The 56,889-nt window shown below is 44.3% G+C and carries 58 protein-coding genes and 1 pseudogene (1 of these 59 only partly in view); 20 read left to right on the forward strand and 39 right to left on the reverse strand.

What is annotated here, in order from left to right; all coding sequences use genetic code 11:
- Positions 1 to 817: 817 nt before the first annotated feature.
- Positions 818 to 1,444: a heme-binding beta-barrel domain-containing protein gene (locus AB6E85_RS21955; protein WP_372144289.1), complete on the reverse strand. Its 627-nt coding sequence runs from the start codon at positions 1,442 to 1,444 to the stop codon at positions 818 to 820.
- A 696-nt stretch (positions 1,445 to 2,140) separates the two neighbouring features.
- Here AB6E85_RS21955 and AB6E85_RS21960 point away from each other — a divergent pair.
- The 4 genes and pseudogenes from AB6E85_RS21960 to AB6E85_RS21975 form a co-directional block, all read left to right on the forward strand.
- Positions 2,141 to 2,764, forward strand: a pseudogene (locus AB6E85_RS21960) (transposase); the annotation flags it as partial.
- A gap of 474 nt (positions 2,765 to 3,238) precedes the next feature.
- A complete protein-coding gene (radC, locus tag AB6E85_RS21965) occupies positions 3,239 to 3,706 on the forward strand; it encodes a DNA repair protein RadC (RefSeq protein ID WP_017084882.1) in 468 nt (155 codons plus the stop codon).
- Entirely contained in the window at positions 3,703 to 4,155 is a 453-nt protein-coding gene (locus tag AB6E85_RS21970; protein ID WP_280556804.1) for a DUF2787 family protein, read from the forward strand. Before radC ends, AB6E85_RS21970 begins: the two co-directional genes overlap by 4 nt.
- Before the next feature lie 31 nt (positions 4,156 to 4,186).
- Complete coding sequence (locus tag AB6E85_RS21975; RefSeq protein WP_371708856.1) at positions 4,187 to 4,615, forward strand: DUF2787 domain-containing protein; 429 nt, start codon at positions 4,187 to 4,189, stop codon at positions 4,613 to 4,615.
- A 3-nt stretch (positions 4,616 to 4,618) separates the two neighbouring features.
- Here AB6E85_RS21975 and AB6E85_RS21980 read toward each other — a convergent pair whose 3' ends face one another.
- Positions 4,619 to 4,960 (reverse strand): YkvA family protein, encoded by a 342-nt coding sequence (locus AB6E85_RS21980; protein WP_371708857.1) that lies wholly within the window; start codon positions 4,958 to 4,960, stop codon positions 4,619 to 4,621.
- A gap of 139 nt (positions 4,961 to 5,099) precedes the next feature.
- Here AB6E85_RS21980 and AB6E85_RS21985 point away from each other — a divergent pair, with 139 nt between their 5' ends.
- Both AB6E85_RS21985 and AB6E85_RS21990 read left to right on the forward strand, forming a co-directional pair.
- Entirely contained in the window at positions 5,100 to 5,351 is a 252-nt protein-coding gene (locus AB6E85_RS21985; protein ID WP_371708858.1) for a hypothetical protein, read from the forward strand.
- A gap of 182 nt (positions 5,352 to 5,533) precedes the next feature.
- Positions 5,534 to 6,502 (forward strand): helix-turn-helix transcriptional regulator, encoded by a 969-nt coding sequence (locus tag AB6E85_RS21990; RefSeq protein WP_372144293.1) that lies wholly within the window; start codon positions 5,534 to 5,536, stop codon positions 6,500 to 6,502.
- A gap of 30 nt (positions 6,503 to 6,532) precedes the next feature.
- Here AB6E85_RS21990 and AB6E85_RS21995 read toward each other — a convergent pair whose 3' ends face one another.
- Entirely contained in the window at positions 6,533 to 6,718 is a 186-nt protein-coding gene (locus AB6E85_RS21995) for an AlpA family transcriptional regulator (protein ID WP_017084877.1), read from the reverse strand.
- A gap of 77 nt (positions 6,719 to 6,795) precedes the next feature.
- Here AB6E85_RS21995 and AB6E85_RS22000 point away from each other — a divergent pair, with 77 nt between their 5' ends.
- From AB6E85_RS22000 to AB6E85_RS22010, 3 genes are all read left to right on the forward strand, one after another.
- Positions 6,796 to 7,785 (forward strand): GTPase family protein, encoded by a 990-nt coding sequence (locus AB6E85_RS22000; protein WP_372144295.1) that lies wholly within the window; start codon positions 6,796 to 6,798, stop codon positions 7,783 to 7,785.
- A 106-nt stretch (positions 7,786 to 7,891) separates the two neighbouring features.
- Positions 7,892 to 9,256 carry a hypothetical protein gene (locus AB6E85_RS22005; RefSeq protein ID WP_372144297.1) on the forward strand — a complete coding sequence of 455 codons (1,365 nt, stop codon included), beginning with the start codon at positions 7,892 to 7,894 and terminating at the stop codon, positions 9,254 to 9,256.
- Between the two features lie 168 nt (positions 9,257 to 9,424).
- On the forward strand, positions 9,425 to 9,718 hold the full coding sequence (locus AB6E85_RS22010; RefSeq protein ID WP_372144299.1) for a hypothetical protein: 294 nt from the start codon (positions 9,425 to 9,427) through the stop codon (positions 9,716 to 9,718).
- A 39-nt stretch (positions 9,719 to 9,757) separates the two neighbouring features.
- On the opposite strand, the gene AB6E85_RS22015 is transcribed toward AB6E85_RS22010, so the two are convergent.
- Together AB6E85_RS22015 and AB6E85_RS22020 are read right to left on the reverse strand one after the other, a co-directional pair.
- Complete coding sequence (locus AB6E85_RS22015; protein WP_372144301.1) at positions 9,758 to 10,402, reverse strand: inovirus-type Gp2 protein; 645 nt, start codon at positions 10,400 to 10,402, stop codon at positions 9,758 to 9,760.
- A 166-nt stretch (positions 10,403 to 10,568) separates the two neighbouring features.
- Positions 10,569 to 11,633 (reverse strand): hypothetical protein, encoded by a 1,065-nt coding sequence (locus AB6E85_RS22020; protein ID WP_017084873.1) that lies wholly within the window; start codon positions 11,631 to 11,633, stop codon positions 10,569 to 10,571.
- Between the two features lie 139 nt (positions 11,634 to 11,772).
- Between AB6E85_RS22020 and AB6E85_RS22025 the strand changes: the two genes are divergently transcribed.
- Positions 11,773 to 12,330, forward strand: a complete 558-nt coding sequence (locus AB6E85_RS22025) for a hypothetical protein (protein ID WP_372144303.1) — start codon at positions 11,773 to 11,775, stop codon at positions 12,328 to 12,330.
- 357 nt (positions 12,331 to 12,687) lie between these two features.
- Here the strand turns inward: AB6E85_RS22025 and AB6E85_RS22030 are convergent, their stop codons facing one another.
- From AB6E85_RS22030 to fabR, 3 genes are all read right to left on the reverse strand, one after another.
- Entirely contained in the window at positions 12,688 to 13,947 is a 1,260-nt protein-coding gene (locus AB6E85_RS22030) for a site-specific integrase (protein WP_017084871.1), read from the reverse strand.
- 297 nt (positions 13,948 to 14,244) lie between these two features.
- Positions 14,245 to 14,616, reverse strand: coding sequence for a YijD family membrane protein (locus AB6E85_RS22035; RefSeq protein WP_004736696.1), 372 nt, complete (start codon positions 14,614 to 14,616; stop codon positions 14,245 to 14,247).
- Positions 14,616 to 15,257 (reverse strand): HTH-type transcriptional repressor FabR, encoded by a 642-nt coding sequence (fabR, locus tag AB6E85_RS22040; RefSeq protein ID WP_010438693.1) that lies wholly within the window; start codon positions 15,255 to 15,257, stop codon positions 14,616 to 14,618. The genes AB6E85_RS22035 and fabR overlap by 1 nt, the downstream gene beginning before the upstream one ends.
- Positions 15,258 to 15,584: 327 nt before the next feature.
- On the opposite strand from fabR, the gene sthA reads away from it, so the two are divergent.
- Positions 15,585 to 16,985: a Si-specific NAD(P)(+) transhydrogenase gene (sthA, locus tag AB6E85_RS22045; protein ID WP_017061048.1), complete on the forward strand. Its 1,401-nt coding sequence runs from the start codon at positions 15,585 to 15,587 to the stop codon at positions 16,983 to 16,985.
- A 183-nt stretch (positions 16,986 to 17,168) separates the two neighbouring features.
- Here sthA and dinF read toward each other — a convergent pair whose 3' ends face one another.
- The 4 genes from dinF to AB6E85_RS22065 form a co-directional block, all read right to left on the reverse strand.
- Positions 17,169 to 18,524, reverse strand: a complete 1,356-nt coding sequence (gene dinF, locus AB6E85_RS22050; RefSeq protein WP_372144306.1) for an MATE family efflux transporter DinF — start codon at positions 18,522 to 18,524, stop codon at positions 17,169 to 17,171.
- Between the two features lie 117 nt (positions 18,525 to 18,641).
- Complete coding sequence (locus AB6E85_RS22055; RefSeq protein ID WP_372144308.1) at positions 18,642 to 19,520, reverse strand: class I SAM-dependent methyltransferase; 879 nt, start codon at positions 19,518 to 19,520, stop codon at positions 18,642 to 18,644.
- Positions 19,521 to 19,616: 96 nt separating this feature from the next.
- Positions 19,617 to 20,237 carry a transcriptional repressor LexA gene (gene lexA, locus AB6E85_RS22060; protein WP_019820514.1) on the reverse strand — a complete coding sequence of 207 codons (621 nt, stop codon included), beginning with the start codon at positions 20,235 to 20,237 and terminating at the stop codon, positions 19,617 to 19,619.
- Between the two features lie 94 nt (positions 20,238 to 20,331).
- Positions 20,332 to 20,694 (reverse strand): diacylglycerol kinase, encoded by a 363-nt coding sequence (locus AB6E85_RS22065; protein ID WP_048615036.1) that lies wholly within the window; start codon positions 20,692 to 20,694, stop codon positions 20,332 to 20,334.
- Between the two features lie 220 nt (positions 20,695 to 20,914).
- Here AB6E85_RS22065 and plsB point away from each other — a divergent pair, with 220 nt between their 5' ends.
- The gene (gene plsB, locus AB6E85_RS22070; protein ID WP_372144310.1) at positions 20,915 to 23,338 is read left to right on the forward strand and encodes a glycerol-3-phosphate 1-O-acyltransferase PlsB; all 2,424 of its coding nucleotides are present in this window, start codon (positions 20,915 to 20,917) and stop codon (positions 23,336 to 23,338) included.
- Positions 23,339 to 23,441: 103 nt separating this feature from the next.
- Here the strand turns inward: plsB and ubiA are convergent, their stop codons facing one another.
- Together ubiA and AB6E85_RS22080 are read right to left on the reverse strand one after the other, a co-directional pair.
- Positions 23,442 to 24,296, reverse strand: a complete 855-nt coding sequence (gene ubiA / locus AB6E85_RS22075) for a 4-hydroxybenzoate octaprenyltransferase (RefSeq protein ID WP_050645419.1) — start codon at positions 24,294 to 24,296, stop codon at positions 23,442 to 23,444.
- On the reverse strand, positions 24,297 to 24,839 hold the full coding sequence (locus AB6E85_RS22080) for a chorismate lyase (RefSeq protein WP_197279040.1): 543 nt from the start codon (positions 24,837 to 24,839) through the stop codon (positions 24,297 to 24,299).
- A 162-nt stretch (positions 24,840 to 25,001) separates the two neighbouring features.
- Between AB6E85_RS22080 and AB6E85_RS22085 the strand changes: the two genes are divergently transcribed.
- Entirely contained in the window at positions 25,002 to 25,409 is a 408-nt protein-coding gene (locus AB6E85_RS22085) for a flagellar basal body-associated protein FliL (RefSeq protein ID WP_048610748.1), read from the forward strand.
- An 87-nt stretch (positions 25,410 to 25,496) separates the two neighbouring features.
- Here the strand turns inward: AB6E85_RS22085 and glpG are convergent, their stop codons facing one another.
- The 6 genes from glpG to ftsY all read right to left on the reverse strand — a co-directional run bounded on the left by glpG (position 25,497) and on the right by ftsY (position 31,152).
- Positions 25,497 to 26,339, reverse strand: coding sequence for a rhomboid family intramembrane serine protease GlpG (glpG, locus tag AB6E85_RS22090; RefSeq protein ID WP_061040012.1), 843 nt, complete (start codon positions 26,337 to 26,339; stop codon positions 25,497 to 25,499).
- 58 nt (positions 26,340 to 26,397) lie between these two features.
- A complete protein-coding gene (gene glpE, locus AB6E85_RS22095) occupies positions 26,398 to 26,718 on the reverse strand; it encodes a thiosulfate sulfurtransferase GlpE (RefSeq protein ID WP_017061039.1) in 321 nt (106 codons plus the stop codon).
- 440 nt (positions 26,719 to 27,158) lie between these two features.
- Positions 27,159 to 28,016 (reverse strand): RNA polymerase sigma factor RpoH, encoded by an 858-nt coding sequence (gene rpoH, locus AB6E85_RS22100; protein WP_017055518.1) that lies wholly within the window; start codon positions 28,014 to 28,016, stop codon positions 27,159 to 27,161.
- Between the two features lie 177 nt (positions 28,017 to 28,193).
- Complete coding sequence (ftsX, locus tag AB6E85_RS22105; RefSeq protein WP_372144323.1) at positions 28,194 to 29,162, reverse strand: permease-like cell division protein FtsX; 969 nt, start codon at positions 29,160 to 29,162, stop codon at positions 28,194 to 28,196.
- Complete coding sequence (ftsE, locus tag AB6E85_RS22110) at positions 29,149 to 29,826, reverse strand: cell division ATP-binding protein FtsE (RefSeq protein ID WP_004736585.1); 678 nt, start codon at positions 29,824 to 29,826, stop codon at positions 29,149 to 29,151. The genes ftsX and ftsE overlap by 14 nt, the downstream gene beginning before the upstream one ends.
- Positions 29,827 to 29,904: 78 nt before the next feature.
- Positions 29,905 to 31,152 carry a signal recognition particle-docking protein FtsY gene (ftsY, locus tag AB6E85_RS22115; RefSeq protein ID WP_372144313.1) on the reverse strand — a complete coding sequence of 416 codons (1,248 nt, stop codon included), beginning with the start codon at positions 31,150 to 31,152 and terminating at the stop codon, positions 29,905 to 29,907.
- Between the two features lie 230 nt (positions 31,153 to 31,382).
- On the opposite strand from ftsY, the gene rsmD reads away from it, so the two are divergent.
- The gene (rsmD, locus tag AB6E85_RS22120) at positions 31,383 to 31,985 is read left to right on the forward strand and encodes a 16S rRNA (guanine(966)-N(2))-methyltransferase RsmD (RefSeq protein WP_017066764.1); all 603 of its coding nucleotides are present in this window, start codon (positions 31,383 to 31,385) and stop codon (positions 31,983 to 31,985) included.
- 10 nt (positions 31,986 to 31,995) lie between these two features.
- Complete coding sequence (locus AB6E85_RS22125; protein ID WP_016784000.1) at positions 31,996 to 32,262, forward strand: DUF1145 domain-containing protein; 267 nt, start codon at positions 31,996 to 31,998, stop codon at positions 32,260 to 32,262.
- A gap of 117 nt (positions 32,263 to 32,379) precedes the next feature.
- Here the strand turns inward: AB6E85_RS22125 and AB6E85_RS22130 are convergent, their stop codons facing one another.
- The 4 genes from AB6E85_RS22130 to AB6E85_RS22145 form a co-directional block, all read right to left on the reverse strand.
- Positions 32,380 to 32,964, reverse strand: coding sequence for a YhgN family NAAT transporter (locus tag AB6E85_RS22130; protein ID WP_017063768.1), 585 nt, complete (start codon positions 32,962 to 32,964; stop codon positions 32,380 to 32,382).
- A gap of 231 nt (positions 32,965 to 33,195) precedes the next feature.
- Entirely contained in the window at positions 33,196 to 33,432 is a 237-nt protein-coding gene (locus AB6E85_RS22135) for a YecH family metal-binding protein (protein ID WP_017061034.1), read from the reverse strand.
- A gap of 90 nt (positions 33,433 to 33,522) precedes the next feature.
- The gene (locus AB6E85_RS22140) at positions 33,523 to 34,143 is read right to left on the reverse strand and encodes a lysoplasmalogenase (protein WP_048610755.1); all 621 of its coding nucleotides are present in this window, start codon (positions 34,141 to 34,143) and stop codon (positions 33,523 to 33,525) included.
- A gap of 927 nt (positions 34,144 to 35,070) precedes the next feature.
- On the reverse strand, positions 35,071 to 35,445 hold the full coding sequence (locus tag AB6E85_RS22145; RefSeq protein WP_004736595.1) for a hypothetical protein: 375 nt from the start codon (positions 35,443 to 35,445) through the stop codon (positions 35,071 to 35,073).
- A gap of 244 nt (positions 35,446 to 35,689) precedes the next feature.
- Here AB6E85_RS22145 and AB6E85_RS22150 point away from each other — a divergent pair, with 244 nt between their 5' ends.
- Complete coding sequence (locus tag AB6E85_RS22150; protein WP_017061032.1) at positions 35,690 to 36,019, forward strand: DUF2500 domain-containing protein; 330 nt, start codon at positions 35,690 to 35,692, stop codon at positions 36,017 to 36,019.
- Between the two features lie 60 nt (positions 36,020 to 36,079).
- Here the strand turns inward: AB6E85_RS22150 and AB6E85_RS22155 are convergent, their stop codons facing one another.
- The 7 genes from AB6E85_RS22155 to rhtB form a co-directional block, all read right to left on the reverse strand.
- Positions 36,080 to 37,093 carry an acyltransferase gene (locus AB6E85_RS22155; RefSeq protein ID WP_017061031.1) on the reverse strand — a complete coding sequence of 338 codons (1,014 nt, stop codon included), beginning with the start codon at positions 37,091 to 37,093 and terminating at the stop codon, positions 36,080 to 36,082.
- 169 nt (positions 37,094 to 37,262) lie between these two features.
- Positions 37,263 to 38,483, reverse strand: a complete 1,221-nt coding sequence (gene arsJ, locus AB6E85_RS22160) for an organoarsenical effux MFS transporter ArsJ (protein WP_372144314.1) — start codon at positions 38,481 to 38,483, stop codon at positions 37,263 to 37,265.
- Between the two features lie 206 nt (positions 38,484 to 38,689).
- The gene (locus tag AB6E85_RS22165; RefSeq protein ID WP_048615023.1) at positions 38,690 to 39,181 is read right to left on the reverse strand and encodes a cyclin-dependent kinase inhibitor 3 family protein; all 492 of its coding nucleotides are present in this window, start codon (positions 39,179 to 39,181) and stop codon (positions 38,690 to 38,692) included.
- A 41-nt stretch (positions 39,182 to 39,222) separates the two neighbouring features.
- Positions 39,223 to 40,224, reverse strand: coding sequence for an ArsJ-associated glyceraldehyde-3-phosphate dehydrogenase (locus tag AB6E85_RS22170; protein WP_372144315.1), 1,002 nt, complete (start codon positions 40,222 to 40,224; stop codon positions 39,223 to 39,225).
- A gap of 40 nt (positions 40,225 to 40,264) precedes the next feature.
- Positions 40,265 to 40,606, reverse strand: a complete 342-nt coding sequence (locus AB6E85_RS22175) for a metalloregulator ArsR/SmtB family transcription factor (protein ID WP_048610763.1) — start codon at positions 40,604 to 40,606, stop codon at positions 40,265 to 40,267.
- A 99-nt stretch (positions 40,607 to 40,705) separates the two neighbouring features.
- Positions 40,706 to 41,926: an EAL and HDOD domain-containing protein gene (locus AB6E85_RS22180; protein ID WP_372144316.1), complete on the reverse strand. Its 1,221-nt coding sequence runs from the start codon at positions 41,924 to 41,926 to the stop codon at positions 40,706 to 40,708.
- Between the two features lie 45 nt (positions 41,927 to 41,971).
- Positions 41,972 to 42,589 (reverse strand): homoserine/homoserine lactone efflux protein, encoded by a 618-nt coding sequence (gene rhtB, locus AB6E85_RS22185; RefSeq protein ID WP_048610767.1) that lies wholly within the window; start codon positions 42,587 to 42,589, stop codon positions 41,972 to 41,974.
- 81 nt (positions 42,590 to 42,670) lie between these two features.
- Between rhtB and AB6E85_RS22190 the strand changes: the two genes are divergently transcribed.
- Together AB6E85_RS22190 and AB6E85_RS22195 are read left to right on the forward strand one after the other, a co-directional pair.
- Positions 42,671 to 43,651: an alpha/beta fold hydrolase gene (locus AB6E85_RS22190; RefSeq protein ID WP_048613039.1), complete on the forward strand. Its 981-nt coding sequence runs from the start codon at positions 42,671 to 42,673 to the stop codon at positions 43,649 to 43,651.
- Positions 43,652 to 43,833: 182 nt separating this feature from the next.
- Complete coding sequence (locus tag AB6E85_RS22195) at positions 43,834 to 44,661, forward strand: Cof-type HAD-IIB family hydrolase (RefSeq protein WP_048615017.1); 828 nt, start codon at positions 43,834 to 43,836, stop codon at positions 44,659 to 44,661.
- 87 nt (positions 44,662 to 44,748) lie between these two features.
- Here AB6E85_RS22195 and AB6E85_RS22200 read toward each other — a convergent pair whose 3' ends face one another.
- Positions 44,749 to 45,216 (reverse strand): EVE domain-containing protein, encoded by a 468-nt coding sequence (locus tag AB6E85_RS22200; RefSeq protein ID WP_017633148.1) that lies wholly within the window; start codon positions 45,214 to 45,216, stop codon positions 44,749 to 44,751.
- Positions 45,217 to 45,255: 39 nt separating this feature from the next.
- On the opposite strand from AB6E85_RS22200, the gene AB6E85_RS22205 reads away from it, so the two are divergent.
- Both AB6E85_RS22205 and AB6E85_RS22210 read left to right on the forward strand, forming a co-directional pair.
- Entirely contained in the window at positions 45,256 to 46,800 is a 1,545-nt protein-coding gene (locus AB6E85_RS22205; RefSeq protein WP_372144317.1) for a COG3650 family protein, read from the forward strand.
- Positions 46,801 to 46,802: 2 nt separating this feature from the next.
- Complete coding sequence (locus AB6E85_RS22210) at positions 46,803 to 47,399, forward strand: tRNA-uridine aminocarboxypropyltransferase (RefSeq protein WP_048610777.1); 597 nt, start codon at positions 46,803 to 46,805, stop codon at positions 47,397 to 47,399.
- A 146-nt stretch (positions 47,400 to 47,545) separates the two neighbouring features.
- Here AB6E85_RS22210 and AB6E85_RS22215 read toward each other — a convergent pair whose 3' ends face one another.
- The 7 genes from AB6E85_RS22215 to lysA all read right to left on the reverse strand — a co-directional run.
- Positions 47,546 to 50,029, reverse strand: a complete 2,484-nt coding sequence (locus tag AB6E85_RS22215) for an EAL domain-containing protein (protein ID WP_372144318.1) — start codon at positions 50,027 to 50,029, stop codon at positions 47,546 to 47,548.
- A 192-nt stretch (positions 50,030 to 50,221) separates the two neighbouring features.
- A complete protein-coding gene (locus AB6E85_RS22220; RefSeq protein ID WP_372144319.1) occupies positions 50,222 to 52,720 on the reverse strand; it encodes an EAL domain-containing protein in 2,499 nt (832 codons plus the stop codon).
- A gap of 168 nt (positions 52,721 to 52,888) precedes the next feature.
- Positions 52,889 to 53,605 carry a 5-amino-6-(5-phospho-D-ribitylamino)uracil phosphatase YigB gene (yigB, locus tag AB6E85_RS22225; protein WP_372144320.1) on the reverse strand — a complete coding sequence of 239 codons (717 nt, stop codon included), beginning with the start codon at positions 53,603 to 53,605 and terminating at the stop codon, positions 52,889 to 52,891.
- Between the two features lie 15 nt (positions 53,606 to 53,620).
- A complete protein-coding gene (gene xerC, locus AB6E85_RS22230) occupies positions 53,621 to 54,553 on the reverse strand; it encodes a tyrosine recombinase XerC (protein ID WP_019825207.1) in 933 nt (310 codons plus the stop codon).
- Positions 54,522 to 55,220 carry a DUF484 family protein gene (locus tag AB6E85_RS22235; RefSeq protein WP_017061014.1) on the reverse strand — a complete coding sequence of 233 codons (699 nt, stop codon included), beginning with the start codon at positions 55,218 to 55,220 and terminating at the stop codon, positions 54,522 to 54,524. Before AB6E85_RS22235 ends, xerC begins: the two co-directional genes overlap by 32 nt.
- 44 nt (positions 55,221 to 55,264) lie before the next feature.
- Positions 55,265 to 56,095, reverse strand: a complete 831-nt coding sequence (gene dapF / locus AB6E85_RS22240) for a diaminopimelate epimerase (RefSeq protein ID WP_017061013.1) — start codon at positions 56,093 to 56,095, stop codon at positions 55,265 to 55,267.
- A gap of 11 nt (positions 56,096 to 56,106) precedes the next feature.
- On the reverse strand, positions 56,107 to 56,889 hold the 3' portion of the coding sequence (lysA, locus tag AB6E85_RS22245) for a diaminopimelate decarboxylase (protein WP_017061012.1). 471 nt of this gene lie beyond the right edge of the window; the window shows 783 of its 1,254 coding nt (coding positions 472-1,254); its start codon lies beyond the right edge, outside the window — the gene reads right to left on this strand; its stop codon occupies positions 56,107 to 56,109.

Below are 56,889 nucleotides of genomic sequence, written 5' to 3' on the forward strand. Positions count from 1 at the left end.
AGCTGATCAGATCGTAGGTTCTTGATTTAGTTCCATTGAATTACGCAACAAAGCCGTAACAAAGCCACTGCCGCATTCCAACCTAGACCTATAAATAAACTATTCGAATGAAACAATGACTATATTTTAATCATGCATAGATCTACGTAGTTTTTCACTTCGAGCAAAGATAAAAAAGAAAATGAAGCAGACAACCCATAAAGCCGCTGAAATCTTTAAGTTAAGCAAACTTTCAGAGATCAGAGGTAAAGCTATTGAAAAAAGAAATAGTACAACTACAAAAAGCTCACATCCAGCACCTATAAATGAGTGTTTATGACGAAATAGCGCCCATCTAGAAATCATTTTGACAAACTACCTTTAAAAAAAACCAATCTTGAGACCTGATAAAAAAAAGCGAAGGTACTGATATCTTCGCTTTTTTAGGGATTGATAAACAACCCCAAGCTGATTTTATAGACTACCAGTTTAAGCAAATAATAAAAAAATCAGTATTAGATTGCGGACGGAATATCTCAAAATCGTTAATTATAAATTTTATTGCGCAAATCGATAGAGCTAATTAAGGAGCTTGAGCTTATCAGCTACGTAGCTTCATGCTTAACTCGTTGCAAAGCCAATAACCTGGAAGTAACACAATCAAGCACTTATTAATCGCAGTCCTCTGAACTTTGGACGAATAAAAAAGAGAAGCGAGTTACTTGCTTCTCTTTTGGGATGATGTTATTTTTTTATCGTTATCAGTAACATCGTTTAGTGGACACTCCGACAAAAATAAGCTCTAAAGCGAATCTTTAAACACCTTCTTTTGAGACCTCTATTTCACTCGTGTTAATACACTAGAGTCGGTATGAGAAAAAGGTTTACCATACACATGTAAAGCCGTTGTTTGAGAATAACGAATCGTGTCTTCTTCACTGAAATCCAAAAGCATAGTAAAGTCAGTTGTCGTATCGTTTGCTGTCATATATTTGCTCTCCGCAATACCTCGTTTTTGTGTCTTAAAGTCAATCTTGTCCCCAGCTTTACCCTCTGTAACGACACAAACAGCTCTTGGAATACAATAAGAGTTATAAACCATCTCATTTTCTTTATCGTAGATTAGGTAGCCACGTTGATCGTGAAACTTTCCATCATCACTCTTACGGAACACCTCTTGCTTGTAATAAAGTGCAACAAGATACTGATCACTCGCGTTTGTTGCATCGGCAGCTGGTTCAAAGATTATCGTTTCGTAAAAAGGCTCTACGGCAGGCCCACCTTTGCCAACCTTCGATCCTTCTTGACCAGGAGCAATATCTACCCCACCAGACTCTACACTTTTCCATTCTCCTACCAACTTAGCTAAAGGCCCAAAGTCGAGTCCGTTAATTACATTTGATTCTTGGGAAAAAGCCAAAGGAGAGGCTAAAAGTAAAGTTGCGAGTACAAAGCTGTTTTTCATTTTTTTATCCTTAATGATTGATTTAACTCGCGGCGAATAGTACACATGAAAAAAGTAAGGGTATAAGGAATTAAATCGATTGTTCTTTATGTTTTTTTTCATGAGAGTTTAATCAAAATATTGAGACTGAGACGTTGTACTCAATTTTAATTAATCGATAACTTCTACAGACCTAAACGCTAAGGCTACGGTTCCAATGAGATTGAATGTCACGATTTATATCAATAGATATCACGATAATAATGCTTTTAATCGCGCTCTAATCTTCATTCCATTAACGAGGTTATTTTTAAATAATTGATTTTAAAGTAAATTCAGATGAGTTAGACATGTATCTCATGCATAATGATATATGTTGAGTTTTCTATCGAAAGGCTTTGTAAATCTACTGGTGATAGATGGTATGGCTGTACAAAGTAGCCACGTTTAAGTTGGTGGGTATAATTATTGACTTAAAGACAAACGAATAAATAAGCGGAATGAGTAATTTGACATACTACAACAAAGAAAAAAGAACCCACCTTGCTCATGGGGTTTCAAGGCGGGCTATACATGAACAAAAGCGCTCATAAACAACGTCAGTTGGCTAGATGCCCCAATACCGATAGAGGCCACATTAATCATAAGGATACAAGTAAAGAGTGCAACTCCATGACTAATATAAATCCATGATTACCGTGAAACACATCGTTTCGTTGGCGTACCGCCATCACTCAACTTCTCGGCTCCCATTACGCAGAGTTAGACTTAAGTGGAGAAGACTGCCCTTTTATTCGCAATGAGCAAGATTGGTCCCGATTTTTAACCAGCCAATATTGCCGTCGATGGAAGCTGCACTTTGCAAAGAAAACGGCCAACGTGACGCCCACCATGACTTACCTCGGACGATACCTAAAACGTCCACCCATATCAGCGTCGCGTTTACGACATAATTTCCAGGGAGGCTTGGTGACGTTTGATTACCTCAACCATAGGAATGGTCGGACGGAATCCCTCATTTTGAGTCCAGAAACTCTGATAGAGCGCATGATTGAGCATATTCCTGATAAGCACTTCAAAATGATTCGATACTTCGGTTTTCTATCAAACCGACGTCGTGGTGAGATGATCCCTAAGGTCTACGATGCCTTAGGCATCGCCCCTAAAGACGCACCTGAAATGCCCGGCTACGCCGCCATGTTGAAAGGGTATGTGAAGGTTGACCCGTTTGAGTGCATTCTTTGTGGGCATCGTTTAACGTTTCTTCGTTTTAGGGCTGGAGAAGCGCTGTCAGAGCTGGTCCATCATGCTCTGGTTCAAGCTCAAATCAGGTCAATTTAGGCATTTCGCAGGATGAGTATATCTAAAATCCCGAAAACAGCATGAAAGTGTTCAACAAACACCCGTGTTTAGATTGTAGAGCAGAAGTTAGATCAGTCAGCGACTCATTCTGACGTGAGTTAGGCCGCGATCGTTCAGGTAAGGAATCATTCAGATTCCTTACCTTTCAAGTTTTTTGCTCAACTTGAGCCATGCTCTCGAACATTCACTTCCCCCTAAGTGGAACTTCACCGATACAAAATCCATCGTCATTACTTGATGGTTTTAACCAATCCTATCCTAACCTACCATGCTTGAATTCAGATCGAGACTGATAATGGGAACGCTTCTGGGTTAAGTAGTACCAGCTGTAAGGCATGAGCTCCAAGCTACTCTCTCCCAGATCTCTCCATACTCGATCATAACAATCAAAATCATTTCAGATATATATCATCTTCGTGCACCTACTACTTAACTCATTCTAAGGAGTGTTTCATGCACGATAACAACTACTACTTTGATGGTCCTGTCACCGCTGATAGGGTGCTCGACGCAGCCGCAGAAATCCTTGCTGCACGGGGCCTCCGAGGCGATCAATATTGCAATCCAGAACTCACTAAAACCTACCTTTCTTGCAAATTAAAAGCCTATGAAAGAGAAGTCTTTGCGGTAATGTTTCTCGACAACCAACATCACTTGATTTCATTTGAAGAGCTTTTCTTTGGCACCATTGACTCTGCCAGTGTCTACCCTAGAGAAGTAGTAAAAGCCGCATTAAAGACAAATGCCGCAGCAGTCATCTTTGCTCACAACCACCCTTCCGGTGATGCAACACCTTCACAAGCAGATAAAAGAATCACTCAAAGGCTTAAAGATGCTTTGGCGCTGGTGGATATTCGCGTTCTCGATCATATCGTTATTGGTGATAGTGCAGTTTCCTTTGCAGAAAGGGGGCTACTATGATTCAGAAAACATCTGGTAATGTGGAACTAATTGATTGTTTCCATCAAGCATTACTTTCGATATTCCAGCGTTACTCTATACCTCCCCAAGCTCAACGTATTGTTCTGAATTGTAGACAAAGACGTTACTACAAAACCGGACAAGGGCTTCATCCTATTGAGATTCAATTTCGCCGCACATCTATTAATGAAGACTGGCAGATTATCTGTTTGACTAGCTTTTCTTATTCAGAAAATAAACCCAAAGAGATGGAGCCGGAGCTCTACTTCCATCTATTCAACCTATGGTGTTATCAACCCGACACTAGAGTAGCAAGTCTGGAAGATCCACAAGTAAGAGAGTTACTTGATACTTGGCTTAAGGCCCTAAGCCGTCACATTACTCAGTACCTCTTTGATGATGTTCGATTGTCAATGATCCGCACATTCGATGAACAAACCACTAACTAATTTATACCGCTATTTTTAAAGGAGAATCATCATGTCTATTTTGCACTTCACACCTTCCCTACTGTCTGTCTCTGACAAGCTCCATGCATTAATCAATAAGCAACTCCAAACCTCCATAGAAGCTACAACGCCCAACAGTGAAACGCTTTCCATTAATTTTCGAGATAGGAGCTACAGTGCTGAAGAAGGAGGATACCACCCTGTAGAAATTGGCTTGAAAATAGAAAACAATATGCTGAACATTCTTTACATCACCGACTTTGCCTTTATGGGGAATCACTACCCAGAATTAGAGCGCTGTATAGATTTTGATTTTGGTAATCAGGTCGCCTTTACCGTGGCGACAGGGTGGCAAAGCATCCGCTCTGAAGGGATTGATGAGCTATATAAAATGTGGGAGCACAATTTCCTACACTACGTTGAAGCGGAATGCTATGACGAAATAGCAATCACTAATTAACCCCTACCTATCTAACCACACTTCCACCTGTTGCTTTGCTTCTTCCTTGTGCTCTTGTTTTACATGGGCCCCAACAGAAACTAACGCAGCCATCAAGACACTAATATCATCACTGTAGCCCACCCCCACCAACACATCGGGTATCGCATCAATAGGGAAAACAAAGTAGCCCAACGCACTCAGGATAGCAGTCTTAGCCCAACGCGGTGTATCGCTATCTTTCGCACAGTAATAAAGAGTCAAAGCCGTTTCAATCACATCACGACCAGCTTTCTTGGCGTAGCGTTTAATCTTCCTCCAAAACGAGTGATCACTGAAATGTCTTTGGTGCTGGGTATCTTGCATCGTAAGTCCTCTAGTCAGACTTCAGGATACTGGTTAACAAACTCACTTTTAATACCAAACCTTAGCTAATGCGACATAAGTTAACGTAGCACTTTGTAATATGCATTAGCACTCAACACTTAATAAGAAGGACCATCAAATGGGATTTTGGGACAACGTTGGAAAGCTTGCAAAAGCAGGCGCACAGGCAGGAGCTAAAGTGGCTTCTGACACGTACGGAGACATGAAAGAAGCACAGGCAGACTCTGCTCGTAAGAGCGATGATCAGCTAGCTCGTACTATTGCAAAGCGCTCAGGTGGTACATGGGCGATAGGAGCAGCTCGTCAAGAACTTAAAAGTCGCGGATATGGTGATGACGAGATTCGAAGTCTAGTGAGTCGCCACCGCTAGTTATATTAGGGGCGCGGTAAACTCACCGCGTCCGCTTCTTTATTCATTTACTTCCCCGTAAAACGCTGCGACATAAGTCAGCGCAGCGACTCGTAAACTCTCTCCAATCAATTCGTTAGCTCATTGTCTTTACTCATTAATCATATGAGAAAAGAGATGTGCGCTTAAATATAAAGCCATCTATGGACGATACTAAAGTTAATCGCTCTCAACATTACATACAGTTAGTTCTTGAGATTTATAAGCGCATTCCTAACAGTCGCAAGATCACTGCAAAGGAAATTCAACAACAGCTAAATGAAGTGGGCATTGTCAGGTCGGAGCGAACCATTCAGCGCAACCTCACTGACATCGCTCAGTTTTTTGATGATGTTGATGTCGATACGCGCGATAAGCCTTTTGGTTACAGTCGCCGCTCACAAAACTTACTCTCGTACGGCCCACAAGAGGCTGTACTGCTCAGCCTAGCTGAAAACTATCTACGCTACCTTCTTCCTGTCAATTTAATGAAAACGCTCGACAGTATTTTTAATGATGCGAAGCAACACCTTTTCCCAACCATCAGCAACCTTAAGGAGCGCCAATGGTTGAAGAAAGTGCGCTTTGTTAGTGAGGGTGTCCCATTTCTTCCCCCTAATCTCGATAATGAGATTTTTGAAAAGGTGAGTTACGCTCTCTTCCACAATCGTTACCTATCTCTTTGTTATACGAATACTAACCTTGAGCGTAAGACTAAAGAGGTAATGCCATTGGGGCTAGCACAACAAGGTAGTCGTCTGTATCTGGTGTGCCGCTTCCATGGTCACACCAACGAACGTTCTCTGGCATTACATCGAATCCAAAAAGCTAGTATCTCTACGTTTGATTTTGCGTACCCAAACAACTTCAATCTAGAGCAATATGATTTAGATGGCCGCTTTTACTTTGGAGAAGGAGAAGAGATAGTGTTGTCGTTTTGTATCAGACAAGAAAGTGGTTATCACTTATTAGAAACACCGTTATCGACGAAGCAAAGTGTGAAGTTAATCGATGGAGGATATCAATTCACTGCAACGGTGATTGATTCACTTCAGCTAGATCGATGGTTACTTGGCTTTGGTAGTGATGTATGGAATATAACTAAAGAGGCAGGCTCACCAAAACTGTCTTAAAGCATTATTACTTTCTATCTGTCAGTAAATCTAACCTTCATCTCGCTCTGCTACTCTTTCCAAAATCCAATCTTGAAGTTCACTCTCGACCCAAGCCACGCTGCGTAATCCCAACGATACTGATTTAGGAAACTTTTCATCTGCCATGAGTTTGTACATGTGTGCACGGCTCAACCCAGTCATATCTAACACTTCTTTTAATCGAATTAGTCTCATTTTTCTTTCCTCATGAATTACTCGTCATAAGGAGAGAGCTAGTTGTAAATTTTCCGGACTCTAACCAAGGAGCACCTATGCCTGAACATCACGACCTTTTCACCACGCTTGAAAACGAGATACATCAAGCACCGCTTAATGAACAAACGCGAACTAAGCTACTCGATAATCTTGAACAAATGAAAACCACAGAACTCAACATTCTGATCACGGGAGCTACTGGAGCTGGAAAAAGTTCTACGATAAATGCCCTTTTCGACATGGCGATTGCAGAAGTAGGTACAAGCTGTGAGCCACACACCCAAGGAATCAATCAATACCGCTTGAACAACCTAATTCTTTGGGACAGTCCGGGCTTAGGAGACGGAGTCGAAGAAGATGAGCAACACGCTCGCTTACTAGAAAAGACATTGAAAACCAAAGATGACCAAAAGCGTTTTGTCATCGATTTAGTCCTTGTCATTCTCGATGGTGGTTCTCGTGATCTAGGAACTCCAATTACTTTAATCAACGATGTACTTATTCCTGCACTAGGAAAAGAAGCTCAGCACCGTCTAATGATTGCCATTAATCAAGCAGACAATGCTTTGAAAGGGAGCCAAGCGTGGGACCATGAAAGTAATACGCCAACTTCCGCAGCCAAAGATCACCTAGAAGCCATGGTGAACTCCATTCATCGCCGTGTACTACGGGCTACAGGGGTTTATTTAAAACCGATTTACTACGTTGCTGGTCACTGTGATGGCACAACCAAACAGCGTCCCTATAACCTCTCCAAGCTGTTGTATCTGATTGTTGAACGCCTACCAAAAAATAAACGGCTCATACTGGCTAATCGTACGCTTTCCCCTCGACATGAGAATTGGGAAGACAACGATGCCAGTGATTACAACAAAAAAACCAGTTTTAGCCTGTGGGAAGCCATCTTCGATACGACAACTAAAGGAGCAGAGTATGGAGAGGAAATAGGAAGCATCTTTGGCACTACAGGCCAACACATTGGAAAAGTCATAGGAGGCGCGCTAGGAGCCTGCCTAGGTGGCTTGCGTTACATCTTCGGCTGGTAGGTAGTCTCATACCGCCCAACCTCACAAACCAAGACTCTCTTCGACACAAGTTGTCGTAGCCATCTTTTAGTATCAACTCATTAAATAATCGATAAAGGAAATAACCATGAAACATATGGTCAAAATGTCAGTTTCAACTCTAACTTCACTTGTATTATTAGGTTGTGGGGGCGGTTCATCGTCAAGTGGCACTACTCCAACACCTACACCATCAACAGTTACTGTTAAAGCTATTGATGGTTATCTCGTAGATGCAGAAGTATGGATTGATGTAAATGACAATCTAGCTGTAGATGCGGGCGACCGTTATATCGGCTTAACTGACACATCTGGCGAAATCAAAGTCGATGAAGCAGATACTGCACATGCAATCATCGTCAAGGCCATTGCAGGACAAACATACGACCAAGATACAGGGGGGCGTCTGAACCGTACGTATGAGATGGTGTCTGTAGAAAGCAGCAACTACATTTCACCGTTCTCTACATTGGCACGTGTTAACGACACCACTACAGACGTTATCGCAACTGACCTAGGTTATGAAGCTGATCTTATCTCAGGTGACTACGTGGCTGCAACTGGACACGAAGCTGAGAAGACTCATCTTCTTGCACGTTCTACGGTTGAGCTACTAGGTGGTAATATCGCGGCAACACAAGCGGGAGCGTCGGATATCACTACTAAAGTCAATGCTTTGCCAGCGACAATCGATACGTTGGTGAATAGCGGTGAAGACTTAAACACTAAGGTTATTAAAGCAGACGGAAACGCAGAAACTAAACTGCCGCCACTAGACGCTTACCTTAACGACCAAGTCCTTTACCAGTTCTCTACCAATGAGACTCGTTATGAGCGTGAAGGCTACAGTAGCCTTGAGTTCCAAAATGAACACATGACTTACAATAACATCATGATGGCTGAAAGCTTCGATACCGCAGTAATCGTTGTTAACAACAGCTACATTCGCTCTATTGATAACCGTAACGATAACTTCCTCTATCTAAGTGATGAGTTTGGTCTTACGGTTTCAAGCACAGGCACGCTAGATTTCGTAACGTCGGATACTTCTATCATCGATACGAATACTGGTGCTGTAAACTTTAACCACATCATCGGTCAACATGACTGGTACACTGGTAAGTCTGTATACTGGTTAATCGATAATGCAGAAGATACGGATAAAGCATCACCTACTCTAGTGCAGTTCGACTTCACTGACCAATGGCGTGGCGTTATGATTCAGGATAACCATTCTGACCAACCATTCGCATGGGACGTTACACCAGAAGGCGCTGTATCTATTACTCGTGATAACGGCGACAAGGTTCTAATCTTCCAACCTGTAATCAAGAACGGCGACATGATTGTATCTGTGATGAAGCACGCAGAAAGCAAATACTCTCGTATCCCAATGTTCCTAGTAACAGAAAAAGATATGGCTCTTAACTTGTACAGTGAATGGGCAAAATAAAAAGTAAGGTAAGGAGAGGAGCGATTACTCCTCTTATTTTTTGCCATAACTTTCTGCAAACAATAGCCATTGAAATGCCTTGGTTTAAAGAAGTACCAAAGCTCTTCCAGATGTAAGACTCGGTAGCCGCTAGACGTTTGAACGAGGAATAACTTTCGAACGTAGCTCATGATTCTCAAAGTCAACCGAGGAAACTGTGAAGTCGCTAGGCCTGAAACACCAAAGATTACCGTCAACAAGAATAAGTACAGTCAATCTGAAGAGTTACTCAAGAACATGAGCAACCCTGATTACAAAAAGCCATCCAGTAACAACAAGTCTGGTGGTGTGAAATGGCTTCCTTATCCCGAAGTGGATTTGAAGTACGGAGAGTCTACTGGTTATGTCACTACAGCGCCCTGTATAGTCCTAAAAATTGATATTCACTCTAGTGAGGGGAGTTACCGCTTTAATGCGGATTAAACAACTGAAAGGCCACAGGGGCCTTTCTTTTTTGTAAACTCAATAGCGACTGTAATCGAAGCTTCTTCCATTCCCAGATAGTTTACTTTCTTTTTTAGCAAAGTAACTAACACGGTAAAAGGCCTGATTGTATTGATTATCATAGATCTCTTTATCGCATCTCTTATTGATTTCACACCTGCCGTTCTCAGCGAAATAAACCGCACTACTTACTTGTTCAACAGAAAGACCAGTTGCACTTGCCCAAGCTTTAGTAATCATTCCAGAAAAGTACTCTCCTGTAAGGTCATCGTAAGGCCCGATTCCTTTAAAAACATCACCATTTAGCAATACGGCTACGTGATAGTGTGGATTCCCAGAATTTGCCTTTTCTTTGCACCAAATAAATCGAGGTTTAGAGTGACGGTTATGACTTTTACGTTTTAAGTAAGCACACATAATCGCTTTGAAGGATTCTTGAAATTTTGTGATTTGCTTACTTGATACTTTCTCGTTTGAAAAGCCTTGGGGGTATCTCAAATCCAAACGAAGTAGCAACGTTCGAGGGTATTGATCTAGAGCCCTATCAAAAGTGCTTTTGATAGCTACAAGGCAGGAAGGTATTAGAGGTCCTTTCTTGGTGTATACCGGTAAGTCCATATCATCAATGGTGAGTATTTCTGCATGTTCAAGATAATTGTTCATTTCTATCATTCCTATTGGTTAGTGTTCTCAATAGGTAGATAGGTTGTTGTAATTAATTAGATTAGGTTCGAGATAATAATATTATTACCGACAGTTTTTAGTCCCCGACCTTTAGTAAGGTTCCTTTGCATAGTAAGGGATTGTCTTAGGTATAAACATGTAATGGTTACTCTGATAAAGATCCCCTGAAGCAAAGAAATTGACGCTGCTGATTTGATAAATATCGAACCTCATAACCTCCACTTGTAAAGCCACTACTACTTGTGAATTCAATCAAGCCTATCACTTGCTTTGCCATACACTCAGCAATCAAATTTAAGTAACGTTCTTCAAATTTTGAATTTTCAAAAACAAAGAGTTTTCGCACTAGACCTATGTAAGCGTTAGTATCGTAGAGCGATGGATAGTTATCCTTAGTTAACAACTCTGCTGCCAACTGTTCCGCTCTAAAGTCCATGTGCATCAAGGAGATTTTGCAGGCATCATTTTTTGTAAGATGGGCACCTACATAATCTAAAAAAGAGACTGGCAAAACCTTTGTGGGCTGAGTATTAATACTTTGTAAGCTGAAGGAGCTATTGATATCAACTTCCCCTACACAGCAAAACGTCTTTATCTCAATCTTAGAAAAATTCGTAAAGTATATTGCTTTGTATTTTCCCAACAAAGGGGAGCGCCCCCCTGGGATGTAATGGCATAAGTAGTCGAGTGAAACTAACTTTCTGACAATTGATTGTAATCTACTCTCACTGCATCCCATCCAAGAGCACAAATCTTTGACACCGACTCCCTCAACAATTCCACAGCGGCCTGCCTTTCCAACCAGCAACATCATGAAAAAACGATTTGCTGGTTTTAACTTGTGCCGCACAGGGTGAGATAACTTCAAGACTCTATGCAATACATCTTGATTGGATTCAAAAAAATCACGCCCCAAAAGCGTATCGAGTAACTCAAAGTCAATCCAATATTCACAAACTGGTCTACCTCGCTGACCTTTTTGTTTTTGGTCTACGCGTAAAAGAGTAATGATTCCAGCAGCAATAAGTTGCTCTTTACATTTCACGATCAGCCCTCTGCTAAAACAATATTTAGCAGCCATATATACAAGAGGCTTTCTGTAAATTTGTTGCTTAGAAACATCACTAAGCATATAAAAAAGCAGCAACTTAGCTTCAGGGCTCAAACCATCTACGTTTGAATAAAACAGCCTTCCAATCTTAATTTCCAATTTAAATCCACAATAAATGGTATTAAAAAACCAATTTAAACACAATCCGTGACTAAGTCACGTGACATAGTCCGCATGAATTGAAAAGAAAAACAGGCATAATATCTATTGTTAATAAGAAAAGCAGAGAAAGATAAAATTGAAGAAACTGAATGAGTTTGACTTTCAAAATGAAGCTCATATTGCTTGGCTAAACAATTACCTAACTCACTTTCAAAAACACTCAGTTACTGGACAGGAGTATTTGTTTTTCCGAGTAGAATCTTTATTTTTAGAGGAGATAACTGAAGAAAGATTTAACAATTTCTTACTTGAATTCTCTCGTGAAAGCGTTAGCGATGTGCTTTTTATTAGTAAGCTTAAGGCTGCTTGGAGAAAGAAACGAGCGAGAGACGAAGCAAAAAGATTAGGTGTTACATATTACAATCTCGAACTAAGTATTGGATTGAAAAAGCGTCTCGAAACACTCTCTGGCAATAACTCATATCAAAAAACATTGGAGAATTTGATCGATGGTTCGTTTGCCAAAGAGCAAAAGATACGCAACTTATCCAAAGAAGATCGTATCGTCTCATTTCAAAACATAGAGATTGTGAAATTACGAGAACGCCTGAAAACTAAAAATGAAAAGATCTCTGCGTTAGAAAGCGAACTAGAGTACTTAAGAGGGCTAATATCAAAAGAACGAAAAGAATGACAGCAAGCTAAGCTCATCTTCGAGTCAAACATTCAAAGGCTCTTAGATGACAATTGCTTTCAATCTCTCTAGCCAAACTTTTGGCAGTACCATTAGCAGTATTCAAGCAATAAAGTTTATTTTAAATTACATTAAAACAACAATATAAAGCATCAATTCAGATGACGCCACCACAGAGAAAGACGCCTTTGGGCGTCTTTTTTATACCTAAAGAAAAGTGAACGAATAACTGAATGCGCACGTGTGTGAATACTCGCCCTATGTCGCATTCGCGTGATTGCGATCGTTCGTATCCAGAAGTGACTGAGTAGAATACTCCGAAATATATACTAGCAAATTAGAGGTTGTGTACAGTCTCTAAGCCGATTTTGTCGTTGATAGTGGCAATACATTAGTCACCGTTAGGGCCTGTAACTTCTCACCCCATGCTTGCAGAACTATTAATTGTTCATCAAGATAATCATGATGATTATAAACCTTCAACATACCCGGAAGCTGGTGTCCAACGGTCTTCTCTATCGCTACAATATCTAATCCCATCTCACTGCAACGACTTATAAAAGTTCGACGTAAGTCATGTGGAGAAAAGCGTTCAAAACTCTCAGGCAGATTGCGCTTTATCAATGCTCGTACAGCAGCTGGCTCTTGAACTTTATCGACGGTTAACTGAGGCCAAACCAACTTCCATCTAATTGATACGTTCTCGCGCTGCTCTTTTAGAAGGTCCACTAAATAATTACTCAATGGAACCTTACGGCTCTCTAAGCTCTTCGTATGACGATCTTCGGAACTGGCAGGCAATAGCCATACCATTTCCTCTAAATCAATCTCACTCCAGCGCATTTCAAGTACTGCACTAATACGTTGCCCACACCCTAGCAAAAAATGCATTAAACGAATGTTAGCGGGTTCTGTACGCCAATTAGGTAAATCAATGAGTAAGACCTTTAGTTCTGAAAAACTCAAATTACGTTTTGTGATCTTAGAGCCACCACCTACATCTTTTGATTTCAAATGTGGTGCTGGGTGAACACCAATCATATTCAAAGCTAACGCATGGTTGATAACCTGATTTATGATTTTATGGCATGCACCAATAGCTCCTGCTTTCCTTTTCCCATTTGCATCAACTTTTGCATCAAAGACTTTATTAAGGTCCATCATTCTCAGCTTTTCTAACTTTATGTCTCCGATAAATGGTTTGATATCTCGCGCATAAATTATCCTCGACTGCTCACCTCGTAGCTGCTTAGATAAACGCTTTTCGTCAAAGCTCATAAAGGCGTCATCAAAAGTTTTTGCTTCTTCTTTCTCACGCTGTTCTCGTACCAGTTCCTGTTTGGGATTTTTGTTATTTTCAAGCCAACTCCGGTAGCGCCCAGCTTCTTTTCGAGCTTGTTCAAGTGTCATACCGGTTTCAGGTTTCGACTTCACATAGCGTCCCATGGATATTTTTTCGTGCTTTTTTCCTATCTGGAAACGAAAAACCCAAGTCATAGTTCCCGTAGGTCGAACACGAACGTTTAACCCTTCAATTTTTTTATCTGGAAGTAAGTATTCTTTTTCCTGTGGCTTCAACGACTGCAACGTTGCATTCGTACTTATTCTCTTCGTCATGACAAGAAACCTCTACATTTCTGGGTACGGCGTGGGGTACGGGGAAAGGTGAGTTTTAATTGTACGCCTAAAGACCTCCTGAGACAACAAACACAAAATAACCCAATATAAACAGAAAGATAAGTAGCAATTACGGATTTTACGAGACATCCTGAGATTATAATATCGATTTACCCACCACATGGAAGCTGGTGTGTTCTTAGAGCGTAAAGCATAAGTCTCGCTTTCTCGGTCTAAGACAAACAGCAGATACAAAAAAACGAGCCAATTGGCTCGTTTTTTTATTTGTAGATTGGTTTAAGCAGTTTTACCGATAAAGCCTAGCTTCTTACCTACCCAGGCTAAAAGCAGCATCGCGACAATAATCGCAAAGAAGTTTGAACCTGCATCAGGGTGTTGTGCTTTCACAAAAGCCGAGTGGCCAAATGCACCCACGAAGAAACAAGCTAAACCAACTAGTGGGATATCTTCAGATACTGGGTTAGTTAGGTACTCTTGGTAAAGCGCTTGTACTGCCAAAACTAAAGCGATCAGCGGGAAAATAGAGAAGCCCACTTCGCTCATTGTTACCCAAGATAACAATGCATCACCACACACACCGGCTACAACAGCAAGTACGAGTGTCTTTCTTTCAGAACCACGGTTTACAGTATTATTTTCATTCGACATTATTCAATCCCGCCTTTTAATCGGTTACGTTCACGTTCTTTACGATACCAAAAAGCTCCTTTGGCCATCATTCGCAATTGCATGATCAAGCGTTCAGCCAATTCATCTCGCTGACGTCGATCTAAATCTAATGCTTCTGCCCCTGAGTTGAAGACTAAGATAACCGAGGCTTCCGCTTGAGTGAAAGCTTCATCCCTTGTCATGCCAGTCGTAATCAAATATTCGGTTAACTCAGCAGAGAAGTGCTGTATCTCACGAGCTACCGCTGCACGAAACTCAAATGAAGTTCCTGAGCGCTCTCGCAATAACAGTCTGAATACGTTAGGACTGCTTTCAATGAATTCCATAAAAGTTTCAACCGATGTGCGAATCACACTGCCTTCTTTTACTATGCGTTGTCTAGCTTGACGCATTAACTGGCGCAACAGTAAGCCACCTTCATCAACCATGGTCAAGCCAAGCTCATCCATGTCTTTGAAATGACGATAAAAGGAAGTCGGTGCTATTCCAGCCTCACGAGCGACTTCTCTCAAGCTTAGATTGGAAAAACTACGATCGGCGCTGAGTTGGCTAAATGCTGCATCGATTAAGCTGCGACGAGTTTTTTCTTTTTGCTGTGCGCGAATGCCCATTGGTTTCATACTTTATCAATTTCTTCTTTTACAGCCTAAACAGGCATGTCTAATACTCTGTTCAATATAACGCGAATCACTCATTTATATAAGGCACTCTGGTTATATAAGACACTAAACATACCTCTTTGTTCACGTACCGAAGTAAATACGTTCGAAGAAAAAATTTCAATATCCACACTGTCATTTGGAGACATACGACATACCAAATATTATTTTTTCGATAACACTGCGTGATCCCACCGACTCTCTGATGCCCTTTTCATGTACCCGAGAACAGAATCAGTTAAAATCTCGCTAAAGCAATGTTAATCAAATATAACAAGGAAGATATCTATGCCGCACTCCAACCACTTTGATGTAATCGTAATTGGTAGTGGCCCCGGAGGAGAAGGGGCAGCGATGGGATTAACCAAAGCCGGGTTGAACGTTGCAATCATTGAAAAAGAGAGCAGCGTTGGTGGTGGTTGTACTCACTGGGGAACCATTCCTTCAAAAGCACTGCGCCATGCCGTAAGTCGTATTATCGAATTCAACAGCAATCCGCTGTTTTGTCAGAATAACAAAAGCATTCACTCAACGTTTTCCAACATTCTGGGGCATGCTAAATCGGTTATCGACAAGCAGACTCGATTACGCCAAGGCTTCTACGACCGCAACCAGTGCACGTTGGTATTTGGTACTGCACGTTTTATCGATACCAACACTGTCTCGGTAATGCAAAGCGATGGCACTGAAGAACATTACAGTGCAGACAAATTTGTTATCGCGACAGGCTCTCGCCCTTACCAACCAGATAACGTCGACTTCCTACATGAACGTATCTACGACAGTGACTCGATTCTTTCTCTTAAACACGACCCGCAACACATCATCATCTATGGTGCTGGCGTTATTGGTTGTGAATACGCATCGATTTTCCGCGGTTTGGGTGTAAAAACCGATCTTATCAATACTCGTGACCGTCTTTTGTCATTCCTAGACAATGAAACCTCAGATGCACTTTCTTATCACTTCTGGAACAGCGGCGTCGTGATTCGCAACGATGAAACCTTTGAGAAAATTGAAGGCACTGATGATGGCGTGATCATTCACCTAGAGTCAGGTAAAAAGATGCGCGCTGATTGCCTACTGTATGCCAATGGCCGAACGGGTAATACCGATAAACTGAACCTTGGTGCTGTTGGCTTAGAAGCGGACTCGCGTGGTCAAGTCTCAGTAAACACCAACTACCAAACCAATGTAGACCATGTTTACGCTGTCGGTGATGTGATTGGCTACCCTAGCCTAGCAAGCGCGGCTTATGACCAAGGTCGATTTGTGGCTCAAGCAATTGTGAAAGGTGAAGCTGAACGCCACCTTATCGAAGACATTCCAACCGGCATCTACACCATCCCTGAGATCAGCTCTGTTGGTAAAACCGAGCAAGAACTTACCGCAGCTAAAGTACCGTATGAAGTAGGACGTTCTTCATTCAAACACCTAGCTCGTGCTCAAATTGCGGGTAAAGATATTGGTAGCTTGAAGATTCTGTTCCATCGCGAAACCAAAGAGATTTTAGGTATCCATGTGTTTGGTGAGCGTGCCGCTGAAATCATCCATATCGGGCAAGCGATCATGGAACAGAAAGGTGAAGCAAATACCATCGAGTACTTTGTGAATACGACCTTTAACTACCCAACGATGGCGGAAGCTTATCGCGTTGCAGCACTCAACGGGCTCAACCGTTTATTCTAGATATAGAACTAATAGGAGTATTTGACCACCCATAGGCCAAATGCATAAACAGCAAGCCATGCGCTTGCTGTTTTTATTTAAGATATTGAATATTAAGGTATTTATAGTAATTAGATCATGATATTCTAAATACCCCTTTACCTGTACAGCCTCATTTACTCTCCACAAACAGAGTCCTCAGAGCTAAGCGAGAAACTCCCCTTTCTTCCACTGAGAAACAAACAACACACCAAGACCAATTCCGCGCATTGCCATAAAGCTCAGCATCGCTAACCACAGTGCATGGTTCTCTAAACCTGATGCTAAGTAGAAAATCACGAAGAAACTGCAGGTCGCAACAAACATACTATTGCGCATATCCTTGCCCTTGGTTGCTCCAACAAAAATACCATCCAACAAGAAGCACCACATAGACACCAATGGCATCGCAATCAGCCATGGCAGATACACCTCAGCTTGGCTCTTAACCTCTGGGATTGTGGTGATCATATTGATTAAACTCGAGCCAGCGAGTGCGAACGCTATGGTCAGTACCAAACAAATATTGAAGCTCCAGAAGAAAGTACCAATCAATGACTGGTTCAGTTCATCTTTGTCTTTCGCGCCTATCGCTTTACCTACCATCGCTTCCATTGCGTAGGCAAAGCCATCCATCCCATAAGAGATGATCATTAAGAAACTCATCAACACGGCATTGGCCGCAACAACATCATCGCCAAAGCTTGCGCCTTGGAAAGTCATGAAAGTGAAAGTCGCTTGTAGACACAATGAACGAAGAAAGATATCGCGATTCAATTTCACGAAACGACTCAAACCATGGCTGGTCTTCTTAAGTAGATCCCATGGCGATGGTAACTGTTTCTTTGCCCAGATTCGGTAAACACAAATCAAGCCAAATGTTAGACCGGCATAATCGGCCATTACAGATGCCAATGCTGCACCTTCCACCTGCCATCCTAAACCGATAACAAAAACGATATCCAAAACGATATTGGTGATATTAGTAATAATCACCATCCACATTGGCGCTTTGGCGTTTTGAGTCCCGAGCAACCAACCTAAAATAACAAAGTTAGTCAGCGCGGCAGGTGCACTCCAAGCGCGGATTGAGAAATATTGCTGACCATAATGCTTAACTTGATCACTGGCGCTACTCAATGAGAAAACTAAATCGGCGACTAGACTGTGTAAAAGCAAAAAGACACCAGCAAACCCTAAGGCCATGGTCACGCCTTGCACAAAGACTAGGCCAAGTTGCTTGCCATCGTTCGCACCATAAGATTGTGCGGCTAGCCCTGTTGTCGACATACGCAGGAAACCAAGCAACCAAAAGGTCACGCTGATCATTGTGCCGCCCAGCGCCACACCACCTAAATACCAAGAGTGCTCGAGGTGACCGATAACCGCCGCATCGACTAAGCCCAACAGTGGAACAGTAATATTAGAGAGAACCATCGGGATCGCGAGCAACAGCACTTTTTTATGCATCGCCTGATTGGATAGCGTTTGAAAAATAGTTTGGGGATTAAATAGCTTCACGATCACCTCTTAGATTAGAGGCGATAGTTTAACCTAGTGGGTGGGCTTTCACTATGTTGTGGAATTTTACTTATACCGGCTATGTACTCAGTTACTCGAAATACAGAACCGCCAGGGTTACCACTTAACGAGTACTAACTGCGGCGTTAAACGCTTTTTGACCTGAGAGATCTTACAAAGAAGTCGCTGCCACAATTTCCAACGATTGCATTGTTGGTCTAGGGGAGAAAACGCTTTTACCCATTGTGCCCATGGCAACCAATTAAGAACACTGTCTATTGGAGAAGATAGGCCATGCGCATACTTTCCTGAACCAAGTTTTTGCCCCAACGTACTTGAGCTTTTATCTCCAGCTAAGACTAAACACGCGTGTGCATGAGTAAAGTAGCGGCTCAAAGACTGAATGAAGTTCGCGGTCTGTTGTTCATTGCAGTCGAGCAGAGCATGTTCACACACCACCATCACCGAGGCTTGTTCTGGAATATTAAGTTCATCCAACCAAGTCAGATCGTCAACCGAACCACACTCCAAACGGTAGCGTTCATTCTTGTGGAACAGGCGTTGGCGCCAAACTAGATTTTCAGTTACATCCAATTCAACCCAATGACAGCGGCCATTATCTAAACGGTAGAAACGAGTATCGAGGCCTGCCCCAACATTGATAATCCAAGCATCTGGATTATGAGATAGAAATTGTTGAACTTGAGAGTCACAAAGCTGAGTCAATGTTGCGTAGAGAAGTTGTTGTTGGTCGAGTTCACCAGTAAGACATTCTGGTGCTAATTGGCAGCGCTTGCAGGCTTGAGCTGCGATAGGGTCATAGACTAGGCCGTCATCGGCAAGGCTTTCTCGGCTGCGAAACCAAAGATGTTGAACGAGGTTCGTCGGAACTTGGAATTCTTGATGTGTAGACCCTTGATCAAAAGAAGCCTTTTGAACAGAGGAGCGCGGCTTACGAGTAAGCGGCTTCATTTGAGGTTTGGTTGGGTTTGGCATCATCATCTTCCTTGTATCTCGACAAAGAAGATGATAATGAATATCAATTACAATAACAAGTTATTGAGAATAAATATCAATAAGCTGTTGTACTGACTACATCCAGTCGGTGTTGCGAATAATACCAACCGCAAGTCCTTCAATAGACAAGTGTTGAGATTCTAGATCGACATGGATTGGAGAAAACTCTTCATTTTCAGCATGTAACAGAACCGTTGAACCTTTACGTTCTAGGCGTTTTACCGTTACATCATCATCGACACGAGCCACGACAACCTGACCATCGCGGACATCTTGTGTTTTATGAACAGCTAATAAATCACCATCCATAATACCGATATCTTTCATACTTTCGCCATTTACACGAAGTAAGAAGTCAGCTTGTGGTTTAAACATGCCTGGATCAACTTGGTAATGCATTTCTACATGCTCTTGAGCCAAGATAGGCTCACCAGCGGCAACCTGACCGATTAATGGTAAACCTTGCTCTTCGTTTGCTGCATCTTCAAGCAAAATACGAATACCGCGAGACGCACCCGGGATAATCTCAATCGCTTCTTTACGAGCAAGAGCTTTCAAATGTTCTTCTGCAGCATTAGCAGAACGGAAGCCAAGTTCACGCGCGATTTCTGCTCGTGTCGGTGGCATACCGGAATCTTCGATCTTACCTTTGATAAGGTCAAAGACTTGTTGCTGGCGGGGCGTTAACGGCTTCATGATTCACCTGTCTTTTTATACAGTTGACTGTGAGTATATCCAGTAACTGAACAAAAGCAAAGCAATTGGTTGTTTTTAGTTCATTTTTAGCAAATTACAAAAACAAGATCTCGAGCCACACATAACCTGCGAGTGCCAAACAGATGAAAACCGCTGCCGAGCCGACATCTTTCGCCATCCCAGATAACTCATGATGCTCACTGCCGATTCGGTCGACAACCGCTTCAATCGCGGTATTGATTAGCTCGACAACCATCACCAATACCACCGATGAGATCATCAAGATTCGCTCAACTTGGCTTACATCTAGGTAAAATGCCAACGGAATAAGCACGGCTGCCATGAACACTTCTTGTCGAAATGCAGCCTCGTTTTTAAACGAACTCGTAATGCCTTGCCATGAAAAGCCTGCTGCTTTGATGATGCGTTTGAATCCGGTGTTTGATTTTTTGGTCATTTTTAACCCTATACTCAATCAGTCGATGAATGATTTTCCACAAACTTAACGGCAATATGACTATTTCCATTAAAAGGTTAGACCAGTTTCTGGTATTCTTGCATCGATTAAATTTACGCCTAGGCTTATCCCTATTTCACTCATAGGATTTATCCTTTTTATCAGAGAAATAGAGATACGCTTCAGCACATTGAAATAACTATTGAGGCAGTGAACCTATATGTCTTCTGGACAATCTTTTTCACGTTCATTAATGAAGCTACCTTTATCCGTATTGGTAAAGGGCACATCAATTCCTTCAAACCCTGTTGAGGATTTGAACATTGATTTGAGCAAACCGATTGTATACGCCTTACCGTTTCGCTCAAGTGTCGACATTCTTACATTGCAAAAACATGCACTTGAATTAGGCCTACCTGATCCGTTGAGCAAGCTTGAAATCAACGGCAAATCACTGCAACGCTACGTTTTCATTTCTTCTCGCAAAACTCTACTGCAAGACGATGATTATGTACCAAGCTCTTCAATTGAAGTGTTCTCTGAATTGCTTTCACTGCACGCTGACGACTCTGAACTCGATGTTCAAGTTATCCCTGCTACCGTTTTGTGGGGGCGCAAACCTGGTAAAGAGAATAATCATAAGCCTTACCTACAAGCAATGAACGGCTTAGAGAAATCAAAAGCGGTGTTGCTAGCCGGTCGTGACTGTCTGGTTCGTTTCAGCCCAGTGGTTTCTCTACGCTACATGGCTAATTCACATGGCACCGACAGCACCATCGCGCACAAACTGGCGCGCGTGGCACGTATTCACTTCTCTCGCCAAAAGCTTGCTGCATCAGGTCCTAACCTGCCAAGCCGCCAAGCTCTGTTTGATCGCCTATTAAAATCAGAAGCGATCAAGAAAGCGATTGAAGACGAAGCACAAGCAAAGAACATCTCGATCGAGAAAGCGAGCAAAGAAGCTCAAGACATCATGGACGAGATTGCTGCGAACTTCTCTTACTCGCTGATCAAGCGTGGTGAGAAGATTCTCGGTTGGCTGTGGAATAAGTTGTACCAAGGCCTGCATATCAGCAACGCTTCAACGGTTCGTAAGTTGGCTCAAGATGGTCACGAGATTGTTTACGTGCCTTGTCACCGTAGCCACATGGACTACTTACTGCTTTCTTATGTGCTTTACCACGAAGGCATGGTGCCTCCGCACATCGCTGCGGGTATCAACCTGAACTTCTTCCCTGCCGGTCCTATTTTCCGTCATGGTGGTGCGTTCTTTATTCGTCGTAGCTTTAAAGGCAACAAGCTGTACTCGACGATTTTCCGTGAATACCTAGCGGAATTGTTCGCTAAAGGTTACTCAGTAGAGTACTTCAGCGAAGGTGGTCGTTCTCGTACAGGTCGTCTGCTGCAAGCGAAAACGGGCATGCTAGCGATGACAATCCAAGCAATGCTGCGCGGCATGAACCGTCCGGTGACTTTGGTTCCTGTGTACATCGGCTACGAACACGTGATGGAAGTAGCGACTTACGCGAAAGAACTTCGAGGCAAGCGTAAAGAGAAAGAAAACGCGAGCTTAGTGATTCGTACCATTCGTAAGCTGCGTAACTTTGGTAAAGGCTACGTGAACTTCGGTGAGCCGATTCAGCTTAACCAATATCTGAATGAACACTCACCTGAGTGGACCAAAGACATCGACCCAATGGGTACCAGCAAACCACAATGGATGAATCCGGTGGTTAATGACTTGGCGACCAAAATGATGACGCACATTAACGATGCGGCAGCGACCAATGCACTGACCCTTTGTGCAACGGCACTATTGGCTTCAAGACAGCGCGCATTGTCTCGTGACTCTTTGGTTTCTCAGATCAATTGCTACCTGTCTCTGCTTAAGAACGTTCCATATTCGGCAACGTTCACTGTGCCAAAAGACAGCGCTGAAGATTTGGTAAAACATGCTGAGTCACTGAACAAGTTCTTGATTGAATCAGACTCAATGGGCGACATCATTTCGCTAGACCGTCACCAGTCCATTCTGATGACCTACTACCGAAACAACATCATTCACTTGTTTGCTCTGCCATCGTTAATTGCACAAATGACCATTCGTCAGCGTGGTTTATCGATTGACGCAATTCAAGAGAACGTTGCTGCTATCTACCCGTTCTTGAAGAAAGAGCTGTTCCTAAGCTACGACGAAGACAAGCTTGAAGGCGTGGTTTCTAACATCATTGAAGAGCTGGTTAACCAAGGTATGCTTGTGGTTTCTGATAACGAAGTCACCATCAACCAATCAAACAGCCAAGCACTGATGCTGTTAGGTCGTACGATTTCAGAGACGCTACAACGCTACTCTATTGCTCTGAACCTGTTGGCAGAGAATCCTGATCTGGATAAATCCGATCTTGAACAGAAGAGCCAAGACATTGCACAGCGACTTGGTCGTCTACAAGGCATCAATGCACCAGAGTTCTTCGATAAAGGCGTGTTTGCGTCGATGTTCGCCACTCTGAAACAACAGCAATACCTAGATAACGATGGTAACTGTGATTTAGACAAGACTCAGCAATTCGCTAAGCTTCTCTACTCAATGCTTTACCCAGAAGTACGTTTGACGATTCAAGAGAGTATACACCAAGCGGAGTAATCAACAGCTTGGATTCTCTTGAATAGCAAGACCGAACACGATCAAAAAAGGCACCCAATGGGTGCCTTTTTCTTTAGCATTCGTTAACGCGAAAAGCTGATGCTTACCAGAAGGTAATGAACAAGCCCGCTGTCACTGCCATTCCAACATAGTTGTTGTTTAGAAAGGCTTGGAAGCATAGGTCTCGATCACGGTGGCGCATTAGATGTTGTTGATACACAAACAAGCTTCCCGCTACCAACAATGCCCAATAGAAGGTATCTCCTAGTTGGTAATGCATGCCTAACGCAATCAGCATCGCTAGGGTGACGAGTTGCAAAGAGCCCACAATCAGTTTATCGAAGCGACCAAATAGAATCGCCGTCGATTTAATACCAATCTTCAAGTCATCATCTCGGTCAACCATCGCATATTGCGTGTCGTAAGCAATCGTCCACAACGCGTTAATCACGAAGATAAACCACACAATGCTTGGCAGATCATTGGTTTGTGCCGCCCAAGCCATTGGTATCGCCCAACTAAACGCTAAGCCAAGAAACAACTGTGGAAGATGAGTAAAACGCTTCATGAAAGGGTAAATGAACGCCAGACCCACACCAATAAATGAGAGCTTGATGGTCAGTGGATTCATGGTGAGTACCAGCAAGAATGAAACTACGGCTAGTACTAAAAAGAGCAGAATCGCTTCCTTACTGGAAACCAAACCTGAGGGTAATGGACGCTGCTTGGTACGTTTAACATGACCATCTACTTTACGATCAGCAAAGTCATTGATCACACAGCCAGCTGAACGCATCAACACTACGCCGAGTACGAAAACAACCAAGACATCAAAATCTGGCATACCTTGCGCGGCGATAATCAGCGACCACAAGGTCGGCCAAAGGAGTAACAGGGTACCAATCGGGCGATTCATTCGCGTTAATTGCCAATACGCCTTCGCTTTGGTGGCAAGCATTTACACACTCTCCTTAGAGTAAATGGGTGATGTTGGTAAAAACAGTTCAGCCACAAGCATCGGTTTATGGTTCATCCATAATCGAGAACGACGCGCGAGTAATCGCTCATCGCCTGCGATAACCCAACCGACTTGCAGCGCATCTCGCTCCACGTTCTCAGCACTGAAAACGGTCAAGCCAAGCGGGACATTACCTTGTTGAGAAAGGTCTGAGTGCTGATGATCTTCTAATGTGACTCGGGGAATCAAGGTTCGACCTAACACCCACGGTTCATCATCACCCTTTAAAATCACTTTACGCAGTAAGCAATCAAACGATGATAAAAGGTGTTCCTCGTCCTGTTGTAGCATTGAGCGTTCTACAACTTGATTATGAAGCAACTCAACAGACAGGTGCTGACAGCGCTTCCCCAACTTGCGGGAAAGAGAACCTTGCTCCATCAGCCACTCTTTGGTGGTTTCATTAGGAAAATCAAATGTTTCTGTACTTTGCCAATCTACATTCATTAACGAATTAAGATACAGCGATATTGGCTGATTCATACTAGTATTCAATAGGTGGCTTTACACGTACAATAAAGCTTCAACTTTCGAACAAAATTAAAGCGTTCTTCGAATTGTAAACGTATTTAGATTTAGACCGCTCATTGTAACAAGACTAATGCGTTTCGAATATCGCGAATAAACTAAAGAAAAGTCACAAATATGCACAAACGTTATGTAGCCCAAATATTTCTTGCGATTACCCTACTCTTTTCAGCATCAAGTTTCGCTGAAGAGGAGTCGGCAGCTAAACTCGCCTACTTCACGCTAGAGCCAGACCTGACCACCAATTTTTACACTAAAGGTAAAAAACTGGGCTACATTCAGGTTCGCCTCGACATCATGGTGGCAAATAGTAACGACTTGGCCGCTATTGAGCATCACCAACCACTGATTCGTGATGCAGTGATTGAATTACTTGGCAAACAAAACGAAGAAACCATTAAGTCTCTATCTGGCCGTGAAGACTTGAGAAAATCCTTAGTTGAGCACCTCAACAAGATTTTGCTTCCAGAGACAGGTAAAACCCTGATTGCTGATTTACTGTTTACCAAATACCTTTATCAGTAATGATGTAAAACGAATCCCAATAAAAAAGCGGCTCATCGGGCCGCTTTTTTTGTCTCTATCGTTTGGCTACTCATTAGAAGATATGAATTAGCTTCTTGCCGAGCTTGGTGCTTTCATCGCATCGATAAAGCCAATAATCACACCAGCGGCTAGGCCAGCTAAATGCGCCGTATTGGCGATAGCCATAAATGGCTGCATGTACCCAAGCACCAACCACACCAACATAAAGCCGACAATCTGTCTTGGGATGCCTAAACCAAGCTGTGGCGCCTTCGCACCAACTACCCATAAGTAACCAACCAAGGCATACACAACACCAGACAAACCACCGAAATTCGCCCCTTCAACCCAATACTGCCCAGCACCTGAAAGCGCAGAAGAGACAGCAAAGATCTGAAGTAGCTTGAAGCTGCCTAGCTTCTTCTCAATGTCTCCACCTAACTGCCACCACCACAAAATATTAAATGCGATGTGCATAACAGAGAAATGCAGAACGGCATGACTCAGCCAACGCCACAATTGCCATTGCTGTCCATCCACTGCAGGGAAATGCAGGGCATTGAAAATAGCTTGGCCAAAACCGATCTGTTGCAGCGCAAAAATCACCACACACACCAACATCAGGCTCAGTGTCACAGGGCCGGCTTTGGCTTTGATCATGCCCATGAAACTTGGCGTGTGATAATGGAAGTTGCTCTTTCTGGTCTCTGCCATGTCCCAAGACGCCGCTTGATAGCGCTTATGATTGGGTTCAGCCAGAAAACGATTCAGCTCAGCTTCGGTTTCAACCTGAAATTGGCCATCAAGAAGCCAAAGAGCAAAACGCCCTTCTCCCTCTGGAGACATCTGAATAGGGATCTGACGAGAGGCCATATAATCAATAAATGCTTGAGCAAGACGTGGATTGTCTAACACCATCAATCTAATCATTGTTACTTCCTATTCATTCTATGAGGGATGCTTGAAGCGGTTCAGGTGACGAAAGTAATTAACCTGCGATCACTGGAAGTTCAGCACGATGCCAAGCTTCGAAACCACCATCAACACTATATACCTCTTCAAAGCCTTGGTTCACTAAATATTGTGCTGCACCTTGGCTACTGATGCCGTGGTAGCACATCACTAAGATAGGTTGTTCGAACTCCACCTCATCCATGAATGACACCATCGTATCGTTAGTCAGGTGGTAGGCTGTTTTTGGGTGGGCAACCGCAAAAGACTGCGGGTCACGTATATCGACAAGTCGAGCTTCGCCTTGTTCGATGAGGGCTTGAGCGCCTTTAACATCGATATGTTTAAACTGGTCCATGACTTTCTCTTTTTATACTGATTTACTTTGCTGCCATTGTAACCTATCCCAAGGCTAACATTCACATCCACTTAATAAGGTTATCCACCAGCGATCACTTTTACACCATTTGTGGATAAATCTGTGAATTGCGTGAATAAAGTGTCTTTTAAAAAATAGATCCACAACATATAGTAATGATCCTGATCTAACTGTGGGTTAACTGAAACATATCCCCACTCGAAAAACCCCGCCAAAGCCTTACTACACCCTGCTTTTAGACAGCTGACGAATAAACTTCTCACAGAGTTATCCACAAAATCATTTTGCAAATTTCGATCGCAAAAGTTGAGAAATCGATCCAAAACAAAAAGGCCGAGATCTCTCGATCTCGGCCTTTTCAAAATTCAGCTATTTGTTAGCTCTACTAGAAAGTAGAAGCTAATAGAAACTAGATGCTATTAGAAATCACCAACGGCTTGTTTCAATTTCTTCATCGCATTCTTTTCTAACTGGCGAACACGCTCAGCTGAGATACTGTAGGTATCCGCTAAGTCTTGCAGGGTTGCCTTGTTGTCGTCTAACCAACGTGAGCGAACAATGTGTTGGCTACGCTCGTCTAAGCTTGCTAGTGCTAGCCCTAGGCGATTATTGGTGTGTGACTCCCAGTTAGCCGCTTCAACCGTCTCAGCAACGTCTGACGCTTTGTCTTCTAGGTAGTAAACTGGAGCAGTGTAAGCAGAACCGCCATCGTCATCGTCCATAGGCGCTTCAAACGTCGCATCTTGTGCCGCTAAGCGAGATTCCATCTCACGAACTTCTGAAGGCTCAACACCCAGTTCACGAGCAACCGTCTCAACTTCACCGTTATTGAACCAACCCAAACGCTTTTTAGACTTACGAAGGTTAAAAAACAGTTTACGCTGTGCCTTAGTGGTCGCAATTTTAACGATACGCCAGTTACGTAGAACGTATTCATGGATTTCAGCTTTGATCCAGTGAACAGCAAACGAGACGAGACGAACACCAACTTCTGGATTGAAGCGCTTAACAGCCTTCATCAAGCCGATGTTACCTTCTTGGACAAGATCAGCCATTGGCAGCCCGTAGCCAGAGTAGCCTCTTGCAACGTGCACCACGAATCGTAGGTGGGAAAGGATCAAGCCTTTCGCAGCGTCGATCTCACCTTTGTAATGTAATCGCTCTGCAAGTCCACGTTCCTCTTCAGGTGTCAGCATTGGGTAGCTGTTCGCTGAGCGGATATAGCTATCTAAACTATCTTGTGTGACTAAAGCCATTTGATACGCTTGGTTTGCCATTCGGTTCCTCATCAATCTCTGATCTGGAGTAATACATCTATTAAAACCCGACAATCTTGAACCTAAAATGAACAGGTTTCAAGGAGGGGGAAGTAATTATGCATAATCAATTCGTCTATACAAGGCAAAAACTGGTTAAGAAGTGCCTATTTTTCGTCTAAATATGACTCTATTCACCTAAACTGGTTCAATTTCTTTTAGGTGACGCTGTGCAGAAAGCTTCGCAGCCACACTACCAAGCAGGGTTCCGACGATCAAAAGCAGTAAAGATTCATCCCAACTCAGGCCAATTAAACGGAAGTGACTGTCGTATAACTGAGCCAAGTCATCCACTGCGCTGTTCAGTAATACGGTAATCAATGCCGTCATTATCCAAGCGCTAATCGAACCTAAAACGCCAAACCACATCCCAGCATAAAGGTATGGTCGAAGAATGTAGCTGTCGGTCGCACCAATCAGCTTCATGGTTTGAATCTCTTCTTTATGCGCCAACACATTAAATCGTAGTGTATTGCCGATAATCAGAAATACCGCGCCCAACATCAATACCGTTAAGGTAATCACGATGACCGCTGCTAATGCTTTGATCGCATCTAATCGCGCTAACCAATCTTCGTCTAGGCGAACATCGGTGACTAATTCTTGTTGTTTAACTGTGCCTGCCAGTTCTTTGATTAGGGTATCGCTGTGTACGCTTGGCGTAATCACCAGCACACCTGGCAGTGAGTAATCGTCGAGGATGGTTAGGGCGTCTTCAAAACCAGAATACTGGCTGAGGTCTGCAAGCCCCTGCTGCGGAGAAATGTACTCCACCAGCTCAACTTGATCCCAACTTTCGATTTCATCCTTAAGCACCATTACTCGTGGCTCAGGAATACCATCCTCTACATAAGCACTTATTTGTGACGGGCTAGTGACATCTTGCGCTACTTCACCGACATTTTTACCCAATAGGTACAAACAAGCAGGCATCGCCAACGCCATAGAGATCACCGCAAGGGTCAGCAAGTTGCCTAACGGACGCTGCCACATTTGCGAGAACGATGACTTGGCTTGTTTCCAGTGAACAACAAAGAAGCCGTCGCTTGAAGCGCGGTTTGCTGCTCGATTAGATTGAGGTTTCTTGATGCGCTTATTCGCGGCCATAGTCTTCAACCTCACTCAAAAATCCTTGGTTTAATTCAAGATGGCGGTACTGAGGGCGAGTGTTCACTAACCCGATATCGTGCGTCGCTAGGATGATCGTCACACCTGCGCGGTTGAATTCTTCAAATAATCGCAACACACGGTTAGATAATTCAGGGTCTAGATTACCGGTAGGCTCATCGGCTAAAAGCAGAGTTGGACGGTTAACCACAGCGCGAGCAATACCCACGCGTTGTTGTTCACCACCCGAAAGTTGGCTTGGCAAGCAACGGGCTTTATCTAATAAACCGGTTTTATCCAACGCAGCACTGACTCGGCGTTTTATTTCGTTTTCAGAAATAGATTCAATACGCATAGGCAGAGCGACGTTATCGAAAATCGAACGGTCCATCAGCAGGCGATGGTCTTGAAAAACAATCCCAATATTACGGCGTAAGAAAGGAATGTCTTTGGCTGGGATACGAGTGATATCGTGATCGTTGAACCAGACACGTCCATCGGTTGGACGCTCTATCGCGCAGATCAACTTCAGCAAGGTACTTTTACCAGCCCCAGAGTGCCCACCCAAAAAAGCCATCTCTCCACGTTTCAGGTGAAAGTCCACTTTTTGGAGCGCTTGTCTTCCACCTCGGTAGGCTTTACTCACTTGCTGAAATTTGATCACCGAAAATTCCTCTTACGATCACTAATATCAAATTTAAAAACGGTAGCAGATTAAGGATAAACCACTTTGCTACTCGCGTTACTCTTCGCGGCTAAATAGTGCTTCAATGAAGTCTTTAGATTCAAATGGACGCAGGTCATCGATACCTTCACCCACACCAATGTAGCGGATTGGGATCTGGAACTGGTCAGCAATTGAGAAAATGACACCACCTTTCGCCGTACCATCTAGCTTAGTCAGTGTAATACCCGTTACTGGAGCCACTTCACTGAACAGCTTCGCTTGGCTGATAGCATTCTGACCTGTACCTGCATCGAGCGTTAGCATGATTTCGTGTGGTGCAGAGTCATCAATCTTCTTCATTACACGAACGATCTTACGCAGCTCTTCCATCAGATTGCTCTTGTTCTGCAAACGACCTGCCGTATCGGCAATCACAACATCAACGCCACGTGCTTTCGCGGCTTCAATCGCATCGTAGATAACAGACGCACTGTCCGCACCCGTGTGCTGAGCGATAACTGGCACATCGTTACGCTGACCCCAAACCTGAAGCTGTTCAACGGCTGCTGCACGGAAGGTATCACCCGCTGCTAGCATCACTTTCTTGCCTTCATTTTGGAATTGTTTCGCCAACTTACCGATCGTAGTTGTCTTACCGACACCGTTCACACCCACCATTAAGATAACGTAAGGTGTTTTAGTAGTATCAACAACCAGTGGCTGTTCCACTTGGCTTAAGATATCTGCCATCTCTTCTTTGAGCAGACCATAAAGCGCTTCACCGTCTTTTAGGTCATTGCGAGATGCTTTTTCTGTCAAGTTTTCAATGATCTTAACCGTGGTATTCATACCCACGTCAGCGATCAGAAGTTGCTCTTCTAGCTCTTCAAACAGGTCATCATCGATTTGCTTGCCTTTGAACAGACCAAAGAAACCCGCACCGATGTTTGCTTTAGTGCGGCTTAGGCTGCGCTTGAGGCGAGCAAAGAAGCTTTCTGTTGGCTTTTCTTGAACTTCTTCAACCTTAGCTTGAGGAGCAACCACTTCTTCCTGTTCTGCTTCTGCTTCTGCTTCTGCTTCTGCTGCGACAGGTTGCTGCTCTTGTTGAGTCTCTTCAAGCGCTTGCTCAGATTCAACTGACTTAGATTCAGTTGGCTTAGCTTGTTCAGCTTCAGGCGCGACCTGTTCAGCCTCAACTTGTGATTCAACTTCAGTTTGATCTTCAACGTTTTCTACGTTCGCTTCATTCTGAGTTTTTGGGCTTTGTTCTTCTTCACCAAAACCAAGCCACGATAATAATCCGCGCTTCTTTTTTTCCGTCATCAGAGGAGTTTCCTAGATCTACTAATTAGCTGTATTGACTTAATACACGTCGACTCTTTGCTATTGTTATACAATACAAGCTTGTACAAACGAATAGTAAAGAAAAATGACAAAGCAGTGATAAGTTTGCTTTTAGCTTGATACACTTTGTCATTGCAAATTTATTTAATACACGAACCCACTTAAATTGGGCTCGGTATAGTATCACTTTATTAGCGGTCAAAAAATCTATGGTAAGACGTCGCCAGCAAAACACATCACAAAAAAAGCCATCCGGAGGCTTTGTTCGAATTATTAGTGGCTCATGGAGAGGTAGAAAGCTGCCTGTTCATGATTTAGAAGGATTACGCCCAACCATTGACCGAGTAAAAGAGACGCTCTTTAACTGGGTGGCTCAAGATATCCCACATTCAACTTGCTTGGATGTATTTGCCGGCTCTGGCGGTCTAGGTTTTGAAGCAGCTTCTCGCCAAGCAAAAATGGTGACACTGCTCGAAATGAATCAAAAGGCAGCCAAACAGCTTTCTGATAACGCGAAAGAGCTCAAAGCAGACAACATCAATGTCGTGAATACTGATGCAATCTCTTTCCTTAAGAAACCAGGCACTCCTTACGATATGGTTTTCCTTGATCCACCATTTCGTCAAGGCTTACTGGCAGAAACAGTACAACTGCTTGAGAGTAATGGTTGGCTTGCAGACAATGCCATCATTTACGTCGAGACAGAGAAAGAACTGAAACTCGAAGCTATGCCAGAAAACTGGGAATTGCATCGCGATAAGACCACCGGACAGTCAAGCTACCGACTGTTCAATCGAATCACTGAAGAATAGGAGTTATTGAATGAAGTTCTTGCTTCCACTAGCAAAAGCAGCCATCGCCTTTGTTTGGTTTATCTTAATCGTAAATATTTTCTACCCGTTTCCGGGTAATGCTGCGATTGCGCTTTATATCATGACAGCATTCTTGTTCTTCATGCACGGCCTGCAGATGCTGATTTTCATCGGTGCATTCGGCGATAAGATCGAGATGTCACGTTGGGAGAAGTGGTCAATATTGATTTTCGGTGTCTTCGCCTTACTCGATATCCGACGCAAACACATGATGTAATCGAGCTTAAGCCCAGATATAAAACGCTTAGCTACATAAAACATCATGACAGAAACAGTAGAGACAAAAACGCCGCTCATTTGAGCGGCGTTTTTTTATTCAGCAATGATATCGATGTTAGCCCATGTAGCCTTTCACACCATCGAGGAACATTTGCGTCGACAGCATAACCAACAACAAGCCCATCAAGCGTTCGATGGCTTTAAGACCTCTCTCTCCCAGCACTCGCAGGAAGAAGCCATTAAACATCAGAATAAAGAAGGTAGCGCCCCAAGCCAACATCACTGCCCCTGAAAGCTCTAACATATTGTCAGGGTGCTGTGTCGACAACAGAATCAATGCCGCAATCACTGAAGGGCCAGCAATCATTGGGATCGCCATCGGCACAATAAACGGTTCTTCACCCGCCGCGAGGCCAGTAATACTGCCCGCACTTGGGAAAATCATCTTAATCGCGATGATGAAGAGAATAATACCGCCAGAGATACTCAAGGTTTCAGGCTGCACGTGCAGGAAGTTCATGATGCTTTGACCAGCAAACAAGAACAACAGCAGGATAACCAGCGCAAACATCAGTTCACGAACAAGAACAATACGGCGACGCTTCGGATCAATATGCTTAAGGATAGAGAGCACGATTGGTAGATTGCCAAGCGGGTCCATAATAAGAAACAGCATGGTTGCTGCAGATAAAATTTCCATAAGTTTGTCTCGAAAAGCGTAAGTGCGCGGAGTATAGCAGCCTCAACATTGATTTTCGAACGCAGTAATAAAAGGATTAACTTATGTAATTAGAAGGGAATTTTGCGAGAGCAAATAGAAAGGCAGAAAGGAGAAAAGTAAAAAGAGAATTTAAAGAGTGAAGCCGAAACGTCGCATCCACTCTTCTTATCTATAAAAGCCAAAAGGCTCTAAAAACCAAGTCACTGGGAATCAGTGGTTACACACACGTTCGCGATTAGTGCAAAGCTTGTCATCAATAACCACGACCTTTTCCATCTTCAGGAAAAACTTCAGCAATCCATCTAAATCCAGACCGTTCAGCTTACACGTATGAAAACGCGCTTCTGCGCCATAAGTTTGAGCGAGTTCTTGCGTCAACTCTTCACGAGTCAGTGGCTTTTCACTCAGTAGGTTTAAAACGTTGTGTGCATGAATTTCGGTAGTCATAACTCTATCTCATGTTTAATGAAGTAGACGTAGAGTACCTTCTTTCATCTGAGCTGCCTTGATGTAGCTCAGAGTTAAGCGAGCTCTACCCTAAATTGTAAGGGAAGCAACAATGAGAGCGTGCGCCAGAAAGTAGCTGCCCGTCACCCAAAAGTAGGCACCCTTAATTGGGCTACGATAAAAATTTAGCGCGTACGCCAATGCTGAAAGCAGCAACACGACACAACCCGCAAAACCCACCGCATGCGACAGTTGAGGATCAAGCAACCAGAGCTCACCAGAAGCCCATGCAAGCTGAATAAGCACGATACCCATGATAACCACAGGAAAGACGAGTTTGTCTAAGCGAGGCAGAAGTAAGAAGAAAGCAACGACACAAGCCGCCAACAGCAGCGCGAACAACCACCAGACCATTTCTCCTGATAGCTGTAGCCAAAATGCTTTGCTGTAACAGAGCTGAGCCAGCAAGAAGCAAACAAAATGCAGAGGACGTTTTTGAGTAACAGCATGCAGGACATCTGCGATCGCAGAGACCGCCAACCCAGCAACGACCCAATAGGTAAAATCAGCAACGACAGATTGAGTTAAAGCAATGGTCGCTAATAATACATAGGTAAAAACCTTATACGATAAGGCCTGACCGATATGTCCATGTTTCGTTCCTGCTATTGCTCCGATACCAGACAAGGAAACCGCCAACCAACTCCACATACCATTTGCCCTATTGCTTTAAATCGTCGCCAGTCTAGGCACACGAGTGTTGATGTAAAGCCTCAGCGCCTCAAAATTGGATCTTGATTACGCTTCCACTAAAAAGAGTCTCTTTAGATTGAAGTCGTAACAATTACCACCATGACAATGGCCATTCGTTTAAAACTAGAACGAATCATCATAAAACCCATTCAAACTGGCACTAGAGTCGCCATACTTGAGTTTTGGCCAATTCTAACCTATCGGCCCCACCAAAATCGGCCTAATTCCGTCAAATACCACACTTAAAAAATTAAAATAACTATCTTTAAATCAAACAATAACAATAACTTAAACAAAGAAACTCAAGGTTAATAAGGAAATAAAAACGCCAACCAAGCCTAGACTTGTAAAGTAGTCAGTTTTCTTTTTTAAATCCCAGTTTTGTCAGGTTATTTCAAGCCCCCGGTAAAAACCGCCACAAAAACCAAGTCGAAAACTTAAAAAACCAACCAAAACAAACCTAGCCACCACCAGCGCCTATTAATACAGTTTAACAACCTTTAACAATATAAATTACACAAAACAACCATTACAAAACAACAAGTTAAATAAAATTGGAACAAACATAAATCACAACGAACAAAATAAGAACACACCATAAAACACAGTTAAACACTGCTAAACAAGCCAAAAACTCATAGTTTTCTACTACTTTTAAAGCTTTCGAAAGTAATTCTTGATCTAAAGCCATAAGTAGTGCTATTCTTTAAAACATAGCGAGAGACAACCAAATTTAGGAGTAGTGTTATGATTTCATCTTCGCAAAGACAAGGACTTGTAATGATCGCGGTAGTTGTAGGTCTAATGACACTACCGATGATGTACTAAGCAAGTTACAGATAAAAAAAGGGACGCCATGAGCGTCCCTTTTTTTGTTCAATTTTTTCACTTCGAAAACAGATGCAGTGTTAGCACATCCCAGTTCGCATAATAGAAACCTGCGGCAGCTAAAGTCATTGCCATCATCAGTAAGATCGCAACTCGCCAGATAAAACGACCACTACGTGGAGTCAGCTCCTTCTCGCAGTCGTTACACATCATGATGAACTTATGTTGGTCTTCCAACTTAGCCTCATGTTCATTGACTACCTTATTACGACACGTTGCGATATAGCGCAGCTTGCTCACCATATCGTGCGGTAGCCTTTCTTCACAGCTTGTTACAAGCTCATGCAATCCTTCGCCTTCGGCATGATATTGAAGCCTCAATAATTTCTCTATATTGCGAGTTCTTGTCACCACTTTTTCAATATCGGTCATCTTGGCCCTCCCACTCCACACTATAATTCTAGTCGAGCATTTCCCTATTCTTATACAAAATCACAGTTATTTACGAGAGAAAGAGACAATAAATAACAATGCTTTATCCCAAACTGGCCATTAAATGTGATGTCTGCCGAAAAATAATCAGCTTGGCTTACAACAGTTCACGAATAACGGCTTTAAACACATATCCCTATTGCCTGAAAGACTAGAATAACCATCACGACTACATGGAGGTTATATGCCTAATTCACTCTTTTTTGCCATCTTTGCTCTCGCTGCTCTAGCGGCTTGGGTATTTATTGGTTTCTATCGAAAACACTCGCAAGGTGAAAATGCGCCAGAGAAGAAAGTGAATGTCACGGTGTTAGACAAACAATCCATCGACCTTCCTGACGCAGAACCGGGCCAAGAAGATCAAGAGTACTGGATTTACGTTCAACGTGGTGTGGTTGGTCCGAAGCGAGAATTCCAAGTCGGCATCCACTATTTCCACGCCCTTAACCCTGGCGACAAAGGAACCTTAACCTACCAAGGCGATAAGTTCTTACACTTTGCGTTGAAGCGCTAAACGTCAGCCGCTTCAACTGTCTCCCCTAAGTAATCCATCAGAAAGCCTTAGTACTCACCGCTAAGGCAATAACCAACGTGTTTTCTCTGACTTAGACACCAACCAGCTCATCCATAACGCGCCAGCTCCGCTGATCACAATCCATAATGGAATAACCCATGCCGGATGTCCTTGGTACCAACCAAACTCTTTCATCGGCCACAAGAAAATCGGGTGCAGCAGGTAAATACCTAAGCTGTGCTTACTGATAAAGCCAACCACTTGGTTACTCTTCTCAGAAAGGCCTTCACCATAGTAACGGCATACCATGAACACCATGCTCGCGGCTAATACGGTATTCAACGTTTTGTAAGATAACCAGCGCCCTACCGTGTACTCTTCTGCCACCAAGCTTGCATCAACAACCATGTAAACCGTGGTTAGTAACGCTAGCCCACCCAGTAAAACACTCACGCCAACTGTCATCTTGTTAAGTGGCACAATCTTATACAGCAAGTAACCCAATGGTAAGTAACCGGTGTACAACCACAATTCGTGGCTCCAAGGGCCATCGATTTTCAGTAAGAACAATAACGTTGTGAACAACCATACCGCTGTAAAGGCATAGACCGATCTATCACCGTACTTTCTAACCATGATCTGCAAGAAAGGAATCACAAAGTAGAGCGGGATGAAGTAATAGAAGAAACCAAGGTGGTAATAAGTGTAATGATGGTAGCTATTCAGCAACACATCCCAACTGACGTCGGCATCAAAACCCATTGCCGACCAACCCGACAGATAGGTATAGAAAAGCGACCAGACAATGAAAGGTATCAGTACCTTGCCCAGACGACGCTTGAGGTAGTATTTGGCGTCAAACGGGCGCTGATCACTTAGCATCAGTGCGCCCGTAATCAAGATGAACACAGGTACTGCCCAGCGGCTGAAACCGTTTACCGTAATGGCAGTAAGCCATTCACCGAAAGGAATAGTGCCCAATTCATTGCGATAAGGCGCCAAAACATGAATCGCGATAACCGCTACGGCCGCGACACATCGTGCTAAATCAAAAAAGAGAATTCGCTGCTTCATGTAAATGCCTGATTAATATTCAATCATTCTACTATAGCAATAAAAAAGCTGACCGGAATAAATACCAAGTCAGCTTAGTGTTAAAGGAGATGCTTATCGCGAATTTAGCTGATACGACGCTAGCTTCTGCGACTTGAGCTCTCACAAATGAGGCTCATGTGGCTGAAGCTTATGCCGCTGAGATTTGCGGCACTTTCGGTAAACGCAAAGAGATCACCGTCGTTATCGCTAAGAATGCGAAGGAAACCCACAGACACGCAGACAAACCTGCCATTTGGAATACCAAGCCCGACAATATCGTGCCAATCAAACGGCCCATCGCGTTTGCCATGTAGTAGAAACCGACATCAAGAGAAACGCCATCACCTTTCGCATAACTCACAATCAAATATGAGTGAAGTGATGAGTTCACCGCAAAGATGGCACCAAATACCATCAAACCACCCACGATAACGAGCTCTGGTTGCCAACCAATCTGTACTGCATAAGCGATAGTAGCGGTCACGATAGCCAACGCACCAGCCCATAACAGCGCGGCATGGCCATCTGGCACCTTACCTTGAGCTTTACCAGTAATCTTCGGCGCTATGCCCTGTACAAAGCCATAAGCGATAGTCCAAGCAGCTAAGAAACCACCAACCCATGAGTGATCCCAACCAAACACACTGCCTAGGTAAATCGGCAAAGCAATCACAAACCACACATCACGAGCGCCAAACAGGAACATACGTGCTGCGGATAAGATGTTGATGGATTCAGACTTAGAGAAGATCTGTTTGAACTTAGGTTTAGTTTTCGCTTTACCCATGTCCGCTTCTAAGCTCAACACACTGCCAACGAAGACCAATGCCAACACGGTTGCCATCGCGAGCACGGCGTATTGGAAGCCAATCGTTGAAAGCAGCAAACCACCAATAAAGAAGCCAGCCCCTTTAAGCGCATTCTTAGATCCTGTCAGAATCGCAATCCACTTATAAAGCGCGCCCTGTTGTTCATCAGGAACCAGAGTCTTAATCGAACTCTTGGCACTCATCTTATTGAGGTCTTTAGCGATACCAGACAAAGCCTGCGCCGCCATGACCCAAGGAATGGTCAACATCGCCGTTGGTACCGCGAGCATACCCAAGGCGACAACCTGCATGCCTAACCCGATGTTCATGGTCTTATTGAGGCCAAGACGCGCCCCTAACCAGCCACCGATTAGGTTAGTCACCACACCAAAGAATTCATAGAAAAGGAACAGTGAGGCGATTTCTAACGAACTGTAACCAAGGTCGTAAAAATACAGAACCACCAGCATGCGAAGTGCACCATCAGTAATGGTGAAGTTCCAGTAGTTAAAAGTCACCAACATGTATTGGCGAACGCTCTTACTTAGATTTGAAAACATAACGCTATCTCTGCAATCTAAACAAAAAGAGCTTTTAGATCATAGGTGTCCAAAAGCTCTAATTCTTACTTTCCACTTAACTTATACTCAAAATAATTGGAGTTGCAGCTAGGCAACAAGCAAGTTCAGCCCTTTGAGCATAGGTGTTCTATGTGATTAGGGTGAACTTGCGCAGTTAACAACGCTGCAGGTTCAAGTATGAAGAGCTACGCAGAAGCTACGCCGTTGATATACTCAACCTGAATAGGCTTAGTAAATGCGCCGGGACGCAGTGCCTGCACCTCTTGAACAACCTTGCTCAAATCCCAGCCTTTTTCTAACAGTAGGTGAGCCGCGAACAAACCAGTGCGACCAGAGCCGCCCATGCAATGCATCGCAACCTTGCCGCCGTTATCAACGATATTATGTAGCTCAGGGCTAGCCGCTTGCCACTTCGCAGCAAAATCAGCACCCGGTGCACAGTCGTCTTCAATTTCGATCTGGAACCATTGCATGCCTAGCGCACGTGTTTTTTCGCCAAGTGCCGCCACGTCTTTGCTTGCAAGCTCATGGTCATCAAGTGCTGTCACGATAGCTTCAACGCCTTGCTCTTTTAGCTGAGCCAGTGATGCATCAAGCGTTGCTTCTTTTGTACCTGGGCATGGAGTAAGGATTAACGCACCTTGCTCTAAGTCTAGTTGCCATGTTGGATGTGTCATTGTGTAATCTCCAGATTCTACTATTTCTTAAGTACGCAGGCTTATGCTAAACCAACAGTGCGAACTAACTCAGCAGTACGTGTCGCGTAACCCATCTCGTTGTCGTACCAAGCGTAGATCTTAACCATGCGCTTACCGACCAACATCGTTGATAGTGCATCCACGATTGTTGAGCGTTGGTCGCCTTTGTAATCGATAGAAACCAGTGGACGCTCTTCAAAGCCAAGAATGCCTTTTAGTTCATTCTGAGACGCTTCTTTCAGCATCGCGTTAACTTCTTCTACCGTGGTGTCTTGCTTCACTTCGAAGATGATGTCTGTTAGAGAAGCGTTCGCTAGAGGTACGCGAACTGCATGGCCGTTGATGCGGTTTTCAAGCTCCGGGAAGATCTCAACAATAGCTTTAGCGCTGCCAGTCGTTGTTGGGATAAGGCTCATGCCACATGCACGTGCACGGCGTAAATCCTTATGGGGCGCATCAAGAATAGTTTGCGTGTTAGTTAGATCGTGAATAGTGGTGAACGCTGCGTTCTCGATACCAAGCTTCTCGTTGATCACCTTAACCACTGGCGCGATACAGTTAGTAGTACAAGACGCTGCCGTTACGATTTTGTGTACCTCAGGATCGAAGATATTGTCGTTCACACCTACAACGATGTTTGCAATGCCTTCTTCTTTCACTGGCGCAGATACCACAACGCGCTTCACGCCTTGCTCTAGGTATTTGTTTAGGAAAGAAGTCTTACGGTGTTTACCCGTTGCTTCAATCACCACATCACAACCAGACCAATCGATCGCATCAATGTCGCGCTCTTTTGTGGTTTTGATGCGTTGACCGTTGATGATCATCTCGTCGCCTTCAACAGCGACTTCGTGATTCCAACGACCTTGAACCGAATCAAACTCTAGAAGGTGAGCCAGTGTTGTTGTGTCGCCAGCAACATCGTTAATTTGAACAAACTCTAGCTCTTCCCAATCGAAAGCTGCGCGAAGTGCTAGACGGCCGATACGACCAAAACCATTAATACCTACTTTAACTGTCATTGTGTGTTCTCTCAGTTAGTGGTGAAACTTAAATTAAGAATTAAACGCAACATACTGGGCGTGAGTTCATCGACTCTAAGCGCTCAATATCTTGCTGGTATTCAGTTTTCAAACAGTTCGATGCGATAAGGTCATCAATTAACTTTAGCATCCAACCCGGTAAATCTTTTGACAGACGGTAAAATACCCACTGCCCTTGGCGAACATCAGTCAAAATGCCGTTTGAACGCAACTGTGCAAGGTGGCGTGAAACCTTTGGCTGACTTTCTTGTAGTGCCTGAGTCAACTCACCAACAGAAAGGCACTCTTGGCGCACAATCATCATTAAGCAACGCACTCGCGTTTCATCAGACAGTAATTTAAAAAATTGGTGAGGAAGCATAACTACATACTCATATATGGATATGCGTATATATTAGTTATAAAAAAACGCACGTCAAGGCGTGCGTTTCAATTGTCATAAAAGTTTAACGAAGAAATATCAGAGCTGGTTGGTCACGGTATGACTCCAACGGCGCGCTTCAGTAAGCTCCGTTTTGACCTGATCCACGCTTAATCCTAAATCAGCACAGTGCTCATCAATCTGTTGCCAATCGGCATGCTCAAAGCTCTCTTCAAGTGCGAGCAAGGTACCATATGGCCCTTCTCTACGAAGCAGAGCCACCTTGATACTTTTACACAAAGGCAGTTGCTCTACTAAATTCTCTAACGACAGGTCGAGCAATGCATCCAACAACGAGAACAAACCAATCATAAAGGCTTGCTCGGTATGTCCTTCAAATGCCTGATAACGAGACATACGCTGGCAAAACTGTGCTCGCTGCAAAGACAAGCCATACAACTCTTTCGGTTTTTTATCCGAGACGTAAGACGCCACCGCCAGCGAGACAAACATTTTCAGTTTTTCTTGCCCTAGATACACCAAGGCCTGACGGAATGAAGAGATGGTCACTTCTAGACGGGGCGACATGGTGTTCACAAAGCGCAGTAGCTTATAAGACAAGGCGACATCTTTCGCGACGATACTCTCGACACGCTGAAAGTCGACATCTGGCTTACACACTTCTTGGAACAGCTCCATGGCAATCACTTGCTCAGGACTGATGTACTTAGTCTTGATGATTTCCGGCTTGCTGAAGAAATAGCCTTGGAAGAACTTAAAGCCCGCGTCTTTGGCTTGCTGGAATTCTTGTTCGGTTTCGACTCGTTCAGCAAGAAAGCTAAACTTTTTCCCTTGATGTACTTTGACCAAATCACACGCCTCATCCAAGCCCATCTGCATGATATCGAGCTTAACAATATGCGTGTATTTGAGGAAACGTTCCCATTCTGGCGTCGAAGTAAAATCATCTAGGGCAATCATGTACCCCGCTTGATAAAGCTCTTTAACGGCTTCTAATAATTCGTCGGTCGGTTGGCAGGTTTCAAGAATCTCAACCACCACCTTGTCTTTCGGCAAGCTCAAAGGCAACCGACGAATCAAGCTTTGGTAAGGGAAGTTAATAAAGCAACGTGAAGATGGGATCGATGGGTTAAGCCCAACCGACAAGAAGTTCTCAACGATCAGACGATACGTTGCTCGATTAGACTCTATATGCGCTGGATAGGCATTCCTTTCTCCGTCACGAAACAGCAGCTCATAACCAAGCGTGTTCTTCTTACGGTTTAAGATAGGTTGTCGAGCAACGTAGGTAGCGGTCATTTCTTGATAACTCTAATTGGTTTAACTTTAACTCTATTGCTTTGATTAGGCTTTGGCGGCAGCCAGCAATGCGCCGCAGCCCATGAACATACCACCAAAGATTTTATTTATCTTACCCATTATGCGATCTGAACGAATAAAGCGTCCCATTTGTGAAGCTAATGAGGTGTAGCCCAACATAACAACGCTATCAATGAATACTGTTGTAACACCTAACACTAATAATTGTGGTGCTTGCGGCTGTGTTGGATCGATAAATTGAGGGAAAAGAGCCACCAAAAACACAATAGATTTTGGGTTGGTAAGGTTAATCAGCACCGCATTTCTAAGCAGCTTGCCACTCGATAGCGTCGAGTTTTCTTGTGAAGCCACTAAGCTAGAGTTGTCACGCCACTTTTGAATACCCAACCAAAGAAGGTAAACCACGCCCACCCATTTGATGATGGTGAACGCCAACGCGGATTGAGCCACTAATGCACCAATGCCCGCGCCCACCAGCATGATGTGGAATGCAAGACCGAGTTGTAAGCCCGCGATCGACGCAAGTGACTTCTTGGTGCCATAACTTAGCCCATTGCTGATTGAGTTAACGGTACCTGAGCCCGGAGCCAAACTAAACAATATCGCCGTAACGACATAAGCAAGCCAAACATGAGTATCCATTTGCATTTCCTTACTAGTTCTTTAATCTAACAACATTAGTAGCAATAAAGCTCTCACACGCATCAGTTCAGGTAATTTCCCATGGAAAACCACAGCGGCGCCCCGATTTCGTACACGCAAGAACCTCAATTCGAGCAAGCGATTAAACACCCGATCCCCACCCTTTGGCAACAACGAAAAGATGGGTATGTAACAACATCCGGTAAAAAGAAGCTGTACTGGTGTAGCCTGACTTCAGAGACTCATACCAAGGCGATTGTTATTTCAAATGGCCGCATTGAGTGCTGCCAAAAATACCAAGAACTCTTTTATGACTTCTATCAACAAGGCTATGACGTTTATTCATTTGACCACCAAGGTCAAGGCCAGTCTGAACGTATGGTAACAGACTCTGACATTGGTCACATTCATGAGTTTGATGATTATGCATCTGACATGTCTGACGTCATTGCCAGTTTTGATCTCAGTAAGTATTCCAATCGCTATCTGCTCGCTCATTCAATGGGCAGCACCATAGCCACTCGCTACCTACAAACTCATCCAGACCATCCATTTGATAAGGTGACTCTGTGCGCTCCGATGTTTGGTATCAATACCGAGTGGTATCTGAAACCTATCGCGATGATCGTCGGACAAGTGCTTACCGCGTTTTATGCCAAGCCGACTTACGCGCCAGGGCAGCAAGCATATTATTCGAAGCCATTTGAAAACAACTTACTGAGCCACAGTAAGGTTCGCTATCAGTGGTTCCGCCGCTTATATGACGAGTCTCCATCTTTGCAGGTGGGTGGACCAAGCACGCGTTGGGTGTGGCAAGGGTTAATGGCCGCCAAGCAAGCAATTCAACAAACTCGTCAAATCAAGATTCCTCTGCTATTGATTCAAGCTGGGGACGAAAAGATTGTCAGTAACAGTGCCCAAGTAAAGTTCATCTCTAAGCTGAAGAAAACCAACTCTGATTGTCAGTTTAAGTTGGTTGAAGGTTCTAGGCATGAGGTGTTGTTTGAGCAAGATGAATATCGCAATCAAACACTGGATGCGATCAATCAGTTTTTCGCCTAAAGCTAATAGGCTAAGCAACCTACCAAGAAAATAAGCGCTAAAGAGGAAGAGAAGTAAGTGAGCTTTGCCCTCTTTTCTTGCATGAATTTGGCATACAATTTCTACCTAGAGATATTGTAGTTAAAACGATTCTAGCGCTAGCTAGCGTCAATATTGGTTAAGCATTTTGCAATGAGGGTTAAATGAGTATTCCTGCACTAAAAGATTCCGTGAAAATTGTTGCTTCTGATTTAGATGGTACGCTTTTGGCTCCCAACCATCAGCTAAGCGACTTTACCAAGCTAACGCTTAAGAAATTACACGACCAAGGTTATACCTTCATCTTCGCTACGGGTCGTCACCACGTCGATGTGGCGGGTATTCGTCAGATAGCAGGTATTCCGGCGTACATGATCACTTCAAACGGTGCACGCGTGCATGACCAGAATGATCAACTGATGTATAGCCAGAACGTACCTCAGGAACTCGTTCAGCCGGTTATTGATATTGTGCGCCAAGATCCAAACCTCTTTATTCACATGTACCAGAATGAAGATTGGCTACTAGACCGTGAAGATGAAATGTTGGCTAAATTCCACAGTGAGTCAGGCTTTAGCTACAAGCGCTTTGAAGCTGAAAACGCACCAAGCGAAGGCATCGCGAAAGTCTTCTTCACACATCCAGAACAAGACCACGAATATCTCGTCACGTTTGAACAAAAGCTAAGAGATGCTTTTGGCGACAAACTGAACATCGCCTTCTCTACACCTTGGTGTCTTGAAGTGATGGCCGCTGAAGTCTCTAAAGGCCACGCCCTAGACGCTGTTGCGAAATCACTGAACCTGACATTGGATAACTGTGTTGCCTTTGGTGATGGCATGAACGACGCTGAAATGCTGGCTATGGCGGGTAAAGGTCTAGTCATGGGCACATCACATGAGAAAGTGATGAAAGCACTACCAGACAATGAAGTGATTGGCAGTAACGCAGACGATGCCGTTGCTCACTACCTAGAAAAGCATCTGCTCTAATCTCGCTCGTTGAAGAGATCTGAATAAATAAAAAGGCAGCCAACGGGCTGCCTTTTTTGAACCTTACGTAAAAAGCTCTCTCTAACGCTATCGAGAACCTAACACTTCTTTGCTTAAGATTGCCTGCCACTCTTGTTCGGTAACCGGCATGATCGATAAGCGATTACCGCGTTTCACCAATGGCATTTCGGAGAGTTCAGGCATGGCTTTAAGCGTAGCCAAAGGAATCAAGCGCTCAGTCACTCGCACAAACTCGACATCCACCATAATCCAGCGCGGGTTATCGGGTGAAGACTTAGGATCGTAGTAATCACTCTCTGGGTCGAACTGAAAGTGGTCTGGGTAGGCTTCTCTGGTTACTTTAGCGATCCCCGCTACGCCAACTTTTTTGCATGATGAGTGGTATATCATCACCAAATCTCCAAGCTTGACGTCATCACGCATCATGTTTCGAGCCTGATAGTTGCGTACACCCTCCCAACAAGAGGTTTTTTGTACTCTCAGGGTCTGAATAGAGAAGGTGTCGGGTTCTGTTTTAAATAACCAATATGCCATAATAAATCCAATTAACGGTTGCTCCGAGGAAGATATAACATGAAGGTAATGAAAAACCCAGTGACATGGCTAGTCGCGTTCGCTCTACAAGGCTGTGTTACGGCACCTGATACGCCGCAACAACCGGAACTGCCCCCAGCAACCTTGGATGAGCCACTGAGCATTCAACCACAAACCTTCATCATGCGTGGTCAGGTAGTGGTTGGCCATGAAAGCCGAACCTTCACTCCTTGCGGCAGCCAACAACAATACTGGTTAGACCTATCTCCAGAGTTAGCGCTAGAAGCACAAGGGCTCTCAACGAGACCTTACCAAGCCTTATATGGCGAGCTGATTGGTCACCTAACCGTGCCGAGCCAAACGGGGTATAACGCAGACTTCACAGCCCGTTTCGTGGTTGACCAAGTGAACATCCTAACCGCAGAGAACCCAGATCGCTGCGACCAACCACTGCGTTCAACACGAGTATTTGGTAATGAACCCTTCTGGTCAGCAACCTTCGATAAAGACCAGCTGAAATACACTAAGATGGGCGAACAGCCACAAACCCTCGATATTGAATCAAGCCGCACCACATCGAGCAGCCGTGATTACCAATTAGAAGGTAAAGCAGCACAAGGCAAACTCAACCTTACGAAAGAGAGCTGTAGCGACGGCATGAGCGATTCTATCTATGGGTGGCATGCCAAGCTTAACCTCAATGACAGTGACTACAATGGTTGTGCGACAGTCTCTAACCAAGATCCAACACTGGATTGGAGCGGACTCTACTTCGCTAGCTCAACGCAAAACTCAGGGTTCTCTATCAACCTTGAACTCAACGATGACCACAGTGCTATCACGACTTATTCATACAGCAATGGAGACCCTTCTATTGTTGAACAAGGCTTCTGGCAGCAACTGAACCAAAATCAGGTACAAGTGGTTATGACTCGCCACCAGCAACAGTATTTGATCTCCGAGCGCATCTTCACACTCGATAATGGCAAGCTAATCGCTGAAAAAGAGAAAGTGGGCAACGTGGTGTATCCGATTGCCAATGGCGGTCTGGTGCTATTCGAAGCTAAGAGTGCGCAAGCGCAAGTAAACACCACCACTAGCGTTGATCTAACCGCAAAGCAGGTGAACTCCAGTGATCAACTTGATCCAAAAGTCGACCAAGCGATCCGCGAATACTTTAAGATCAACAACAGCTCACCTGACGACACTAAATACCGCTGGTTAACCTACGACCTCAACGGCGACGGTAAAGAAGAGCTGTTCGCCCAACTCGATTGGTGTGGCTCTGGTGGCTGTACCCTGCTGATTTTCGAAAACCATCAAGATAACTGGCGCTTCAATAGCCGAGTGACACTGGTTAAGGGCGACATACGCTTAGGTAAATCGCAAAACCATGGCTGGCAGGATCTGATCTTCAACGTCAGTGGCGGCGGTGCAACACCGGCGAAACACACACTGTCATACTCTGGAGTCAGCTACCCGCTAAACCCAAGTGTCGCTCCAGTTGCAGATGATGCTGATATCAGCGACGTGGTTTTGTTTGCTGATGGTATCTCACCCGCACAAAGTGGAGTAAAGCTGTAAACATGAGTAACCAACAAGCTTGCCCTGGTTGTGGCTTTACTCACCAATGTATTTGTCACCTGATACCTAGTGTCGAAAGCGAAATCGATCTTGTCCTGCTCACTCATGAGAATGAACTGTCGCGCGATACCAATACCGGAAAGCTGCTTCAGCAATCCCTTGAGCAGTGTCAGTCCATTGTATGGCAAAGGAAAACACCACCAGCGGAGCTAATGGCGCTGCTTGACGATGAAACACGACAACCATTTCTGCTATTCCCTAGTGATCAAAGTATCGAGTGCCAGCAAGCCGTGATGACCCAAACCCAGAGTCGTAAGCCGCTATTCATCATCTTGGATGGCACATGGCAAGAAGCGAAGAAGATGCTTAACAAGAGCTCGTGGTTACAAGCTGTACCACAAGTTCACCTCGACATTACCAGCGAATCTTCATACACCTTGCGCCGCAATCAAGACAGCGGCCACTTGTGTACTTGTGAAGTTGGGATTGAGTTACTCAAATCTTTAGGTGACAGCGAGCCAGCCAAGCTCATTGATGACTACTACCAACAGTATCTAAAAGTGTTCCACGCCGACAAGTGTGGCCACGCCCTCCAATAGACCTAGCAGGTGTACGGGAAGGCAATAAACACATTTCAGGACGGGACAGGTACTGAAAACAAAAAGGGTGAGCCATAAGCTCACCCTTTTTACATCGTACTTTCGTTATTGAGCCAATCAGTGTTTCACGTGAAACGGTCGCTTCATCAAAACAAACGCTGAGGTTGGCCAAAGTAATACCCTTGCAAGTAATCGACGCCCATGTCTTCGGCAATACGACACACCTGCTCGTTATGAACGAACTCAGCCACCGTCTTAGCATTTAGAATCTGGCACAAGCTCACTAACTGCTGAGCGATCTTGCGTTGCTTTTTATCTTTATCAATATTGCGAATCAAACTGCCATCAAGCTTTATCACCTGTGGTTCCAATTTCAATATCTCATCAATGTTCGAATAGCCCGAACCAAAGTCATCAACAATAATATTCACACCAAGATCGCGGAAGTGGTTACACACCTCAATCAAGCGACCGTAATCCTGAATTTGTTCCGTTTCTAACACCTCCAAGCCAATACGCTGTGGGTGACTAATTTTCTTGATAGCTTGCTCAAGGTGAAGAATGGTTTTCTCATTGCTGAAATCTTGTGGCGCTAAATTAATTGAGAACGAATCGGTTCTCTGACTCATAAAATCGAAGGTGCGCGTTATCATCTGACGACTGAGGCGTGTATAGAGATGGGTTCCTTCAATGATTGGCAAGAACTTACCCGGCGCAATCAACTGACCGTCCTCTTCAATTCGAACTAAACACTCGTAGCTCTCTACCTGATGACTGTGTGCTGAGACAATCGGTTGAGAACACGCCACAATATTCTGGTTAAGCACGGCGCGACTCACGCACGACAGCCAACCAAGTTGTTCTTGGCGATGTTTCTCCAGTTGAATTAACGTCTTAGCGCTCACTAGGTGCTTGTTCTGGCTAACAGCGCTGCGCCGCGCATCAATCGCCTTCAACAATAAGTCATCAATAGAGGTAGTCGGGAAATCTCGACGACTGGCAACACCCGCACAGATAGACACCGACAAATAATCAATATCAGGTAAACCGGTAGGCTCAAAATTCACATGCTCGGTTTGATCAGCAAATTCCGAGAATCGCTGATGAATATGTTCTTGGCTCGCCCAACTATCAAACACCACCGCCCACTCACCAATACCGATACTGTAGAGCTGACAGCCCTCATCAAAGAACTGCCACAGCGCCTTTTGAAAGTACTCACTCAAATCATGCAGAAGCTTGTCACCCACTCGATAGCCGTACTTCTCATTGATCTGACCAAAGGTCGTGACCTTCAAAGCTAGCAAGTGGCTATCACTGCTCATCTTGGAAAGCTTCTCACGCAACACACTTCGATTGGGTAAGCCAGTACGGTGATCAATTCGATAGCTTGCCGTCAATGCGGTGGCTTGCTGCTGAATCTTACTCGCCATGCTGTTATTCATGTCATCAACATCAAGCAGTGCATTTCGGATCAATGAAAACAGAGGGGATATGTTGGTCGCGGGTTGTGTCTCTAATGGCAATACCGCCTCACTTACCTCGCCCTCTCTAAGCGCGAGGTAAGTGAGGCTATGGTGCAAGATTCGCTGTTGACTATTCTCTTGATAAAGTTCTCCCATGCAGTAAACGCCATAGCTGTCGGCCAATTTTTGGAAAACCTCAACCTCTTGGTTGCCATCAATAAAGTCGATACGAGAGGTGCAGTTGTAAATGAAGAACTGTTCTGGTCTATGAGAGGCGATCTGCTGCACGCCCAGTCGTATCTGCTCTAAGGTCAATGATGGATGGTCATAACAAAACCGGACCTCATCACCCACTTGGAACTGGCCGCTGAATTCTATCTCTCCACTTTCCGTTACCTTGAGCGGTAAATGAATGTTTTGCTCTTTCGGGTCACCGACCATCAAGGGAAAGTTATGCAGTTGCTCAAAAGGTACTTCGAGGCCATCAGCGAGGTAACGATTATAGAGTTCTCGAACAGGCATCCCATCCAACTCCAACAACCTGTTATCTTGAGCACCTGTCACTCGGAAAGTCCGGCCAATCGGATTCCATTCAGTGTAGTAACCTTTAGCGATGGAGAGCTCGACACTGTGCAGCGCCAACATCACATAGGCATTTTCATAGCAAATTCCGTCTAACATCACCCAACGTCCATTATCTGTAATGGTCGATGCTCCGCCACAGATAGGTAATGAATACCTCGACTGCTCAAACGCTGAAAATAGATCTCGGTTATTTATCTGCAAACGGTCTGCGAAACAGATGATGCTTTGAGTATTATCATTGCACCCAAGCTGTTGCCACATAGCGTGGCTATCGAGCAATGGTTGTTCGCTATATTCAACAACACCACAGGAGTATGACGTCGCGTCAAAGCGGGTAACAATCAGATAAAGACCTTGGTGCAGGATGACACCTTGGCTGATGTAGTGGTTAGCACTGCAACCAATCAGTTTGGCATTGGGAAAAGTCGATTGAATCACTTGGCAGGCAGCCAAAACAGAACCTTTCTCGAAAGACGAAAACACCTGAATCAGTAGGCTTTCATGTTGATGAAAATCTATCTTTTCCAATTCACGTTGGGTTTGCTCAATGTCTTGTATCAGGAGAGAAGTCGACTGCATATTCACATTAATCGTTACGTTAATGATTTGTTATTGTGCTTATTATAGATAAGGCTTGCACGGAATACTTACGATCGTGTTATGAATAATGTGACCTTAGTTAGACATCATTCATTCCGCCAAAAAGCAGTCATTAATGGCGGCGCAGTACTTTTATCGTCAGTAGTTACACAATACTGGAAGCTTTAACAGCTAAAACAGTCGCTTAGGCTCACCAAAGTAGTAACCCTGCAGATAATCAACACCCATTTGCTCTGCTATCTCACAAACTTGTTGGTTATGGACAAATTCAGCGACCGTTTTGGCATTGAACACTTGGCACAAACGAACCAACTGAGAAGCGATGTTTCTTTGTTTTTGGTCTTTGTCGATATTACGAATCAAGCTACCGTCGAGCTTAATGATCTGCGGCTCTAGCTTGATGATTTCATCGATGTTGGAGTAACCAGAGCCAAAGTCATCAACAATGATTCTCGCCCCGAGTGCTCGGAAGTGATCACACACCTCAATCATGCGGCCATAATCTTTAATCTGTTCTGACTCGAGAACCTCTAAACCAAGTCGAGTAGGATCGTTCATGCCACTGATCGCAGCCTCAAGCACCTCGAGCGTCTTATCGCTCAATAAATCTTGTGGGGATAGATTGATAGAAAACGAGCTCTGCTTATCCGCCATATAGCCAATAGTGCTCTTAATCATGTGTCGACTAAGGCGCGTATAAAGGTGGGTGTCAGCAATGATCGGTAAGAATTTTCCTGGTGGCACAATGGTACCGTCCGACTCCATAATTCTGACCAAACACTCTTGGCCAATCATTTCGTGCGTACCCGATTCCACAATCGGCTGTGAATAGGTGATGATGTTCTGATCTAAAATCGCACGGCTCACACAGCTCAACCAACCGAGTTGCTCTTTGCGGTCTTCTTCGCTCACCTGGATATCTTTGGCATTGGTGATGTGGGTATTGTTACGAACTCCATAGCGTCGAGCTTCGATCGCTTTCAATAAGATCTGGTCACCGCTGTCGGTTAAGAAATCACAACGACTAGCAAAGCCGCCACACAGAGAAACTGACAAGTAATCAATATCAGCCAAGCCATACGGCTCAAAATTTATGTGTTCGATGTCATCGGCGAACTCAACGAAACCTTCTTTTATTTTCGTACTACCAACACTAGCATTGAAGATAATCGCCCACTCTCCAACACCAATACTGAACAGCTCAACCTTCACGCGAGGTTCTTTAACGACACGAAGCTGCAATCGTTCGATAAAGTGATTAGACAGATCAAGCAGTAACTGATCACCCACCTGATAGCCGTACTTTTCGTTAACTTGATGGAAATTCGTGAGCTTTAACGTGAGTAAGTGTTCACTAAACAGAATTGTATTGAGGCGTTCTTTCAATACGATACGGTTCGGCAAACCAGTACGCGAGTCAATGCGATAGCTTTCAGTTAAGCGACGCGCTTGTTGATGGAGTTTCTTTTCCATCTGAGTATTCATACTGTCGAGATCTGCGACTGCATTTCTGACAAGGTTAAGCAATGGCGAGACGGTTGAGCCACACTGAAAGTCTTCACAATGAAACTCTTTAATCTCGTCAGACTCGCGCATAGCGATATAAGTCAGGCTGTGGTGCAGTATCTCTTGGCGGTCTTCATTACGGTATAGCTCACCCATGCAGTAGGCACCGCACGTATTCACTATCCCTTCAAATGGCTTGAGCTCAAGTTTACTGTCGATAAATTCAAGTCGAGATACGCAGTTATAAATGATCACCGACTCAGGCTGATGCATGGCTAGCATCTCGGCCCCGTGGCGCACCTTTTCTGCAGTCAACGAGGGGTGGTTATAACAAAACTGCGCCTCTTCACCGATATGCCAAGGGCTATCAAACTCGATACTGCCATCATCATTAATACGCAGCGGCGTCGAAATACCCTTCTTTCTACCAAGTTCTCGATAAAGCGGAAAGCTCATCAGCTGGCTAAAAGGAAGGTCTTTGCCATCCGCAAGGTAATGTTTAAATACTTCGATAGCCGGCTTGTCGTTCAATGCGTATAAGCGATTTCCGATTGCGTGTGTGACTCGTAGCTTCATCCCAATCGGGTTCCACTCAGAGTACGCGTCCGACCAAACCTTCAATCTTGGGTTAGTCAGAGCCACAGCAACACAGGCGTGTTGGTAGGTTTGCTCGTTATACATAACCCAACGGCCAAATTCATTCTCATGGCACAGTCCACCAGCTATCGGCAAGGCGTAAGGCAAATTTTCAAAAGCGCTATAAATAGGATAATCACGCCCTTCAACCTGATCGCACAAGCTGATGACCGTTTTGGTGTCTTCTGTAAGGCGCAGCTGAAAAGCTAAGTCTTGGCTGTCTTGATTTGGATTGCCGGAAAAAGGCTGGACCGCAGAGGTTAGATGGGTTTCGTTGAACTCACTGATGATGACTAAGGTGCATGCACTTTCAAGGCAATTATCACAGATAACATGACGAGCACTCTGGCCAATTAGCGTCGCATTATTTAAACGATTGAGGACAACACCCGCGATTTGACGAGCTAGATCTGAAGATTGTGCTGAGAAAATTTGAATAAGGTACTGTTTGCTGTCACACCATTCTCGCTGATCAAATTGAGCTCTAAATAACGCCTCAGTATTTGCGAGAAATGTAAATGTTTGCATGCCAACCCTTGTTCAAAATCGAGTGAAGTAACAACCCGCAACCACTGCTATGACTGAAATGAATCGATAAAAAGTAGTCGCCAATTATCCTAGCCTAATCAGGCTTTTATAGGCGACTAATGTAACAATTCACTATCATAAATGCGACACAATAAGCTTACCGAGCCATTAAATTAGTCGCATAAGATCGCTAAGTTGGTCTATTTCAACATCAGGGAGCACACTCGCCTTCGGGGAGCGGTATAAATTGGAACCAGTGTCATTAAACCAGCACGCTTGGAAGCCATTTTGCTTGGCTCCATAGACATCCGTTTTGAGGTGATCGCCAACATGAAGAATATTCTCAGCGTCGCAATCTAGGTGTTGCTGAGCTTTTTCAAACATATCTGGATAGGGTTTTGCTCTGCCATCAGGGCCAGCTTTAAGGATTAATTGAAAATACTGCCCTAAGCCAATTTTGTGTGGGTCGACATTGCCATTGGTAATCGCAACCAGAGGAATACGTTGGCTAAGCTCAGTCATCACTCGATGTGTTTCTTGAGGGACATCGGCTTGATTACGCAACCACAAGGCATGCTCAATGCCCTCTCGAGCCGCTTGTTCTGCTTGCTGCAGAGAGTAACCCAGTTGCAGCAAACCGCTTTTAATCTGAGTTTCACGCCATACGGTGACATCATGCTTTAAAGCTGGGTTTTCAGATGCGACTTGCTGCTTAATGCCCTGCCACTCTTCGAGCGATAAAGAAGCCGACACTGGGTGCTTTTGATACAGCCACTGTGCCATCTCTTTCTCAACCTTCATGATCACAGGCCAGTTGTCATACAAGGTGTCATCCAAGTCAAAGGTCATGGCTTTAATGGGCTTTAACCCTCGATAAATTCGCATAGTAAACCCTTTAATCTAATCTTTATTCTTCTTACGAGCTCTCGGGTGAGCCTGATCATAAGCTTGTGCTAAGTGTTGGAAATCTAAGTGGGTATACACTTGGGTCGTCGAGATATTTTCATGGCCAAGCAACTCTTGCACAGCACGAAGGTTTTGGCTCGACTCCAGCACATGCGTTGCGAAGGAGTGACGCAGTTTATGCGGGCTGATGTGGCTCGCGACAGATTGCTTCTTGCCCCACTCTTCCATGCGCTTTTGCACGCTACGGTGAGAGATACGAGTCCCAAGCTTAGAGACAAACAGCGCGCTTTCACCCGGTGAAGCCAATTCACCGCGCACTTTGAGCCATTTATCGACCCACTCTTTTGCTAAACCAGAAAAAGGCGCTTTGCGTTCTTTGTCGCCTTTACCAATTACTCGGATTTCGCCTTGTCGACCCAACACATCTTTAAGATTGATACCGACCAGTTCTGCCAATCGTAATCCAGCACCATACATCACCTCCATCATCGCTCGATCACGAATCGACAATGGATCGTCCTCATTCACATCAAGCAGTTGACCCACTTCATCGACATCGAGGTTTTTAGGCAAAGGACGTTGTTTGCGAGGCGCAGAGACCCCTTTGGCTGGATTAGCGGTCATTTCGCCACGCAACACAAGAAAATCAAAGAAGCTGCGCAGTGACGATAAGCGCGTTGCAATGCTGCTCGCCTTCATTCCCTCACGCATGCCTTTGCTGGCTAGTTGTCTGACCCACGCCGCATCGACTTGACCCCAGTCTTTAAGTCCGAGCGTGACTAAATGACCGGCCATGGTTTCAAGTTGTTGTTTGTAATTACGTTGGGTGTGTAGGCTGAGTCCCTTCTCGCTTCTGAGATATTCATAGAAGCGAGAAAGTGGCTTTTGAAGACTGTTAGGAAGAGGTATTTTGGGCTCTAGGCTCATTATTTATCTGCCAAGGTAAGGTGTCCGCCAAATGAGCGACAACAAGTGCTAAATGGCGTAAAAAGAGCGTATCCATATGGGGTTGGAAATGTCCGCCATCTTCACTAGAAAAGGCGAGCAAACCCAATGGAGACTGCTTAGCAAGCGGTAGTACTACATAAGAGCCTAGCTCTGGAACTGGATAATCACCAAACAAATCGTGTCTGTCGGCTTTTCTCAAGCGCCCAAGATAAGCATCTTTGCCATTGAAATGGTTAAGCGAAAACTTAGAGTAACCCTCAGCACTCAACTGATAAAAGCCAGATTGCGAAAGAATTCGAACATGAGCCTTAAGCCCAAGATCTAACGCTTTTTGTTCAACGGCTTTTATCACCTGCATAAAGTCACTGCATTTCAGCACTTGCGCTTGCAGATCCATAAACTCATAGAAGGTTTTATCGTTATTTGCTGCCAACGACATCAAGCCAGTGATCTCTTCTTCAAGCTCTTCGATTCGATGACGCTGGCGTTTAAGCTGAACCTCAACCAGAGAAACAGCGCCCTGCTCAACGTTATTGATAGCAAGGCGATCAACCAAATCTTTTCGGTCTTGGAAAAAATCTGGGTTATCACGTAAATATTCCGCGACCACTTCTGCGGTGAGTGCGTCGGCTTCAACGTAAGACAAAACCTATCCTTTATTTTTATGAATCTATTTATTTTGGGTCGTTATTAGCAAGAAAGTTGACCATCAAACACATGCGTTGCAGGGCCGGTCATAAACAGAGGTTTACCCGGGCCTTGCCAGCTAATGTGTAAGTCACCGCCTGGTAGACGAACCTTCACATTCTCAGCCAGTAAGCCTTGAGTGATACCAACGGCAACTGCGCCACACGCTCCGCTGCCACATGCCTGAGTTTCACCCGCACCGCGTTCATAAACACGCAAGCGAACTTCTTCACGGTTAACGACCTGCATAAAGCCAGCATTAACACGCTCAGGGAAACGTTCGTGTGATTCAAGCAGCGGGCCTAAGGTGTCCACATCAGCCGTGTCGACATCATCAACCACGGTAACCACATGTGGGTTACCCATGCTTACCGCACCACAGAATAAGGTGTGTACATCCGTTCTTAGGATATACGTCTTCTCTGGCTGCTTGGCCTTGAATGGAATCTTACCGGGTTCGAACTCAGGAATACCCATGTTCACCGTGATCAGGTCATTCTCTTCAATCTTGAGAACCATTTTACCTTTCTTGGTGCTCACGTTGATGCTGTACTTATTCGTTAAGCCTTTCATGCGAACGAATCGTGCAAAACAACGCGCGCCATTGCCACACTGTTCCACTTCACTGCCATCCGCATTGAATATGCGGTAATGGAAATCAGTTTCTGGATCATAGGGAGCCTCAACCACAAGTAGCTGATCAAAGCCCACGCCAGTGTGACGATCCGCCAAACGACGGATCAAATCTGGAGAAAAGAAAATATTTTGAGTAATGCAGTCCACGACCATGAAATCATTGCCCAAACCATGCATTTTAGAAAAGTGGAAGTGCATAACGCTTAAAATTACTCCGGAAGAATGTTTTCAAGTTCCCACAGACTCGTAAGCTCTTCACGCTGACGAACCAAGTGAGTTTTATCGCCATCCACCATCACTTCAGCCGCACGCGAACGAGTGTTGTAGTTAGATGACATCGCGAAGCCATAAGCGCCCGCTGAACGAACTGCTAGCAGATCACCTTCTTCAAGAACAAGGTCACGATCTTTACCTAGGAAATCGCCTGTCTCACAAATTGGGCCAACCAAATCGTAAGTCACGGCTTCACCCTGACGAGGGCTCACAGGAACAATATCCTGCCAAGCTTGGTAAAGTGCTGGGCGCATTAGGTCGTTCATTGCTGCATCGATGATGGCAAAGTTCTTGTGCTCTGTTGGCTTGAGGAACTCGACTTTCGTTAATAATACACCAGCGTTAGCAGCAATCGCTCTTCCAGGCTCGAAAATCAGCTCTAGATCAGAATGATTGTCTAGGCGAGCCAATAAGGCTTTCGCGTAGTCAGAAGGCTGTGGCGGTAATTCATCACGATAAACCACACCCAAGCCGCCACCGACATCAAGGTGTTTGATGTTGATACCGTTAGCACGTAGCTGGTCGATCAGCGCAAGTAGGCGATCGGTTGCATCGATGAAAGGTTCGATATCCGTTAGCTGAGAACCAATGTGGCAATCAATACCATGGATAGACAAGTTATCGAGTGTTTTTGCAAACTCATAAACGGCAGGAGCACGGTCGAAAGCAATACCAAACTTGTTATCACGCAGGCCCGTAGAGATATAAGGGTGAGTGTT

It is taken from the genome of Vibrio sp. 10N.247.311.51 (assembly GCF_041467855.1).
Classification (GTDB): domain Bacteria; phylum Pseudomonadota; class Gammaproteobacteria; order Enterobacterales; family Vibrionaceae; genus Vibrio; species Vibrio coralliirubri.

What these genes read in the sequence shown, in the direction of transcription:
- dapF (WP_017061013.1), bottom strand. Translation starts at nt 56,095, where the DNA reads ATGCACTTCCACTTTTCTAAAATGCATGGTTTGGGCAATGATTTCATG.
- ftsY (WP_372144313.1), bottom strand. Translation starts at nt 31,152, where the DNA reads ATGACGGAAAAAAAGAAGCGCGGATTATTATCGTGGCTTGGTTTTGGT.
- AB6E85_RS22130 (WP_017063768.1), bottom strand. Translation starts at nt 32,964, where the DNA reads ATGGAAATTTTATCTGCAGCAACCATGCTGTTTCTTATTATGGACCCG.
- AB6E85_RS22180 (WP_372144316.1), bottom strand. Translation starts at nt 41,926, where the DNA reads ATGACCGCTACCTACGTTGCTCGACAACCTATCTTAAACCGTAAGAAG.
- AB6E85_RS22125 (WP_016784000.1), top strand. Translation starts at nt 31,996, where the DNA reads ATGAAGTTCTTGCTTCCACTAGCAAAAGCAGCCATCGCCTTTGTTTGG.
- lexA (WP_019820514.1), bottom strand. Translation starts at nt 20,237, where the DNA reads ATGAAGCCGTTAACGCCCCGCCAGCAACAAGTCTTTGACCTTATCAAA.
- rhtB (WP_048610767.1), bottom strand. Translation starts at nt 42,589, where the DNA reads ATGGATACTCATGTTTGGCTTGCTTATGTCGTTACGGCGATATTGTTT.
- AB6E85_RS22135 (WP_017061034.1), bottom strand. Translation starts at nt 33,432, where the DNA reads ATGACTACCGAAATTCATGCACACAACGTTTTAAACCTACTGAGTGAA.
- AB6E85_RS21995 (WP_017084877.1), bottom strand. Translation starts at nt 6,718, where the DNA reads ATGAGACTAATTCGATTAAAAGAAGTGTTAGATATGACTGGGTTGAGC.
- yigB (WP_372144320.1), bottom strand. Translation starts at nt 53,605, where the DNA reads ATGCGAATTTATCGAGGGTTAAAGCCCATTAAAGCCATGACCTTTGAC.
- AB6E85_RS22205 (WP_372144317.1), top strand. Translation starts at nt 45,256, where the DNA reads ATGAAGGTAATGAAAAACCCAGTGACATGGCTAGTCGCGTTCGCTCTA.
- AB6E85_RS22030 (WP_017084871.1), bottom strand. Translation starts at nt 13,947, where the DNA reads ATGACGAAGAGAATAAGTACGAATGCAACGTTGCAGTCGTTGAAGCCA.
- AB6E85_RS22175 (WP_048610763.1), bottom strand. Translation starts at nt 40,606, where the DNA reads ATGCTTCCTCACCAATTTTTTAAATTACTGTCTGATGAAACGCGAGTG.
- sthA (WP_017061048.1), top strand. Translation starts at nt 15,585, where the DNA reads ATGCCGCACTCCAACCACTTTGATGTAATCGTAATTGGTAGTGGCCCC.
- AB6E85_RS22065 (WP_048615036.1), bottom strand. Translation starts at nt 20,694, where the DNA reads ATGACCAAAAAATCAAACACCGGATTCAAACGCATCATCAAAGCAGCA.
- AB6E85_RS22085 (WP_048610748.1), top strand. Translation starts at nt 25,002, where the DNA reads ATGCACAAACGTTATGTAGCCCAAATATTTCTTGCGATTACCCTACTC.
- AB6E85_RS22000 (WP_372144295.1), top strand. Translation starts at nt 6,796, where the DNA reads ATGCCTGAACATCACGACCTTTTCACCACGCTTGAAAACGAGATACAT.
- AB6E85_RS22220 (WP_372144319.1), bottom strand. Translation starts at nt 52,720, where the DNA reads ATGCAAACATTTACATTTCTCGCAAATACTGAGGCGTTATTTAGAGCT.
- AB6E85_RS22055 (WP_372144308.1), bottom strand. Translation starts at nt 19,520, where the DNA reads ATGCCAAACCCAACCAAACCTCAAATGAAGCCGCTTACTCGTAAGCCG.
- AB6E85_RS22010 (WP_372144299.1), top strand. Translation starts at nt 9,425, where the DNA reads ATGATTCTCAAAGTCAACCGAGGAAACTGTGAAGTCGCTAGGCCTGAA.
- AB6E85_RS22155 (WP_017061031.1), bottom strand. Translation starts at nt 37,093, where the DNA reads ATGAAGCAGCGAATTCTCTTTTTTGATTTAGCACGATGTGTCGCGGCC.
- AB6E85_RS22015 (WP_372144301.1), bottom strand. Translation starts at nt 10,402, where the DNA reads ATGAACAATTATCTTGAACATGCAGAAATACTCACCATTGATGATATG.
- AB6E85_RS22195 (WP_048615017.1), top strand. Translation starts at nt 43,834, where the DNA reads ATGAGTATTCCTGCACTAAAAGATTCCGTGAAAATTGTTGCTTCTGAT.
- AB6E85_RS22215 (WP_372144318.1), bottom strand. Translation starts at nt 50,029, where the DNA reads ATGCAGTCGACTTCTCTCCTGATACAAGACATTGAGCAAACCCAACGT.
- AB6E85_RS22005 (WP_372144297.1), top strand. Translation starts at nt 7,892, where the DNA reads ATGAAACATATGGTCAAAATGTCAGTTTCAACTCTAACTTCACTTGTA.
- AB6E85_RS21975 (WP_371708856.1), top strand. Translation starts at nt 4,187, where the DNA reads ATGTCTATTTTGCACTTCACACCTTCCCTACTGTCTGTCTCTGACAAG.
- rpoH (WP_017055518.1), bottom strand. Translation starts at nt 28,016, where the DNA reads ATGGCAAACCAAGCGTATCAAATGGCTTTAGTCACACAAGATAGTTTA.
- glpE (WP_017061039.1), bottom strand. Translation starts at nt 26,718, where the DNA reads ATGGACCAGTTTAAACATATCGATGTTAAAGGCGCTCAAGCCCTCATC.
- AB6E85_RS22140 (WP_048610755.1), bottom strand. Translation starts at nt 34,143, where the DNA reads ATGTGGAGTTGGTTGGCGGTTTCCTTGTCTGGTATCGGAGCAATAGCA.
- arsJ (WP_372144314.1), bottom strand. Translation starts at nt 38,483, where the DNA reads ATGTTTTCAAATCTAAGTAAGAGCGTTCGCCAATACATGTTGGTGACT.
- AB6E85_RS22035 (WP_004736696.1), bottom strand. Translation starts at nt 14,616, where the DNA reads ATGTCGAATGAAAATAATACTGTAAACCGTGGTTCTGAAAGAAAGACA.
- AB6E85_RS22190 (WP_048613039.1), top strand. Translation starts at nt 42,671, where the DNA reads ATGGAAAACCACAGCGGCGCCCCGATTTCGTACACGCAAGAACCTCAA.
- xerC (WP_019825207.1), bottom strand. Translation starts at nt 54,553, where the DNA reads ATGAGCCTAGAGCCCAAAATACCTCTTCCTAACAGTCTTCAAAAGCCA.
- rsmD (WP_017066764.1), top strand. Translation starts at nt 31,383, where the DNA reads ATGGTAAGACGTCGCCAGCAAAACACATCACAAAAAAAGCCATCCGGA.
- AB6E85_RS21970 (WP_280556804.1), top strand. Translation starts at nt 3,703, where the DNA reads ATGATTCAGAAAACATCTGGTAATGTGGAACTAATTGATTGTTTCCAT.
- fabR (WP_010438693.1), bottom strand. Translation starts at nt 15,257, where the DNA reads ATGAAACCAATGGGCATTCGCGCACAGCAAAAAGAAAAAACTCGTCGC.
- AB6E85_RS21955 (WP_372144289.1), bottom strand. Translation starts at nt 1,444, where the DNA reads ATGAAAAACAGCTTTGTACTCGCAACTTTACTTTTAGCCTCTCCTTTG.
- AB6E85_RS21980 (WP_371708857.1), bottom strand. Translation starts at nt 4,960, where the DNA reads ATGCAAGATACCCAGCACCAAAGACATTTCAGTGATCACTCGTTTTGG.
- radC (WP_017084882.1), top strand. Translation starts at nt 3,239, where the DNA reads ATGCACGATAACAACTACTACTTTGATGGTCCTGTCACCGCTGATAGG.
- AB6E85_RS22150 (WP_017061032.1), top strand. Translation starts at nt 35,690, where the DNA reads ATGCCTAATTCACTCTTTTTTGCCATCTTTGCTCTCGCTGCTCTAGCG.
- AB6E85_RS22080 (WP_197279040.1), bottom strand. Translation starts at nt 24,839, where the DNA reads ATGAATCAGCCAATATCGCTGTATCTTAATTCGTTAATGAATGTAGAT.
- plsB (WP_372144310.1), top strand. Translation starts at nt 20,915, where the DNA reads ATGTCTTCTGGACAATCTTTTTCACGTTCATTAATGAAGCTACCTTTA.
- AB6E85_RS22200 (WP_017633148.1), bottom strand. Translation starts at nt 45,216, where the DNA reads ATGGCATATTGGTTATTTAAAACAGAACCCGACACCTTCTCTATTCAG.
- AB6E85_RS21990 (WP_372144293.1), top strand. Translation starts at nt 5,534, where the DNA reads ATGGACGATACTAAAGTTAATCGCTCTCAACATTACATACAGTTAGTT.
- AB6E85_RS22165 (WP_048615023.1), bottom strand. Translation starts at nt 39,181, where the DNA reads ATGACACATCCAACATGGCAACTAGACTTAGAGCAAGGTGCGTTAATC.
- ftsX (WP_372144323.1), bottom strand. Translation starts at nt 29,162, where the DNA reads ATGGCCGCGAATAAGCGCATCAAGAAACCTCAATCTAATCGAGCAGCA.
- ubiA (WP_050645419.1), bottom strand. Translation starts at nt 24,296, where the DNA reads ATGCTTGCCACCAAAGCGAAGGCGTATTGGCAATTAACGCGAATGAAT.
- AB6E85_RS21985 (WP_371708858.1), top strand. Translation starts at nt 5,100, where the DNA reads ATGGGATTTTGGGACAACGTTGGAAAGCTTGCAAAAGCAGGCGCACAG.
- AB6E85_RS22145 (WP_004736595.1), bottom strand. Translation starts at nt 35,445, where the DNA reads ATGACCGATATTGAAAAAGTGGTGACAAGAACTCGCAATATAGAGAAA.
- AB6E85_RS22170 (WP_372144315.1), bottom strand. Translation starts at nt 40,224, where the DNA reads ATGACAGTTAAAGTAGGTATTAATGGTTTTGGTCGTATCGGCCGTCTA.
- AB6E85_RS22210 (WP_048610777.1), top strand. Translation starts at nt 46,803, where the DNA reads ATGAGTAACCAACAAGCTTGCCCTGGTTGTGGCTTTACTCACCAATGT.
- glpG (WP_061040012.1), bottom strand. Translation starts at nt 26,339, where the DNA reads ATGATTAGATTGATGGTGTTAGACAATCCACGTCTTGCTCAAGCATTT.